Source organism: Limnobaculum parvum, assembly GCF_003096015.2.
Taxonomy (GTDB): domain Bacteria; phylum Pseudomonadota; class Gammaproteobacteria; order Enterobacterales; family Enterobacteriaceae; genus Limnobaculum; species Limnobaculum parvum.
Map to the genome: position 1 here is coordinate 2,071,178 of NZ_CP029185.2, position 57,671 is coordinate 2,128,848.

Sequence of the window (57,671 nt, forward strand, 5' to 3'; positions counted from 1 at the left end):
TGCATTTTACCTGTAGATATATATGACGCGGTTTATTGGAGTAATGGTATATAATATAAGCTAAAACCGAGGTCCATACCGGTTTAATTCGGTCATAGATCGGAATTTAGTAGATCTCGTTTCACTTGGTTTTCTTACCTATCCTATATTCTGCATAATTATTTAAAAAAGTAGTTGCCATTTTGTTAAACTATGGGTAGGTTACTTGTTAGCGACACCAATAAATTATCTGATTCAAGGCGCAAAATATTATGAATAACGTTCTGTTTAGCCATCATCATCACCATCATCCTGATTAGTCTTCAGACGCTTGGTGCTGGAAGACGATCAACGGATCTTCCAGTGGCGAATAGAATGTTAGAGAAAGCCCTCGGAAGAATCCTTCCGAGGGCTTTTTTAATGCTCACGATTTAACAAGAATTTATTAGAGAAAGAAGAGGATCACCATGTTAGATAAAAGCCGTTTACGAATAGCTATGCAGAAATCAGGTCGTTTAAGTGATGAATCTCAGAAACTGTTCGCCAGCTGTGGTATCAAAATAAACCTCCAACAACAGCGCCTGATCGCTTTCGCAGAAAACATGCCCATCGATATTCTTCGCGTACGTGATGACGATATTCCTGGTTTGGTTATGGACGGTGTGGTAGACCTCGGTATTATCGGTGAAAACGTACTGGAAGAAGAACTGTTAAGCCGCCGTGCTCAGGGAGAAGATCCTCGCTATACTACCCTACGCCGCCTTGATTTTGGTGGATGCCGCCTCTCTATCGCCATGCCGCTAGATGCTGAATATACCGGTCCACAATGTTTACAAAATAGCCGTATCGCGACCTCTTATCCTCACCTGTTAAAACGCTATCTGGACGAACAAAAAGTTCGTTTTAAATCCTGTCTGTTAAACGGTTCCGTAGAAGTTGCCCCCCGAGCAGGCTTAGCCGATGCCATCTGCGATTTAGTCTCTACCGGAGCAACACTGGAAGCAAACGGCCTGCGCGAAGTGGAAGTTATCTATCGTTCTAAAGCAATGCTGATCCAGCGTGATGGTGAAATATCCGACGATAAACAAGAACTGATCAATAAGCTGCTAACCCGAATGCAAGGGGTGATTCAAGCCAGAGAATCCAAATACATCATGCTGCACGCCCCTAATGACCGTTTGGAAGAGATTGTAGCCCTGCTACCTGGAGCCGAACGCCCAACCATTCTGCCGCTTGCCGGTGATAAAAACCGCGTGGCAATGCACATGGTAAGTAGCGAGACGCTGTTCTGGGAAACCATGGAAAGTCTGAAAAAACTCGGTGCCAGCTCAATTCTGGTGTTACCAATCGAAAAAATGATGGAGTAACCGCCATGCAACTGACCTACTGGGAACAATGCAATAAGCAACAGCAACAGGAACTCCTTTCCCGCCCGGCGGTAAATGCTTCTGACCGTATTAGCGCCGCCGTCAGCGAAATCATCGAACAGGTGAAAGCTGGCGGTGACCGAGCACTTATCCTGCTCAATGCCAGATTTGATAAAGTGCAAACCGCCAGCCTACGTATCACCGAGCAGGAAATCAACGCCGCTTCTGAACGTCTGGGAGATGAAATCAAACAGGCGATGGCCATTGCCGCGCGCAATATTGAAACCTTCCACAGGGCACAAATATTGCCGACAGTGGATATCGAAACTCAGCCTGGTGTACGTTGCCAACAGGTTACCCGCCCGATTAAATCCGTCGGACTGTATATTCCGGGCGGCACGGCACCACTTCCTTCAACGGTATTGATGTTAGGCATTCCTTCTCGCTTGGCGGGTTGCAAAGAAGTCGTACTTTGTTCCCCTCCCCCCATTGCCGATGAAATTCTTTATGCGGCAAAGCTATGCGGTATTCAAAACGTTTTTCAACTGGGCGGTGCTCAGGCGATTGCCGCCATGGCATTTGGCAGCGAAACCGTACCTAAAGTGGATAAAATATTCGGGCCAGGTAACGCCTATGTAACCGAAGCCAAACGTCAGGTGAGTCAGATCATTGGTGGTGCCGCCATCGATATGCCAGCCGGTCCTTCTGAAGTTCTGGTGATTGCTGACAGTGGTTCTACCCCTGCTTTTATTGCTTCCGATTTGCTGTCACAGGCAGAACACGGGCCAGACTCCCAAGTCATTTTACTCACCCCAGACAGCGACATTGCTCAAGCAGTCTCTGAAGAACTAGAGAAACAATTAATCACATTGTCACGGCAAGATATTGCCCGTCAGGCATTGGCGGAAAGCCGCTTAATTGTGACAAAAGATCTGGATCAGTGTCTTGATATCAGTAACCAGTATGGACCTGAGCACCTGATCATTCAGACTCGCGATCCTGAAGCACTGGTGGAGAGAATTACCAATGCCGGCTCCGTATTCCTAGGCGACTGGTCGCCGGAATCCGCTGGAGATTATGCTTCCGGAACTAACCATGTATTGCCGACCTATGGTTACACAGCAACCAGTTCCAGTTTAGGTTTAGCTGATTTTCAAAAGCGTATGACGGTGCAGCAATTAACACAGCAGGGTTTTATGGCGCTAGCACCTACGATTGAAACGCTGGCACAGGCAGAGCAGTTGACCGCCCACAAACAGGCGGTCTCTTTACGCGTCGCCAAACTAAAACAACTGAATCCAGAGGCGTAAATGAGTATTGAACAATTAGCCCGCGATAATGTAAGAAAATTAACGCCTTACCAATCGGCCCGCCGTATTGGCGGTAACGGTGACGTTTGGCTGAATGCCAATGAGTATCCGGAAGCCACCCATTATCAACTCACACAGCAAAACCTGAACCGCTATCCAGAATGCCAACCGGTTCAGGTGGTTCAACGCTATGCTACTTATGCTGGCGTAAAACCAGAACAAGTCATCGTTAGCCGTGGTGCTGATGAAGGGATTGAATTACTGATGCGAGCATTCTGTGAACCGGGCAAAGATGCCGTGCTCTACTGCCCACCAACTTATGGCATGTATAGCGTGAGCGCAGAAACCCTCGGTGTTGAACGCCGTACCGTTGCCAGCAAAGCTGACTGGCAGTTGGATTTACCCGCCATTGCCGCTACGCTCGAAGGCGTAAAGCTGGTGTACGTTTGCAGCCCAAACAATCCAACCGGTAACCTGATCAATCCGGATGATATTCGTGAACTTCTGGCAATGACTGCCGAGCGAGCATTGGTCGTGGTGGATGAAGCCTATATTGAGTTTTGTCCTGAGGCCAGCGTGGTAAGTTGGCTTCGCCAGTATCCTAATCTGGTGGTGCTACGCACCCTGTCTAAAGCCTTTGCGCTAGCCGGTTTGCGCTGCGGCTTTACCCTCGCCAGCGAAGAGATTATCAATCTGCTGCTAAAAGTGATTGCCCCTTATCCATTATCCACACCGGTAGCAGACATCGCCGCACAGGCACTGAGTGAAACCGGTATTTCCACCATGCGTAAGCGCGTGGCGGAACTCAACGCCCGCCGCAGTCAATTGGCACTAACGCTAGCGAAATGCGCCTGCGTAACTCAAGTTTATCCTAGTGAAACCAACTATCTGCTCTTTAACCTGACGGATTCAGACAAGGCATTTAAAGCACTTTGGGATAAAGGAATTATACTCAGAGACCAAAACAAACAGCCCGGACTGAAAGGATGCCTACGCATCTCTATTGGTACCCAGCGTGAATGCGATGCCGTCACCGACGCGTTGAAAAACTTTTAAGGAAAACAGCCGCCATGAGCCAAAAATATCTGTTTATTGACCGCGACGGTACTATCATCGCTGAACCACCTGAAGATTTTCAAGTAGATAGGTTAGATAAACTGGCACTAGAGCCACAGGTCATCTCCGCCCTACTGAAGTTGCAGAATGCGGGTTATGAACTGGTGATGATCACCAATCAAGATGGACTGGGAACCAGCCGTTTTCCGCAAGAAGATTTCGATCCGCCACATAACCTGATGATGCAGATCCTCACCTCTCAAGGTATCTGCTTTAAAGAAACCCTCATCTGCCCACACATGCCCGCAGACAAGTGCGACTGCCGCAAACCTAAAACTAAAATGGTCGCGGCCTATATGCATAAAGCGGTGATGGATTATGACAACTCTTGGGTCATTGGCGATCGGGAAACCGACATTCAGTTGGCTAAAAATATGGGCATTCAAGGTATTCGTTACCAACGCGATACCTTGGGTTGGAACCAGATCGTTGAACAGCTAACCCAGTCAGACCGCCACGCTCATGTTATTCGTACCACTAAAGAAACCGCCATTGATGTAGAGGTGTGGCTGGACCGCGAAGGCGGCAGCAAAATTCATACCGGCATTGGTTTCTTTGACCATATGCTGGACCAGATTGTTACCCACGGCGGTTTTCGCATGAATATCAATGTGAAAGGCGATCTGTTTATTGACGATCACCACACTATTGAAGATACCGGTCTGGCTCTGGGTGAAGCACTTAAAAAGGCGCTGGGTAATAAACGCGGTATTGACCGCTTCGGTTTTACACTGCCAATGGATGAGTGCCTGGCGCGCTGTGCACTGGATATTTCCGGTCGCCCTTTTCTTGAGTACAAAGCCGAATTTACCCATCAACGCGTGGGCGACATGAGCACGGAGATGGTGGAACACTTTTTCCACTCACTCGCTTATTCCATGGCGGTCACGTTACATCTCAAAACCAAAGGTAAAAACGATCACCACCGAGTAGAAAGCCTGTTTAAAGTCTTTGGTCGTACCCTGCGTCAAGCAATCCGCGTGGAGGGTAATACCCTGCCCAGTTCAAAAGGAGTGCTTTAATGGAAGTGGTGATTTTAGATACCGGTTGTGCCAATTTGGCCTCCGTGGCTTATGCCGTTAAGCGTCTGGGTTATGACCCCGTGGTGAGCCGCGATCCTGATATTGTATTGCGCTCGGATAAACTATTTCTTCCCGGTGTCGGTTCCGCCTCAGCGGCCATGAAGATACTTAATGAGCGTAAGTTAATCCCATTAATCAAAGCCTGTACTCAACCGGTTTTGGGAATTTGCCTCGGTATGCAGCTTCTGGCTAAAAACAGTGAAGAAGGCTCAATAGATACGCTGGGCATTATTGACGCGCCGATCAAGCAGATGAAAGCGCACGACCTGCCGCTCCCTCACATGGGATGGAATAATGTTAGCCCACTGGCAGGCCATCATCTGTTTCGCGGCATCGAGGATGGCGCTTACTTCTATTTCGTACATGGATACGCTATGCCCGTATGTTCAGCGACTATCGCGCACACTACCTACGGCGAACCCTTTACCGCCGCGGTACAGCAAGACAACTTCTTCGGTGTACAGTTTCATCCAGAACGTTCTGGTCAGGCTGGCGCACAACTGCTGAAAAACTTTCTGGAGATGTAACAGCGATGATTATTCCCGCATTAGACCTGATTGACGGCAGCGTCGTACGCCTGCATCAGGGGGACTATGGACAACAGCGCGACTACGGCAACGAACCGCTGCCGCGTTTACAGCAATATCAGCAACAAGGTGCTCAGGTGTTGCATCTGGTTGATCTAACCGGTGCGAAAGATCCAAAAGCGCGTCAGCTACCTTTATTGCGTAAACTGTTAGCAGGCGTCTCCGTTCCGGTTCAGATTGGCGGCGGTATTCGCACAGAACAAGACGTCACCGATTTAATCAATGCCGGTGCCAGCCGAGTCGTCATCGGCTCCACCGCCGTGCGCCAGCCAGAAACGGTAGAACAATGGTTTACGCGGTTTGGTGCCGATGCGTTGGTGCTGGCACTCGATGTACGAATTGATGATAACGGTAATAAAAATGTTGCCATTAGCGGCTGGCAGGAAAACTCCAGCCAAACGCTGGAACAGGTGGTGGAGCGCTATCTGCCTTATGGCTTAAAGCACGTACTCTGTACCGATATTTCTCGTGACGGCACGTTGTCAGGTTCCAATGTCAACTTGTATTGTGAAATTAGCCAGCGTTATCCAGACATTGCATTTCAGGCATCCGGCGGTATTGGCAGCCTAAATGATATTGCGGCCTTACGTACCAGCGGAGTAAAAGGTGTCATTGTAGGCCGCGCCCTGCTGGACGGTAAATTTAACGTAGAGGAGGCCATTTCATGTTGGCAAAACGGATAATACCCTGTCTGGACGTTCGTGATGGTCAGGTGGTTAAAGGGGTACAGTTTCGCAACCATGAGATTATTGGTGACATTGTGCCACTGGCTAAACGCTATGCTGAAGAAGGTGCAGACGAGCTGGTGTTCTATGATATTACCGCCTCTTCCGATGGTCGCGTCGTAGACAAAAGCTGGGTTTCGAAAGTCGCAGAAGTGATCGATATCCCCTTCTGTGTTGCCGGAGGCATTAAAAGTATTGAGGATGCAGGTCAAATCCTGTCGTTTGGCGCGGACAAGATCTCCATTAACTCGCCAGCATTAGCGAATCCATCCTTGATCTCTCAACTCGCGGATCGCTTTGGCGTACAGTGCATCGTGGTAGGTATTGATACTTGGTATAACGCCGAGCAGGAAAGCTATCAGGTTTATCAATTTACCGGCGATGAAACCCGCACCAAAGCTACCGCCTGGAACACGCTGGATTGGGTACAGGAAGTACAAAAGCGCGGAGCCGGTGAAATTGTGCTAAATATGATGAATCAGGACGGTGTTCGTAACGGCTATGATCTAAAACAGCTGAAACTGGTACGTCACGTCTGTAAGGTTCCGCTTATCGCCTCTGGCGGAGCGGGAACAATGGAGCATTTCCTTGATGCCTTTAACGTCGCCAACGTTGATGGCGCTTTAGCCGCATCCGTGTTCCATAAGCAAATTATTAATATCGGCGATTTAAAACGTTATCTTGCCGATAACCAAGTGGAGATCAGAACATGTTAACGCAACAGCAACACAACCAGTTGGATTGGGAAAAAGTCGACGGCATGCTGCCAGCGATTGTCCAGCATGCGGTTTCCGGTGAAGTTCTGATGTTAGGTTATATGAATCTGGAAGCCTTACATGCCACCGAACAGAGCGGTAAAGTCACATTTTTCTCCCGCACTAAACAACGCTTATGGACTAAAGGAGAAAGCTCCGGCAACTTCCTAGATGTTGTTAGCATAACGCCAGACTGTGATAACGATAGCCTGCTGATTCTAGCGAGTCCGGTTGGCCCCACCTGCCATAACGGTACCCGCAGTTGTTTTGCTCCCGCAGAAACCGAGTGGACATTTCTATATCAGTTAGAACAGTTGCTGGCTTCCCGTAAACACGCTGACCCAGCGACCTCATATACCGCCAAACTGTATGCCAGTGGAACTAAACGCATTGCTCAGAAAGTAGGTGAAGAAGGCGTTGAAACGGCCCTCGCAGCAACGGTCAACGACCGTGAAGAATTGACCAATGAAGCGTCCGATTTGATTTATCACTTGCTGGTTCTGCTGCAGGATCAGGATTTGAATTTGAGTTCAGTTATTAACCGGCTGCGGGAAAGACATAAGTAGTCCATCGTCTGGCCAGAAAGGATGCTGGCCGGATATTGCTTTTCTCTTCAATCAGTTATTCAGTATCTAGAAGATTATCTATCCTTTCCTTTTATCCTCATCGCCAGAAAAATTTATATTTTTCATCACCTAATTTTTACACGCGAAAAGACGTTTTAAATGTAGCCGCAACGACAAGATGACTAATACAGGCGACATAAAACAATTCCCTTTATATTTATATGGATAGATGGATTTAAAAATCCAAATAATGTGACAACTATATATCTGAAATAATTCCGTGATTGTAAAAACATACTTTCAGCAATCTTACGTTTCAATATAATCATCTAATCCAAATGTAATATGATGTAAAAATAAATTAATATCATTATAAAACAACAGATAATGAACAACACCCCCCGCCTTTGCTTTTAACAAAAAACTCAAAAAAAATACATTACCAATTGATTTTAAAGAATATTTAAAATATTAAATTTAATTAATTAAAAAACACACCATCAAAAAATAGAATCTACATGATTTATAAGAAAAAATAGATAACCCAAGTAAAACAAAAAAAATCAGTTGCTATAAGTTTTTATTTAAAATAGATTAAGTTCGCCAACTAGTTCTAAAGTTGCAAAGGGAAGATTTTTTAATCTTTATGGATGAAAACAATCTGGATATGAAACTTATTAGATTAATCGAAATACCTGTTATTAGGTAGTTTTGAGATTTGATTAGCTAAAAAGCAATCCGTAGGTATTTAACCAGATTGGTAAAAAAGTTTAGTTCTCAGGGGTTACATGCGTAAATTTCCATTAAAAGCACTCGTTATTCTTACCAGTGCTTGTGCAAGCAATTATCTACACGCTCAAGTTATCACAAATAGTACAGTTATTAGTGATGGTTCCACCATTGATGGAATCATATTTTCAGGAAATACCGTATCTGTTGCAAATAATGGTTCCATCATCGTTAATGACAATGGCATAGGTAATGGCTCCCCGGCGCCAATATATGCATGGAATGATGGTTCTCTTAATTTAGGTTCAAATTCCACAGTGATATCAACCTCCCCTGGCCAAAATAATTACGCTTATGGAATTTATGCCAGAGGTAATAACAACAGCGTTATCGCTGATAATTTAAGTGTTTCATCTACATATAAGAACAGTAGTTTCTTCACATTAGGTATTGTGAATGACATATGGTTGGCTGCAGACAACAGTCTGATTGACCTTAGCGGAAAGACGACCATTAATGTCTCTAATGAATTAGGCAAAGCTTCAGCGCTTTTGGCCCAGTGCTACCCGGGTGCTCTCTCTGGGGGAAGCGATGCCTGTAATGATACCGGATACCAAATCAAAGCTGACCGTCTGGATATAACATCTGTTGGTGGTAGCAGTGCTCGAGGTATTGATGCTGAAGGTGCAGCCATTACTTATAATGATGCCACTGTTAATGTATCAACAAAGAATAATGCATCTACGGCTATCGGTTTATATTCTTTAACTGGATATCTGAAGTCAGATGGTAAAACAGATGTCTCTGTAACAGGAAATAGCAGTGATTCATATATTTATAGTGTGTTAGGCGAAGATAAAAATAAATATAATACGTCTGTTTATACTATCGATCTGGGTGGTGATGTTAATGTTAATATTAACGCGGAACCACTGTCAAAAAATACAAAATACTATGGTGCTACTGCAATAAGAAGCGACCTTAAGTTGAATAATATGTCGGTTAATTTTAACAATAAGTCGACTGAAAAGAATTCATTTTATGGTTTAACAACGATTGCTGCTACTCAATCATCTTCCATTACTGTAGATGGTAATTTTAAAGCTGATTTTTCAGCAGATTCATTAATTCTACCAACCAATACTGTGGCCTATGTTTATTCAACAGGAACCAGCAATATCACATTAAATGGTGATGCTAGCTTGGGTAGTGAATATTCTAAAAATCCAACATATTGGTCAATGTACTCTTCCACTGGTTCATCAATCAATACCAACGGTGGAAAACTTACCGCGTACGGAAGAATGGTCTCTTCTGGTGGTAATATTGATATTTCAACCGCAGACCAATCTTATATATGGGGCACCACATCCACCACGAATAATGGTGTGTTGAATTTAAATCTGAATGGTAACGGTAGCTCCTGGGATATGATCAATAACTCATCCCTGAGCAACTTAACGCTGAATGGATCAACGTTACGATATGAAAAACCATCAGATAATGCGTCTTTCACCCCAAAAACACTGATTGTTAACGGCGACTACAACAGTAATAACGGTACCTTGGTTCTTAATACTGTATTGGCTGATGATGCTTCAGCGACTGATAAACTAATCGTCAAAGGTAATACCTCTGGCAGCACAGATGTTGTTATTAATAATATTGGTGGAAATGGTGCATTAACCAATACAGGAATAGAAATCGTTGAGGTTAACGGTAATTCTGCCGGTTCTTTCCGTAATGGTGGTCGTATTGTTGCTGGTGCTTATGAATATTTCGTGCGTTCAGGTGCAACCTTAAATGGTGCAAATGCAAATAACTGGTATTTAGTTTCTGATTACAAGCAACCAGATCCTGAACCTATTCCTGAGCCAACGCCAGAACCTACTCCTGAGCCCGTTGTACCTGTAGAACCGGCGTCAGACCCAGTGACTCCAGCGATTAATAATAACGTATATCGTCCAGAATCAGGAAGTTATTTGGCTAACCTCGTCGCAGCAAATACATTATTCATGTCCCGATTGCATGACCGCTTAGGTGAAACTCAATATACCGACGTTCTGACCAATGAAAGCAAAGTTACAAGTATGTGGCTGCGCAATATTGGTGGTCATAACCAGTTCAAAAGTGGTGATGACCAACTGAAAACCACTGGAAACCGTTATGTCGTGCAACTAGGTGGTGATGTAGCTCAATGGAGCAATAATGATTTAGACCGCTGGCATCTTGGCGTTATGGCTGGTTATGCGAATAGCCAAAATAGCACCCGCTCTCGTATCGATTCTTATTCATCAAAGGGTAGTATTGATGGTTACAGTGCCGGTATGTACGGAACTTGGTATGCCAATAACGAAGATAAGAGTGGAGCCTATACTGACACGTGGGTTCTTTACAACTGGTTTAATAACGAAGTAAAAGGCGAAGAGCTGGCTACTGAGAAATATAAATCCAGCGGTATTACGGCTTCAATCGAAAGTGGATACAGTTTCAAACTCGGTGAGAATGAGCATGCCAGCTACTGGCTACAGCCTAAAGCACAAGTCGTGTGGATGGGCGTTGATGCAAATGGCCACCATGAGAGTAACGGAACTTACGTTGTTCAAGATGATGCCAATAATATCATGACTCGGTTAGGTGTTAAGCTCTATGAAAACGGTCATCATCCAGTTGATGATGGTAAAGATCGTACTTTCCAACCATTTGTTGAAGCTAACTGGATCCATAATGTTAATGACTTTGCGGTGAAAATGAATGACAACCGTAATGTTCAGGATGGCGCTAAAAACATCGGCGAAATTAAGCTGGGTGTGGAAGGCAAGATCAATAATAATTTGACCTTATGGGGCAATGTCGCTCAACAACTTGGTACACATTCATATAGCGATACTCAAGCGATATTAGCCGTTAAATATAGCTTCTGATAATCAAATAATACCCTGCTATCTCAAAAGCCAGCGCTTCGCTGGCTTTTTCATTTATTCTTTCTGGTTTATCCCGCACTACCGACTTCAAATCCTAACGCTGATCCTCCACCGCAGTCATCGCTCGCACGCGCCTGAATATTTTCGATAGTAGAAATCAGAAAACCAATAAAACATACCGAATAGCCACCTTATTGCTAGCCATTCCATTGGGCTATAGTCAGATATTTTGTTTTACAGCCTGACATTCATGTTTATTCTTTTTTTCTGAAAATAATAACGAAAAAAAACTGTTCCCCTCCTTTCCTAACCTATATCAATTTTCTGGCGAGAAAGTTAATTACTCTAAGTTCATAGACATAGAGTTCGGTTCAACTGGCTGGACAACCGGATTAACGGCCAATTTTGACGACCTCAAGAATTGATTCATTTTTAATCGCTTTTAAATATAACAATCTTATGGAGCTATAACATGGCAAATAGAATGATCCTCAATGAAACCTCCTACTTTGGTGCTGGAGCCATTTCCCATATTGTGGATGAAGTGAAAAAACGCGGATTCAAAAAAGCGCTGCTGGTGACCGATAAAGATCTGATTAAGTTCGGTGTGGCAACGAAAGTTAGCAAACTGCTGGATGAGGCTAAACTGCCTTACGAAATATTTGATGATGTTATCCCTAACCCAACCATTACCGTGGTGCAAAAAGGCGTAACCAAGTTTAAACAGTCAGGAGCTGACTACCTGATCGCCGTTGGTGGTGGCTCCCCACAGGATACCTGTAAAGCCATTGGTATTATCATCAATAACCCTGAGTATGCTGACGTAAGAAGCCTTGAAGGTGTAGCTCCGACCAAGAAAGCCAGCATCCCAATGATAGCTATTCCTACCACCGCAGGTACCGCCGCTGAAGTTACCATTAACTATGTGATTACCGACGAAGAAAAGCGCCGCAAGTTTGTCTGCGTTGACCCTCATGATATTCCAGTTATTGCCATTATCGATTCAGAAATGATGGCCAGCATGCCTGCCTCGCTAAAAGCCGCTACCGGGATTGATGCCCTGACCCATGCCATCGAAGGTTATACCACCAAAGGCGCTTGGGAATTAACGGATATGATGCATCTGAAGGCGATTGAGATTATCGCCCGCTCTCTGCGCGCATCGGTAAAAGGTGATGCCGCTGGCGTAGAAGATATGGCGTTGGGCCAATATATTGCCGGTATGGGCTTCTCTAACGTAGGTTTGGGCTTAGTCCACGGGATGGCGCACCCATTAGGCGCCTTTTATGATACGCCTCACGGCGTGGCTAACGCCATTCTGCTACCGCATATCATGGCTTACAACGCTGATTTCACTGGTGATAAGTTCCGCGCTATCGCAGTGGCAATGGGGGTTAAAAACGCAGCCAATCTACCGCTGGCAGAGGTGCGTGAAGCCGCAATTGATGCGGTTAAGCAACTGAGTAAAGATGTGGGTATCCCAACCAAACTGCGTGATGTTGGCGTGAAAGAGAGTGATATTGATGCGTTGGCTCAGGCTGCCTTTGACGATGTATGTACCGGTGGTAACCCGCGGGATACAAACGTAGAAGAAATTAAAGCGTTGTATCGCGCTATTTATTAATCACTGTACTAACTTAATGCTGAAGCCCTTTAGTCACCCTAAAGGGCTTTTCTTCATTTCAATCATTGAGGCTCAACTTTCCGCCACAACATTTACAATATCGAGCATCCCGTTCGTGTCCCGTGTGTTTACATGACGGACAGCTAAAAGAAAATTTACGATCTCTTTCCGCTATGACATAAGCAGAAAGAATACTGGTAGGTATCGCCAGTGAAAGGTAGCCCAATATAATCAGCATGGAGGTGATAACCCGACCAATCGAGGTATGAGGAGTAATATCTCCATAACCAACGGTAGCCAGCGTCACCACCGCCCAATAGATTGAAGCGCCCAAATTGGTAAATCCATTTTTGGGGCCTTCTATCACAAACATAATGCCACCACTCATCATTGCCACTATCGCAATGCTGAATAAAAACAGAAATAACTTACTTCTGGCCTTCAAAATACAACGACGGAAAAACGCCACATCATCCATCACCCCCAACAGCTTAAACAGGCGCAAAATGCAGAGAATACGCCCCAGTCTCAACAGGTTCTCATAATGCGGCAGTAGATCAGGAAGTAACAAAATAAAATAAAGGCTAAGTGTGGTAACTAAATCAATCGCTCCCATGACTGACGTCGGATAACCCACGAACTTAGGAGTCACCCAAAGCCGCATAAGATATTCAAAGGAAAATAACAAAACAAAGATGATATCCATCTGATGGTAAAACGCCGGGTTGCTATAACTAAATCCCAGCCCCCCATACGCATAAACTCAATCAGCACGCTAAGTAATGCAACCCCACCCCAGAGCAGGGAAATAGTTTTTCCCATCGGGGTTTTGATACTAAAGCACAGCAGATAAATCCGGCGTTTAGTCTGATAATAAGAATGTGCAGTTTCAGACATAAAATGCATTAACCATGATGATGGAATTAAAAGGAACAATACGGTTAGTTATATCATTTAATTACTCATTGTAATGATATAAACACCAATAATTTTTCATTAAGAAAATAGCCTGTTAATTCCAACCGGCTTCGCACTTCTCGATACCTTGAATCACCCGCTATAAAATCTGCCGATTGATTCAATATTTGATGTTATCCTTATTGGCTTAAAATCAGATAACCAGCAGACAACTAAAGATTAATCGTAAGATGAAAAAACCAGCAGACCAGCCAACTTTTTACGTGCATGATTATGAGACTTTCGGTATTAGTCCATCCTACGATCGCCCTGCTCAGTTTGCTGGCATCCGTACCGACAGTGATTTCAATATCATCGCTGAGCCATTAGTCATTTATTGTAAGCCTACCAATGACTACCTGCCAGATCCTGATGCAGTCATGATTACCGGTATCACACCTCAGGAAGCACTGAGTAAAGGTCTCGTCGAAGCCGAGTTTGCCCGTCAGATTCACGATAGTTTCAGCACGCCAAATACCTGTATTTTAGGCTACAACAATATTCGCTTTGATGATGAAGTTAGCCGTAATATTTTTTACCGTAACTTCTACGATCCTTACGCTTATAGCTGGCAAAATGGTAATTCTCGCTGGGATCTGTTGGATGTGATGCGAGCCTGTTATGCCCTGCGACCCGATGGCATTCAGTGGCCGCTTAACGATGAAGGCTTACCCAGCTTTAAGCTGGAGCACCTCACCAAAGCCAACGGTGTAGAACATACCCACGCTCATGACGCGATGTCTGATGTTTACGCCACTATCGCTATGGCGAAGCTGGTTAAGCAGGCTCAACCAAAACTGTTCGATTATTTGTACCAATTAAGAAACAAACGAAAAGTTGCTAACCTCATTGATATCGCTGAAATGACCCCGCTGGTTCACGTCTCCGGTATGTTTGGTGCATTGCGGGGTAACACAAGCTGGATTGCGCCACTGGCCTGGCATCCAGATAACAGTAATGCGGTCATTGTCTGCGACTTAGCCGGGGATATGACCCCGTTGCTGGAGTTGGATGCCGATACCCTGCGGACACGCCTCTACACTCGTCGTGATGAGCTTAACGAAGGAGAATCGCCTGTTCCGTTAAAGCTGGTTCATACTAATAAGTGCCCGATCTTAGCCCCAGCCAAAACACTGTTGCCGGAAAATGCAGATCGCTTAGGTATTGACCGTCAGCGCTGTCTGGCCAATCTTCAATTACTGCGTCAAAGCCCGGACCTCCGCGAAAAAGTGATGGCTATCTTCAGTGAAGCAACGCCGTTTACGCCGCCAACTGATGTAGATGGCCGATTGTATGATGGTTTTTTCAGCGATGCGGATCGCGCAGCAATTGGCATAATTCAGCGCACTAAACCAGAAAATCTGCCGGCATTAAGTTTGGCCTTTAGCGATAACCGACTCGAAACCCTATTGTTCCGCTACCGCGCCCGTAACTATCCCAAAACGCTGGATGATGCAGAACAACGACGCTGGCTAGCGCATCGTCAGGAGATGTTAAGTCCGGAACGTCTGGAGAAATACATCGCCAAAATTGAGCAATTAGCTCAGTTACACAGCGATAATACAGATAAAGTCTCCCAGCTTAAGGCGCTATTCCGCTACGCTGAACAACTGGTTGGCTAGTCTCTCCCATTGTGCTGCGCCATCTGCAAAGAAGGCGCATAGATTCTGTGGTTCAGGGCAGAGTACTTCCCTGCCGCATTATCCATCGCCTTTCTATAAGCATAATGCGACAGGGATAATTGGCTAACTCACCAGCGCTTCCTGAGTGCCGACCACCTTTGTTCCTTTATTTCCCTTTAAAATTTCAGCGGCATCTTTTAAAGCACCAATAAATGCTGTTTTTCCCGTCTGTTCAACAAACTCAATCACAGCCTGTGCTTTAGGCCCCATAGAGCCGTCAGGCGCGGAAAATGGACGTAGCGTTTCTACCGTTACGTTACGTAAAGCCCGAGCCTGTGGTGTTCCCCAGTCTTGATATACTGCATCAGCATCCGTCAATATCATCAGATATTCTGCATTTAACTCTTTTGCCAGTAAGGCCGCCGCCAGATCTTTATCAATCACCGCTTCTACGCCAACAAAACCCTGTTCATTGGGAGCTACCGGTATGCCACCACCACCGCCACAGATAACCACATTTCCCTGAAATAACAAATGGCGAATGACATCAATTTCCAATACGCGTAGTGGCCGGGGAGAAGCAACGACGCGACGTAAATATTGTCCGTCGCGCTTCATCTGATAACCATAGTTAGCGACCATCTCCTGTTCTTGCGAAGGTTGATAAATCGGGCCAATAAATTTGCTGGGCTCGTTAAACGCGATATCCGCAGGATCAACCTCAATGCGCGTCAATAAGCAGCTAATCATTGGCATTCTCGGCCTCTGTCCCAGCGTCTGAGCGATCATATAACCCAGCATTCCCTGAGTTTCCGCCACCAAAATATCTAATGGGTAAGGCGGAGTCAGGTCGCAGGCCTGATTTTGCAGCGCCAATAAACCAACCTGCGGACCATTACCATGTACAATCACTAACCGATATTCTGGGGCCAATGCCGCGACAACACTGGCAACCTGTTCAATATTTTTATATTGATTCTGAGCAGATAATACTTCGCCTCGTTGTAATAATGCATTACCACCTAATGCAATCACTAATGTCTTTTTCATTTTCGCCTCATGACATGAATAGAAATAAATTCAGACAGAGAAAATATATTTAATATGAAAACAAAATGTGATCTAGATGGGAATTAATTAATATATAAAAAATATTATACAATTAAAAATAACATTAACCTCTTTATTTAAATTTATTTAATAAAATACTTTTAAAAATTTTTTAATAATAAAAACAAGAATAAATAAAATTACATCACAATAAAATAAATGTGATACACCTCACCTGAAAACATCACTAATTCATATAATTTCACTGACATAACCTGTTTTTCACATCCCCAATTATTGATTAGTAGACAAGATAGAGATCGTAATTAAACAGATTAAATAATATTAAAACATGGAGTATATATGTCAGACTCAGTTAATGACGTGGCAACACCACAAAGAACAGGAATACCCGCATGGTGGGTAACTATTTTCTTATTCTGGTTAGGTTGGATATTTATGTATGCTGACCGAACAATATTAAATCCTGTTATGGGTGAATTAGAAAAAGAGTTTAGTTTAACCGGAACTCAACTCGGCGTTTTAAATTCAGTATTTTATTTTTCTTATGCTTTATTACAAGTTCCCGCCGGTGTCCTAGGGGATAAAATCGGTAAGAAAAAAGTATTGATTCCGGGGTTCTTACTGTTTGGCGTATTTACCGCCGTCACCGGCTGGGCCAAAAGCTGGACAACGCTATTATTCGCCCGCGTGGTAACCGGTGCCGGGGAAGGCACTTATTATGGCCCTCAATATGGCCTCTCATCTGAACAAATTCCGAAAAAATACCGATCTCTTGGCAGTGCCATTATTAACAGCGGTATGGCGTTTGGTATTGCGCTCGGTCTGATGTCATCCAGTTGGTTAGTTTACGATCAGGGTCACAGCTGGCGTATGCCATTTTACGTTATGGCGATCCCCAGCATTTTGACTGGTTTAGCTATCTGGTTCTTTATTAAAGAGAAAAAGAAAACACAAACCAGTGCCGATGGCGCACCGATTAAAAAAGGTAAGCTCGGCGATCTGTTGAAAAACCGTAATTTGTTGCGCGTCTACTTGATGGTATTTTGCAGCCTGTTTGGATTCTTCGTCATTCTGACCTGGCTTCCCTATTATCTACAAAGTGAGCGGGGCATTCCTGGTAACGAGACAGGCTTTATCTCTTCATTAGTCGCCTGGATTTCTATTCCTGGAGCCTTAATCTTCTCTTCCATTTCCGACCGTTTAGGTAAACGCAAACCGTTAATTCTGATTCTGGTTCCTCTTGCCACTCTGAGCCTGTTATCCATTGTCTGGATGCCAAGCATGACCGGTGTCGTTATCGCTCTGTGTATTTATGGTCTGGTCGGAAAGCTAGCCCTCGATCCGGTGCTAGTCGCACTGGTTGCCGATAGTGTTGATGAAAACAACTACAGTACCGCATTTGGCCTGTTCAACTTTATCGGAATGAGCTCCTCCATTCTGGCGCCTATCATCACCGGTGCGGCCCGCGATATCACCGGTAGTCTGGCCTCCGGCTTCTATCTCTCCGCCATCCTATTGGTCATTGGTTTGGTTGGTATGTTGTTCTTAAAAGAAAAGAAATAATCTGGAGGTCACACAATGATTTACGCTTTTGTAAAAAAAGGGAGTTTTCAGGACTCGGTCAGCCTAATGCTCATCTCCCGAAAATTGAGCGCTTCTCAGGGAGTGGATGAGGTTTCCGTTATGATGGGCACCCCCGCGAATAAAGCGCTCTTAGAGGCGACCGGCTTCTGGCATTCAGATTTCGCTACCGCAACCCCGAACGATATCTGTGCGGCGATTCGTACTCATGAAGAGATGACCGATATTATTGATGTCATCCGTACTTCACTGGAAAACGAGTTGAACACCATTGCTCAAGGCCAGCGCGGAGGTCAGCATCTACAAAAAGCGCGCCGTTGGGAAAGCTCACAGCAAAAGTTGCCTGACGCTAACCTGCTACTTATCTCCATTGCCGGTGAATATGCCGCAGAGCTGGCACAGCAAGGGTTAGATGATGGTAAAAATGTCATGCTGTTTTCCGATAACGTTTCCCTTGAGCAAGAAATTGCACTGAAACAAAATGCCCGAGCGAAAGGACTATTAGTGATGGGGCCCGACTGCGGAACAGCCATGATTGCCGGAGCACCTCTGGCTTTTGCCAATGTGCTGCCCAAAGGCAGTATTGGTGTGATTGGCGCTTCAGGCACCGGCATTCAAGAACTCACCTCCCAAATTGCTCTGCTACGTCAGGGAGTAACTCATGCATTAGGACTCGGCGGACGCGATCTGAGTGCTGAAGTCGGTGGAATCAGCGCACTGAGCGCCCTTGAGATGCTGGCAATGGATAGCCAGAGTAAAGTACTGGCTTTTGTGTCCAAACCACCAGCAGAAAGCGTTCGCCTGAAAGTACTGGCAACCATGAAATCCATCGCTAAACCGGTGGTGGCCCTATTTTTAGGCGCTAAACCGGAAAAACGCCATGACGGTAATGTGTGGCTAGCAAGTTCACTGGCAGAAGCAGCACAGCTCGCTGTAATGTTGGCTAATGTGGAAGAGATAGCCGCTAATCAACCCAATGTGGCAGAAAGAAAAATCCTTGGTCTGTATGCCGGTGGCACATTAGCCGCAGAAGCGGCAATGCTGCTGGCGGAGCAGATTGGGGCAGAAACCGATAAACATCACTATCAGGGCATTATGCTTGATGCACAGGGCCATAAGCTGATCGATCTCGGTGATGATGTTTACACCGTCGGTCGCCCACATCCCATGATTGACCCGACCACTCGTTCATTAGAGATCCAAAAGCTGGCAAATCAACCTGAGGTGGGCGTACTGCTGTTAGATGTAGTATTGGGATATGGTGCCTGTGAAGATCCAGCTTTTGCGGTTGTCGAAGCGGTCAATCAAGTTCGGGCGGCCCGGGGCAGCGAACATCCATTGGTGGTGATCGCAACAGTAACCGGAACTCAGCAAGACCCTCAACCGCGCGCCGAACAAATTGATGCCCTGATCAATGGCGATATTGTGGTGATGAATACCCTGCAAGAAGCAGTATTGCTGGCACACCATGTGATTACCCGTCACCAATTCCATGAGCAAAGCGTAATACCACCGCTACTACAAGGCGTAAAAGTGATTAACGCTGGCCTACGTAGCTTTGCTCAGGACTTACAGACTTCCGGCTGCCCTGTTGTTCATTATCAATGGGCCCCTATCGCCAGCGGCAATCAGTATCTAGCCGCTTTGCTGAAAAAATTAAATTAATAACATCGAATTATTGAGAGGGTTCCAAATCATGTATGCATCTATTTCTGAAGCTAATACAGCCATCATTGAACGTATCAAAGAGGCTCGCCCATACTGGGTTGGTGTACGCACCGCACGCGATGTTATTCCTGAACTGGCGCAGGGAAAAGTGCTGTTGCATGCTGGCCCCCCCATTCAATGGCAAGATATGACTGGGCCAATGCGTGGAGCCTGTATCGGTGCCAGCCTGTTTGAGGGCTGGGCGGAAAATGAACAACAGGCTCTGAATCTGCTGGATAAGGGGGAAATTAAATTTATCCCTTGCCATCACGTCAATGCGGTAGGACCAATGGGGGGATCACCTCAGCCAATATGCCAGTTGTTGAAGTCAAAAATAGAATCCACGGCAATACCGCATACTGCAATCTGAACGAGGGGATTGGCAAAGTGATGCGTTTCGGTGCCTATGGTGATGATGTACAACGGCGCTTACGCTGGATGCGAGATACTCTGGCTCCGGTGCTACAGCAGGCATTGAGCGAAATGGAAGACGGTATCGACCTCAACGCTCTGATGGCACAGGCCATTACTATGGGGGATGAATTTCACCAACGTAATATTGCCGCATCGGCATTATTGATGCGAATTCTAGCCCCTTCTATTGCTCGTCAGGATGGCGATAAAGGGCGTTTGGGCGAAGTGCTACAGTTTCTTAGCGTAACTGACCAGTTCTTCCTCAATCTGGCAATGGCTTACTGTAAAGTGGTCATGGACGCTGCCGCCGACATCAAAGCAGGCTCTATTGTCACCGCCATGACACGTAATGGTCGAGATTTTGGTATCCGCGTTAGCGGATTGGGCGATCGCTGGTTTACCGCACCGGTCAATACCCCTCAGGGACTGTTCTTTACCGGTTTTAGTCAACATGACGCCAACCCAGATATCGGTGACAGCGCCATTACTGAAACCTTTGGTGTAGGTGCTGTCGCAATGATTGCCGCGCCTGGCGTCACCCGTTTTGTCGGTGCTGGCGGCATGGATGCAGCGCAGGAAACATCGGAAGAAATGAGCGAAATCTACTTGCAACATAACCCGTTACTGCAAATTCCATCTTGGAACTTTCTGGGGGCTTGTGTGGGTCTGGACATTCGTCGGGTGGTGGAAACTGGAATTACCCCATTAATCAACACCGGCATTGCCCATAAAGAAGCGGGTGTCGGTCAGGTAGGTGCCGGTACGGTACGCGCACCGCTGCCCTGCTTTGAACGCGCGCTGGAAGCATTAGCTGAATCGATGAACATTCAGGTTGAATAACCGCACCAATATCATCTTTCACGGGTGCCTCACGGCACCCTGTAGGGAGAAATAGATATGCCTCGTGTCACACTGGCGGTCAGTGCCTTTTCCCCATTACAGCCCGATACATTAACCTGCCATAGCCGCTTCAATCAGGCTATCAATTTACAAAACGCCAAAGGTGAACTCTTAACGTTGCACCGCTATGGACATGGCTTTAGCCCTATGGGATGGCTATTACGCACCGCTGATTTTGACCAATTACATCAACAGTTGAAGATCGGTGATCGGCTCACCATGAACCAAGAGGGACTTTATTCGCCAAATAACCTACTGATTTCCCCTCAGCGTTATATGACCTTACGCCTTCCGATTCTATCGCCAGCCGTTTGGCCCACTTTATCTACCTTATTGCTTGGCGCTTCCCATCCTACGGGACTGTTGGGCAATCTAAATCAAGCAATATCCACCCTATCACCTTTGGTTGCCCATTTGCATCGGCAACTTACTGATTGGTTTGAGGGGCGACAGCCCCAGTGGCAATCAATCATTGGGCTGGGGCCAGGGCTTACCCCCAGTGGGGACGATATGCTGATTGGTGCGATGGCTGTCCTGCACTGTATTCCAACGTTACGCGACTATTTACACCAGGTACCGCTAATTAATGGCTCAACAAAAGCGTTATGTTTATTAACCACTGAAGTCAGCGCGTGCTATTTACACCATGCTACACTCGGTCATTACTCATCATCCCTAACTCATTTGCTACACTGTTTAGCCCGTTCGTCGCTCATGACACAACATGTCGTAGATAGGGTGTTACAGCATGGTCATACTTCAGGTGCAGACACACTGCTGGGTATGCACGTTGCACTTTGCTGGCTTACGTTAAACTTCCAAAAGGATCCGCCCTATGCTCGATCAGGAAACATTACGAACCTTTATTAAGGTGGCTGAAAGCAAAAGTTTTTCTAAAGCGGCAGAAAATTTGCATAAAACGCCTGCGGCAATCAGCTATCGGATCAAGATGCTGGAAGAAAATCTAGGCACTCAGCTATTTTTGCGTACCACTCGTACCGTTTCTCTGACCCCGGCGGGTAATCACCTATTGGAGCGCTGCCATCAATGGCTAAGTTGGATAGATGGCATGCCAGATGAGCTTAATCAAATTAACGACGGTGTAGAGCGCCAAGTTAATCTCGTGGTGAATAACCTGCTATATAACGCCAGCACCGCAGCAAAACTACTTAATTGGCTGCACCAGCGTTTTCCTTTTACTCAGTTTCGACTCTCACGTCAGGTTTATATGGGGGTCTGGGATGCCATGCTGCATGATGATTTTCAACTTGCTATCGGGGTTACCGGTTCAGAGTCGCTCTCCAATACGATTCGTTTGCTGCCTTTTGGCGAAGTGAGCTGGGTATTTGTTCTATCCCCTACTCACCCGTTAGCTACCCGAAGTGGAGCCCTCACCGATAACATGCTGCGCGCCTACCCGGCCATCAATATTGAAGACACCTCACTCAAGCTCACCAAACGAATAGCCTGGCTGCTACCCGGTCAGAAAGAGATTAAAGTTCCGGATTTACAAACTAAGCTGGAGTGCCATTTGCAAGGAATGGGTATCGGTTTTCTGCCGAAAAATCTGTGCCAACATTATATTGATAATGGTCAGTTAATAACCAAAGAGGTCGAGAATAAACGCCAACCGTCACCGCTCTCTTTGGCCTGGATCCATCATGAACGCACGGGTAAAGCAGTACGGGAAATCGTCTCGTTATTTAGACATAATGATGAAAAAATCACCGGCTTTCTGACCAATATCGATCGATACCCTAATCTGGAGTAGTGATACTGGCAGATGAGAAATAAAAAAGGCGCCATACATTTCGACGCCCTGTCAGATGTTCACTGTGGATTATTTAGTTTCAGTCATGATATCGCCATTATCTGGCAGTAATGGCGGTGTGGTGGTACCCCGATTAGCCCCCAGCGTCGGCACCGGACGGCGGAATCCACGGGTGATATACACCAGATACAACAGACCCAGTCCGCCCCAAATCAGACCAAGACGCAATGAGTCTTTTTCCAAATTCAACCACAGAATCACAATCATCACGGCACCAATCAGCGGAAGGATCAGGAAACTGAAAATATCCTTGGCGCTTTTATTACGTTTCTGACGCACAAAGAAAAACCAGATAACCGAGATATTCACAAAACTGAAAGCAACCAGCGCACCAAAGTTAATCAACGAAATAGCACTCTCTAGATCGAGAAACAAAGCCGCCAGAGCCACTACGCCAACCAGTAGGATATTCGTTACTGGCGTTTTCCATTTTGGATGTACATAACCAAAAATTCTTTCTGGCAGCACATTGTCGCGCCCCATCACATACAACAGTCGGGCAATACTGGCATGAGAAGCCAGGCCTGAAGCCAATGCCCCCACGACCGTACAGCACAGTAGAATAAACTGGAACATCTTGCCGCCAACGTACAGTGCGATTTCTGGCGTCGCGTTATCCGGATCGTTCAACACGGCTAAATCTGGAAAATAGAGCTGAATAAAAAAAGAGACCGTAACAAAAATGATGCCACCATACAGCGCCGTCAAAAAGATCGCTTTAGGGATTACGCGTTTAGGATCTGGCGTCTCTTCTGACAACGTACTTACCGCATCAAAGCCAAGAAACGAAAAGCAAAGTACCGTCGCACCGGCAATAATTGGCACCATTTTCGCTTCGCTGGAGAAGAACGGTCTGGTGATATCAACCTGAGATCGGCCCGCATCACCGAGATGCAATCCTTCCCAAACCAAATAAACAAACGCAATCAGAATAGCAATCTGGAAAAACACCAGGATCATATTCAGGTTTGCCACCCAGTTAACGCTACGCAGGTTAATTACCGTCATGATAAAAACAAAGCCGACAACCCATATCCATGAAGCAACTTCAGGGAACAGTGCCGACAAATATATTTTTGCCAGCAGCGTGTTAATCATTGGCAGAAACATATAGTCCATCAATGATAACCAACCCACCATAAAGCCAACATACGGATTTATCGCCTTTTGCGAATAAGTATATGCCGAGCCCGCTTCCGGAAACTGTCGCACCAATTTGCCATAGCTGATAGCCGTAAACAGCACAGCAACTAATGCCAGAATATAAGCGCTTGGGACGTGGCCTTCTGTCTTGCCGGAAACGATCACAAACGAGTCGAATACGGTCATTGGCGTCAAGTACGCCAAACCGATGACAACGATTTGCCATAGTTTTAGTGAACGTTTAAGTTGAACGCGGTTAGCGACAGGTATAGTGGTTGCAGAAAGACTAGTAGACATAGCCATATTCCCCCATGCTCTCAACTTTTTTACTCAACAACGCACAAAGCAGAGAGGCCGCAGGGGAATAACATAGCGAGCGGCTAAAATTTAAGGGGGTATAGCATCGGTTGGTCAGGCGTGGGATTTGCCGAGCGCCATAGTCGTTGCGGCGGTATTGATTACCAACGCAGAGAGGTGGTTTAAACAGGGCGTTTTTCATTTTTATTCCTTATTCAATAAGTTACCGGAATTAAGCGGTATAAGTGAATATTTATTAACCTCGGAACAAGCCCTATAAATCTAATATCCTCAAGATTTATAACCATTTTTCCCTGGTCGGATGCAAAAAAATAACCAACGTCATTTTACGTCGGTTATTCACTATCCGATGCATTTTGCACCACAACCCCCCCCTTGCCAAGGGTGCAAAATAAATATTTATCACTGTTAGTGAAAGCACAGAGAAACTATTTAATAAACAATAAATAGCATGAATTAATTTGAAAAATAATGACCGACCTATCTTTTGTTTTATACTAATCGTAGAAATGTTCGATTTGATACTTTATAGAAATGATTTGAAACGATGATTTATTGCATTTATTGTGTGATCAATAGCGCATTAACACAGTTAAATTGTATGATAAATCCAATTTTAATGCAGAGGGACTTTTTATGCTGCCGTTCCTGAGACACTGCTGGCAATACCTCCGAGCCTTTATTCTAATATATCTTTGTCTGTTAGCCGGCAACGCCATTTCTACCCTACTTCCCCTGAAAATTCCGGGTAGCATTATTGGTATGCTGTTACTTTTTACTCTGCTCTCCACTCAAATATTACCGTCCAACTGGGTAAAACCCGGCTGTTACCTGTTTATTCGGCATATGGCTCTGCTGTTTGTACCCATTAGTGTAGGAGTAATGAAGTACTACTCTCAGCTAGTGAGCCAATTTGGCCCTTTAGTCATTTCCTGTTTAGTCAGCAGCTTGATAACCATGTTGGTCGTTGGCTACGCCTCCCACTATATGCACGGCATCAGACAAATGAAATCTGATAAGGAAACATTATGATGTGGTGGGCTATTCCTCTGACTTTGGTTGCATTTTATGGCGCTCGCCAACTGGCGATTAAGTTAAAACAGCCGTTACTTAATCCACTGTTGATTTCGCTGTTTATTATTATTCCTGTTTTATTACTGACCCATACTCGCTACGACAGCTACTTTGAAGGCAGTTCACTACTGAACAATCTGTTACAGCCCGCCGTGGTGGCTTTGGCTTTCCCACTGTATGAACAGTTGCATCAAATACGCCAACGCTGGAAATCAATCATTACAATCTGCCTGGTTGGTAGTCTGGTTGCCATGATTACCGGCACCGCCGCTGCATTATTTCTTGGGGCTTCTCCAGAAATTGCGGCTTCGGTATTACCAAAATCGGTCACCACACCAATCGCTATGGCAACAGCCGAATCTATTCACGGTATTCCAGCCATCAGCGCTATTTGCGTTATGTTTGTGGGTATATTTGGTGCGGTATTGGGTCACCCAATACTCAACCTGCTGAAGATAAAAACGCCGGCCGCCAGAGGATTAGCTATCGGTTCAACCGCTCACGCCCTCGGTACTGCCCGCTGTGCAGAAGAAGATTATCAGGAAGGTGCCTATAGCTCTTTAGCCCTAGTCATCTGCGGTATTATTACTTCACTGTCGGCACCTTTTGTTTTTCCACTGTTAGTAAAACTGTTTGGCTAATTGATAAAATAATTTTCCTTAATGACTAAAAACAATAGAAACAACGGAAATTGCTATTCCCCTATTTTATCTAAATTTTTTCACGGTCATGACGAAAAAACAGAAATTTTTGAGGTAACCTCGCGTCTGAAGACCCTAAATCGCCAATTCGTGATTAATGTCGTTTGGATCTCAATATTCAACAAAATATCCATATATTAGTAACATTGATTGTACATTTGTGTTGAGTTTCCTAAAATCGGCGAACGATTACGGGTCATCGTTGCCCGACTCTCCTTTATACCTGATCTAAAAGAGCTAATTTCATGGAACTGGAACACGAAAGTAAACGTCCGCTATATATTCCCTATGCTGGTCCTGCCCTACTTGAAACCCCACTGCTGAATAAAGGTAGCGCTTTCACCGAGGAAGAACGCAGTAACTTTAACCTCCACGGTCTGTTGCCTGAAGCAATTGAAACCATCGAAGAACAAACTGAACGTGCCTATAAGCAATTTTTGGGGTTCAAAACAGATATCGATAAACATATCTACTTGCGTAACATTCAGGATACTAACGAAACCCTGTTCTATCGCCTGATCGAAGATCACATGAGCGAAATGATGCCGGTGATCTACACGCCAACGGTTGGCGAGGCTTGTGAGCACTTCTCTGACATCTATCGTCGTCATCGTGGCCTGTTCATCTCCTATCCGAATAAAGACAATATTGATGACATGCTACAAAACGCCACTAAACAAAACGTCAAAGTGATTGTGGTCACCGACGGTGAACGTATTCTTGGTCTGGGCGATCAGGGCATTGGCGGTATGGGGATTCCCATTGGGAAACTCTCTCTTTATTGTGCCTGTGGTGGTATCAGCCCGGCGTATACCCTTCCGGTGGTTCTGGATGTCGGAACCAACAACCAACAATGCCTGAACGATCCGTTGTATATGGGCTGGCGTCATCCACGTATTACCGGTGACGAATATTTTGAGTTTGTTGATGCCTTTATCCGTGCGGTAAAACGCCGCTGGCCAAACGTTCTGCTGCAATTTGAAGACTTCGCACAGCAGACCGCTACGCCGCTGCTTAACCGCTATCGTAATGAGCTTTGCTGCTTTAACGATGATATTCAGGGCACCGCTGCCGTTACGCTGGGTAGTTTAATTGCGGCCAGTCATGCTGCCCATAGCCATATGAAAGATCAGACCGTAGTATTCCTCGGTGCGGGTTCTGCGGGTTGTGGTATAGCAGAACAGATCATCGCCCAAATGGTCACTGAAGGGCTAAGCGAAAATGAAGCCAGAGAGCGGGTATTTATGGTCGACCGCTTTGGTTTATTAACTGACAAAATGCCAAACCTGCTTGAGTTTCAGTCTAAGCTGGTACAAAAACATGAATTACTCAACCACTGGCATACCGAAAATGAAGCTATTTCACTGTTGGAAGTCGTACGTAACGCAAAACCAACGGTATTGATTGGCGTATCGGGTCAGGCAGGCCTGTTTACTGAAGAAATCATTCGAGAAATGCACAAACATTGTGCCCAACCGATTGTACTACCGCTGTCTAACCCGACCTCTCGGGTTGAAGGTCGCCCTGAAGATATTCTCAACTGGACCGACGGCGCGGCATTAGTTGCCACCGGCAGTCCTTTCTCTCCGGTGATATACAAAGACAAAGTCTACCCCATCGCCCAGTGTAATAACTCGTATATTTTCCCAGGTATCGGCCTTGGTGTACTGGCTTCTAAAGCCAGTCGAGTTACTGACGGTATGCTAATGGCGGCCAGCCGCGCACTGGCAGACTGTTCACCGCTGGCTAAACACGGCGAAGGTGCGCTGTTACCTGAAGTGGATGATATTCAGCAGGTTTCCCGCTATATCGCGCTGAAGGTGGCTAAAATGGCACAATTGGAATCTGTTGCGGTTTTGACTTCTGATGAGGCCTTGCAGCGAGAAATCGATAATAATTTCTGGGATCCGCAGTATCGCCGGTATAAACGAACATCGTTCTGATGTTGTTATTTTTCAATGGCGGCTCTGGTTTAGGGCCGTTATTGATTGACGACAGCCTCTAAAAGGCTCGTTTTTCTCTCCATTACGAATAATTTACTCATTGCTTAGCAATTTTTTAGTTTAAGCCATCTTGTTTTCGGTCTTGCCGTAAAGTAGCCTTGAGAACTGTCACCATTTTAAAATCATCAACTATGAACCAACTATGATATTGAAACGATTGATATATGGCCTGTTAGTGTTGCTGGCATTAATGCTGTGCACCGCTCTGCTGCTCGATCGCTGGATTAGTTGGCGAACTGCCCCTTATGTGTACGATAACATCGAAGAGCTACCCGCAAGCCATATCGGCGTAGTGCTTGGCACCTCCAAATATGTACGGACGGGCGTGATCAATCAGTACTACAAATTCCGTATTCAAGGTGCAGTTAACCTGTATAACAGTAATAAAATCAGCTACCTTTTGCTCAGTGGTGATAATGCTCAGTTAAACTATAACGAACCCATCACCATGCGTAAGGACTTCATCCAAGCCGGTGTTCCGACCTCAGATATTGTTCTCGACTATGCAGGGTTCCGCACTTTGGACTCCATTATTCGCACGCGCAAAGTGTTTGGTGCCAATGAGTTCACCATCATCACTCAACGTTTTCACTGTGAACGCGCCCTGTTTATCGCCTTGCATAGTGGCATTAAAGCCCAATGCTATGCGGTTCCTTCACCCAAAAATATGTTTATGGTACGCGCCCGTGAAGTGGTAGCTCGGCTGGGTGCCTTGACGGATCTCTATATTCTGAAACGTGAACCTCGGTTTCTTGGTCCGATGGTGCCGATCCCTACACCTTATAATCTGGAAGGCGATGTGCAAGACTACCCGGCCGTATCACCGGAGCAGCTATTTGAACTGGAAGATTGGAATACGGTGCCACCATTGAGGAACGCCAGAGCTTCTGGGCATTAATGGGAAGAGCATGGTTTTTCGACTAGGTACCGTCGTGATTTAAGTATTGTTGTCTTTACGGTCAGAAGACTCTCAGTTGCTGGTAAAAAATATTCTTTTCAATTGATCACTCAACAGCCACTAAACTCGTTAACCGTCGCCATAGCCATTCTATCGGCCCTTGTTTGAAATACTTCAGCCACAGCAGTGAAAATAGAATATTTACACACCAGATAACCGGCACCATAGCCAATAATTCCAAGCGGTCGAAATGGCGATACCAACCATAATGATAAAATAGGGTCGTACAGATTAACGTTTGCAACAGATAATTACTCAACGTCATCCGCCCTATCCGTGACAAAACGGCATTGGCTTTTGACATGTTAATCGACTGACCATAACCATACCATAACGCCAGATAGGCAAGACCCTGTAGCGTAGCGGCAAGCTCTTTGGGAACTTGAAGATAGTATCCGGCAATAATAAAATCCCATTTTGTCCACCACTGCATCAGCATCGCAGGAATATGAATCAACAGCGAAAGTGTGAACAGAATCCAACCCTGACGGCGATAATCGATTAAAGAAGCGTTGCCTAGTAGCCAGCCGTTGTGAAGCAATGCAGCGCCAATCAGCATCAGCCCTGTCAGTTCCCAGCCATACTGGAAAATCACAGAGAACTGGGTCATTAACGTCATTTCTAGACGAACAGCATGAGCCAGTTCGCCCCCATCCAGTTTCCATGTGGTCTCATAATTCAGCGTATTAGGTGATGGTGTCCAATCATCACTAAATCCACTGCCCGGCTGAAAACCCAGCCATAGCATGATCGCCAATCCGATAATATAAAGCAGAATGCCGGTACGCATCAGGCTACGGGATGTAGAGGTGGTACGAATAATCACCATGCTGCCAAGACCGACCAGACCATAAGTCAGCAGAATGTCACCGTCCCACAGATAAACGCTATGACAAAAACCAAGCAAAGCCAGCCAAAACAGGCGCGAGGTATTCCACCCTGCGCTACGTTTACTCAGTAATTGCAAGCCCGCACCAAACAGCATGGCAAACATCGCCAGAAAGGTACCCTGCACAAAAGTGCTGAGCAGTGACCAAACCAGACCATCACTGAAAGAAGGCATACCAAGATAGGCAGGATTCATATAGGCAGACTTAGGTAAGCCAAACCCGCCTATATTCATCACCAGAATGCCTAACAGCGCCAGCCCTCTGGCGCTATCCAACTGTTCAAAACGACGGGAAGGTATTAATACCTTCCCGTTATTCTGTACTGACAGGTTTTCATTGTGTTGCACAGGAAAAAGCACAATCACATATGGTGTGGGGAATGGCGTACTGCCCGGAGAAATTCCTGACGGGTACTTGGATTACTTTTAAAAATGCCGCCGATTGATGTCGTACTGGTGGAGCTGGTGGCATCACACACACCGCGAGATTTCACACAATAATGGATAGCATCAATGGACACCGCTACGTTAGCGGTTCCCAGCAGCGTTTGTAGCGCTAGCAAAATTTGCTGAGTTAATCGCTCCTGCACCTGAGGGCGCTGAGAGAAGAACTGAACAATACGGTTAATTTTTGACAGGCCAATGACGTAATCTTTAGGGATATAAGCTACCGTTGCTTTACCGTCGATAGTCACAAAATGATGTTCGCAGGTGCTGGTCAGGGTGATATCCCGAACGGTTACCATTTCATCCACTTTCATTTTGTTTTCAATCAAGGTGATTTTAGGGAAGTTTGCGTAATCCAGGCCGGAGAAAATCTCATCCACATACATTTTAGCAATACGCTTGGGGGTTTCTGCCAAACTATCATCGGACAGATCCAAATTGAGCAACTGCATAATCGAAGTCATATGCTCCTCAATTTTCTGTTTGCGCGTATTGGCATCCAAAGGTTGACCTCGTAGTGGGGTCTCCAGTCCTCTGGCTTCTAATGCTGCATGAACTAACATCGCTTCTTTACTCAGGGATGACATCGTCGCTCTCCAACCTATGGCAATATCTTTGATAAGGATCACACCTTAAGCCTGACACTGTAATTTAGCCGACGCGGTTTATCCAGCATTCTGTAGAAATATTGTTAAATGAGAAGATATTTTAAGCTGGGTGCACAATTGACATTCGAGAGATTCCCGATCGCCCTCTCGGGTTTTAAACCCGCGTCACGAATGGTTACCGGCAAAGCCCATATCTCAACAAATTGTGGGATGGCTGTTGTTCGGGCATAATAAGCCGATATTTTCCATGTCCTCACCCCAAACCTTATGGGTTTGTAACGGAGCCGTCAGATGGACTGTTGTTCAACTTCTTCTTCACTTCTCACGCTGAGTCAGGCTTTAGATAAATTACTTTCTCAGGTTGAACCGGTTGACCAAACCGAACAAATCGATTTAACTCAGGCCGCTGACCGCATTACCGCACAAGCAATAACCTCGCCGCTAAATGTGCCGCCGTTTGATAACTCAGCGATGGACGGTTATGCCGTACGCCGTAACGAAGTGACCGAGTCCGCCGAGCTACCGATTGCTGGAAAAGCGTTTGCTGGTCAGCCGTTTCACGGTGAATGGCCTGCGGCCAGTTGTATACGTATTATGACCGGAGCCCCGATTCCCACAGGTACTGACGCGGTTATCATGCAAGAACAGGCTGAAGTGCTGGAAAACGGCGTGCGTTTTACTGCCATGCCAAAGGCGGGGCAAAACATCCGTTTAGCCGGTGAAGATATTCGTCAGGGCGCGGAAGTACTTCCTGCCGGTTCAAAATTGGGTGTCGCTCAACTTCCTCTTCTCGCTTCCTTAGGCGTTGCTCAGGTTACCGTGTATCGTCGCCTTAAAGTCGCCTTATTCTCAACCGGTGATGAGTTGCAAACTATCGGCCAACCGCTGCAGGAAGGTCAAATTTATGACACTAATCGCTTTGCCGTACGTTTGATGCTGGAAAAACTGGATTGTGACGTTATCGATCTGGGCATTATCCGCGATGATGAGACAGCGATTCGTGATGCGTTTGCCAAAGCCGATGCGCTGGCAGACGTTGTTATCACCAGCGGCGGCGTTTCCGTGGGTGACGCGGACTACACCAAACAGATCTTGGAGGAAATGGGTGAAATCAGCTTCTGGAAGCTAGCCATTAAGCCGGGTAAGCCTTTTGCGTTTGGTCGGTTAAGCCATGCGTTATTTTGCGGCCTGCCGGGAAATCCCGTTTCCGCTGCCCTGACCTTCTATCAATTAGTCCAGCCATTATTAATAAAACTGAGCGGTTACAGCCAGTGGCAAAAACCGCGTCAGATAAAAGTAAAAACCACAACGGCGCTGAAAAAATCCCCGGGCAGACTGGACTTTCAACGTGGTATTTTATCCAGTAACGCTCAGGGTGAACTAGAGGTAAGAACCACTGGCCATCAGGGTTCTCACGTATTTAGTTCATTCAGTCAGGGAAACTGTTTTATCGTACTGGAGCTAGAACGTGGCTCAGTGGCTGCCGGTGAATGGGTCACCGTTGAGCCATTTAATCCTCTGTTGGAGAGTTAATTCATGCTGCCGGAATTAAGCGATGCCGAAATGCTGCGCTATAACCGTCAAATTATCCTGCGGGGATTCGATTTTGACGGTCAAGAGAAGTTAAAAGCGTCCTCAGCACTGGTCGTCGGTCTGGGGGGGTTGGGTTGCCCGGCTTCCCAGTATCTGTGTGCAGCCGGTATTGGTTCTCTGACCTTGCTGGATTTCGATACGGTTGCGCTATCTAATCTGCAGCGTCAGATTTTGCATCGTGACGATCGTATTGGTATGGCAAAGGTAGAATCGGCCAAAATGACGCTAGCGGGTATCAACCCTCATGTGATGTTAGAGACGGTCAATGAAAATCTTGATGATAGCCAACTGGAAGCGTTGGTAGCTCAAGTGGATATCGTACTGGACTGTACCGATAATGTTGAGATCCGTAATCGTCTTAACCAGCACTGCTTTACTCTGCGGAAACCGATGGTTTCCGGAGCAGCTATTCGTATGGAAGGCCAAGTCAGCGTCTTCACCTATCAACAAGATGCGCCCTGCTATCGCTGTCTCAGTCGACTATTTGGCACCGAAGCGCTAACCTGCGTTGAAGCGGGCGTTATGTCACCGGTCGTGGGCATTATTGGTGCTATGCAGGCAACAGAAGCGATCAAAGTCCTGACCGGATTTGGCACGCCTTTAGCGGGTAAGTTATTAACCCTCGACGCCATGACCATGCAATTTAGAGAAATGAAATTGCCGCGAGATCCCAACTGCCCGGTTTGCCACGTTCCTGATTAATATTCTTGAGGCGGATAACCCCGTCCGCCTCAAGAAAAATAATGATTATTAAACAAACGGCTAAATTTCAGTTATTACAGAATATTATCGTCATTTTTTGGCGTTTGTTCTTCTGACTGCGCTTCACAGCTTTCTGTATTGCATTTAATTAACTCTACCGGTCCCTGATGCAATACAATCAACAACCAACCGGTTTGGCTGGTAAAATCCTCACCGTCAAACGGTTTTACACCGGCCTTACCGCCACACATCAGTAAATGCGAAGAAACCGCACACTCCCAACCGTGAGCCTTCAGACCCGCGGCTACTTCACTATCCTGCTCATCCATCCGGTCAAAAAATACCTTTTCTTTCGTCTCAATATCCTCAGCAACCCAAGCGCGTTTTTTCAACTGACTTTCAGTCAGGTTCTGTTCCTCACCTTTTTGATATGGACTGATGTGTAATACGGGTGGTGAAACCTCTCCACTTTCAGGATCAACGATTCGGTAATCACCGGCGAAGGAGACGCTCCCATCGTCTTCTGCGGCCTGAACCAACCCGATGGGAAGCAGCATCAGGGTGACAACCACAACACCGATTAATCGTTGGTAAATTCGACACAGCGGCTTACATACCTTATTTTGTCTTACCATGTTGCTTTCCTGTTGAATGCCAAAATTGTACGAATAATATAAAGAGTATGTACCAAATTGAACGATTGCGAATGGATTTATCAGGTTTGTTTGGCATAAAGGAGGTAACAATACTTTTCTATCAATCGATAGCCATCGTGATAACGACACTACCAATAAACTTTCAGATATAATCTAAATTAATTATCGGCAATAAACGATAACATCATTGAAGCAACACCTATCTGAACAGAGGGAATTTATCAGTATGCTAAAATATGGTTTTTATACTTCACTGAGATATCTGCTTGTTTGTTTAAGTTTACTCTGTAGTACAGCTTTATTTGCTGAAGATACGTTGTCTGATTCAGATAAAGAGGCAAAAATTCGTAAAACATTTGATGCATATTCTTTTCCTGAGTTAAAAGACAGGCTCCATGAACAAGAGAAAGAATTAGGGGCACTTATGTTATTACGCTCTATGCGTATATCAGCGCCACCTGATGAAAAAAATACGGAAAACACTTCGGGATACAGGGTTGCATCGCCAGAAACTAAATTTAATCAAATAAATAAGAGTGATAACTTCACGCCTTTAGCCCCCGATGTCGTGATCCATCAAGTTATTCAATACTTAAATAGCCTAACTTTTTCGCAGTCTATATATGAAAAAAGTTCTTCTTTTTCTACTGATTATCAAAAGTATCAATTATTAAATTCATTACCCTATTATGATAAATACGGTTATCCAGACCCTGAGATCAATATTACCCGCGTTAATTTTTATGATGGTAGTTCAATACCGTTAACTAAGTCCTCTCCCGAAGATAAAACAACAATTGAAAATACCAAACGCGCTACCAGCCTTTCACTCACCATAAGTTATACCGTTCCTAAAATAGCCAAACAGCTGCACTTTACCGATAAAGATAAATCGGTTCAGGAACAGATTGAACTGGCAAAAATAACCGGACAGGAAGTCGAACTGGAAATGACAAAATTCGCCTATAACAACATTCTGTATGTTGAGGGCCTGAACAGTCACGGCCAAGCTTTGAGGCAACTAGGCTCATCAGCCTATACCGGTGACTTTCGTTTTGTTGAACAGATGTATTCCATTACTGAGCAGGCTATTGAGCAAGTTGATAGTAATAAAATCAAGGATAAAGAAGCATTAATACAGTTTTTTATTAAAAATTACCCTTCACAGCCACAACCAGATAAAACTCAGTCAGAAAAATATATTGCCCATTACCAATTTGAGGGGGATGTTGCAGCCATTAATGTTTTTATGCAGCCAGAATCAAAAGTAGAAACCTATTCATTTGATATCAAAAGTAATGATTCACACTATTTTAATGGACTGTCCATCGCACAGCAGGAAAATGATGGTCATTATGGCTTGATGTCTGAACAGGGAGAATGGATTATTCCGCCCACCTATAAACGACTCGAACATGTTGCAGGCGATTACTACCGTGCCGCTGGGACAAACGCTGATATCAACAATATGTCTGTCTATCAACTCATACTGGATAAAAAGCAATTAAAAATTCAACCTTTCCTGCTTCAATTTGGGGTGGGTAAGATATATAAAGAAAATTATCTCGCCATTATTGATAAGGCACGAAAAAATCAGGATGAATCAAATACAGGTCTGCTGAATCTGGCAACCCACGAAATTATTCTGCCTTCAAAGTTTGGAACTGTTGATGTAGTGGATGGTTTTTATTATGGCTATCAATATAATAAAGAAAAACACAATCGAAGCTATGAAATATATAATCTGAAAAACAATAAACTTATTCTAAAAGGTGAGTTTGATGATGTTTATTTTGACGGCGAAAATTTCACCACCCGATATACCACTCGCACAACTGAACCCTTAAAGGGAAGCCCCGATAATTATAGCTTGGTGAATAATAAGTATTACGAATATCAACACTATGATCTCTATGATATAGATGGAAAAAAGCTCAACAACACCCCCTATTATAAGTTAAACAGCAATGCAAATTTTGGTAAAGCGGGATTACTGTTGGTGACAGACGCCGATAATAAACAATATTTTATTGACCGTGCGGGAAAACATGCCGGGCCAAACGTCAGCCAATATAAACACATTAAGCCTTTTTCTAATGGACTCGCCATCGTCCAGGGAGATAATGATAAATATGGTTATATTGATATCGCCGGAAAACTGGTTATTCCAACGATTTACACCAGCCCTGAATATTTTCAAGGAGGCAGCGCCAAAGTCGAAACCAATGACAATGTCCTGTTAATTACCCCAGAAAATAAGATTATCCATACTTTCAGCGAGCGTTTAAAATCCTATAGCACTAAGCAAGATGCTGACCATGCAACCTATACCCAATATAACGATATCTCCTATGATGAAAAAGGACAGGAAGTTACCAAAGAAAAATAACCCTTTCTGAATCGACAACATTGATATCTCTGAGGCGGGTGTGACAGAATGCACTCGCTTCTTTTTTATATTATTCGGTGATCCCATGCGTGTAATGCTAGCTCCAATGGAAGGTGTATTGGATGCCTTTGTTCGTGAGCTTCTCACAGAGATTAATGACTACGATCTTTGCGTCACCGAATTTGTCCGGGTGGTGAACACCCTGCTTTCACCCAAAGCTTTTTATCGTTTTTGTCCCGAACTGCGTAATGGCGGACGAACCAAGTCAGGTACCCCAGTGCGCGTTCAGCTATTGGGTAACTCACCCCAGTGGATGGCGGAAAATGCTTTTCGGGTAACGGAGTTGGGGTCTCATGGGGTGGATCTTAACTGCGGCTGCCCTGCCAAGCGCGTAGTCGGTGGTGATGGCGGTGCCAGCCTACTGAAATCGCCGGAAACCATCTATCAGGTGACTCGCGCCATGCGTCAGGCCGTTGCCGCTGATAAAACCGTCTCGGTGAAAATCCGGCTGGGCTGGGAGTCTATCGACCATCGATTTGAAATTGCAGATGCAGCACAACAAGGTGGTGCCAGCGAACTGGTGGTTCACGGACGGACCAAAGAAGATGGCTATAAAGCCGACAGAATCAACTGGCAGGCCATTGGTGATATTCGTCAACGGTTATCCATTCCGGTGATTGCAAATGGTGAAATCTGGAACTATGAAGATGGTCAACGTTGTTTAGATATTACGGGTTGTGATGGAATCATGCTTGGTCGAGGGGCGTTGAATGTACCGAATTTGGGAGCGGTAGTTAAACATCAGCAGGATAAAATGCCTTGGGAGCAGGTACTGGAACTGCTTAAGAAATATGTTCAGACTGAAAATCCGTATGATACTGGATTGTATAATATTGCAAGGACTAAACAGTGGTTGGGGTATTTGCGTAAGGAATATGCTGAAGCCTCTGAATTGTTTACCACAGTAAGAACAATTACCGATAAACAGCAATTATCCCACACCATTCTTCCATTCGAATAATTCCTCATTGGGCATAGCGTCTATTATGCCCTCTTCGGATACCCATTAGTTGTAGGTAAAATTCAATGTACCAGTGGCATTGGCCTGACCGGGACCCACGGGACTTGCCGTTTTATAGTAGGTAGCCGTAATCATCATTGGTATTGTGGCTGGCGCACCTCCCGTTACCGTGATGGTACCATTGTTATCGCTAGTACGCGTTGAGGTGGCTAGTGCAATGGGGGTATTTAGTGGTAGACCATTGTCATAGGTATTATACAGACTCGACTGAAGCCCGAGCTGTACACCGACATTGCTGGCAATGCCCGGAGAACCCGCATTGGTTAAAGCGATAACAGTATTGTTGGCCGTATCACCCGCAGTCACCTGAGGCGCAGTAACCGATAACGAAATATTGGTTCCCGGTTCACAATTTAAGGTCAAATCGGCCGAAGCGGTTCCTACTTTGATATTAGAATCAAAATCAGATAACTGAATATTACCCAGTGGTAAATTGACCGGAGAACCTGTCACATTACATCCCATCGCCTTCACGGTAATGTCACTGGTAGATACTGTAAATTGGGATGCGACATCTCCCTTAGAACTCCCGGGACTTTCACGGAAATCAACCTGTGCAATTGGTGAACCAAAAGAAAGCGTACCCGAACTTATTGGCCCGCCGGTGGCAATAAGCTCCAAATTATAGCTGGGGTTATTCAACTTATGGCTCGCTTTCCCATCGCCAGGCTGATAAGTGTTATCGATAGCCCTGACACTATCGTAAGGGCCAGCCTGATTCATGGTGGAAACTTTTACCCCCAGTCCGGTAAGTCCGGTAGGGAAAACCATATCCCCCGTTGGTGTAGCGGCAGACTGAGTCGAATTGGAGTAGAAGAAACCCACGACGTAATTATTACCACAGTCATTGATCTGTACACTCGAAGGATTAGCGCCTGGCCAAGACGACGTATAAATCACTTCACCGCCACTATAATTTCGGCTATCTACCACGATTTTTGAGGGTAACGTCAGATTGATTATCGCCGCATTAGTCAACCATGCCCGAGCACAGTTGGCATAAGCCCCAGATGACATACCGAGCAGAACCAAAGCCAGAAATAAATATTTTTTCATAAGATATCCATTTTATGTCGAGTCAGACATAACCCTATAATCGAGACCGCTTCAGACTAGTTATAAGTAAAGTTGATAGTTACAGTAGCGCTAAAATCGCCCGCTGTCGGCGTACCATGCGGGGTATACAGACGAGCAGCCATAACCAATGAGGCGGATTGCGTTGTGCCGTCAATGTTGACCATATAACTGGTGTTGTTACCCAGAGAGACCGTTAAATCGTTATTGAATAACTGCAATCCCAAGTCGTGAGCACCATCCGCAATGTTATTGGCATACAGGTAAGCCCCAAAGCCAGTATCTTCTGCATAAGGCGTTCCACTAAACGAGGCAGTAGCTTTACTGATAAAAGGTGAACAACCCGTCAGATTTACTGTGACCATCACTTCAGGCGTATGTGCTCCGGCAACGGATATGTTTTGGCGGTAATAGGTACCTAAATCGATATCGCCAGGAAAAGTAACCGTACAGGATGAGGCGTAAATCGCCCCAGTAACGTTTATTGGCACCGTATCAGAAGCATTATATGCTACCGCATTAAAACCAATGCCCAGCAATGCCATGCACAGATACCCCTTCATCAATAACCCCTGACTCCGATGACAACACTTAACTTTTTTACTGTCCATTTCCATCATCATTGAGTTTCCCGTCATTAAAGGCATTTTTCACGCAGAACGAGTACTCCAGACGCGGTTTTCTGCGGAGCAATTCGGTAATTCACTGTACATTGCTCATTGGCTGATTTTCCCCATTTCACCAGAAGCTGCCCTTCGTTTTGTAAACCGGCAACGTACACCTGTCCGTCGTCTCCAACAATGCTGCTTTTACTCAAGGCTTCGGTATCCGTGACATTGCTAACAACCGCGCCAAAAGGGATCATCCCCCCGCATATTCAAGGGTCATCAGTGCCCGATATCCGGTCTGAGTCATATATTCAGCACGTACCACAGCTCCGCGTGTTGGAACCACGCTCTTATTGGTATCATCCAGTTCGAGGTTATTGTTCGGAATTTCTTCAGTGTTCAGAGTGATATCACTCCTACGATAAGGTGAGGCATATGGTACTACCGCATAGCCTCGGAAGTCCGTCTTCACACCAGTTTGGTTATTGACTGGCACCCCTTCTGCACCGGGGGCTTTGACTAGCACAATGGTATCACTCAGCGGTTGGGAAAGCGTCACGCCATCACCATGCACCACAACACCGCCCTGAATACCATAGTTAAACCGGTCAGCATAATCATCATAACCATAACCTGCATTGAGCTTCGAGTAGGTTCCCTGATAGGTAACATTGGCATTACCCGTATTGGCATTGTCATCAGTCACGTACCCCTCTTGCACGCTCCAATTGAGGTTATTGTCTTGCAGCGCGGTTCCGTTGAGACCAACGTTATGAGAAGTGGGCCCATGTTTGGAGCTACTCAGGTTATAGTTTGCGCTACTTCCTGCTAACCACTTATCTAATGGAATACTAACATTGAAGGAGAACAGTTGATCGGTGCTCTTTCCATTATTGGAATCACCGTAATGATTATCGTTGTTACTATTATTAGAGTTGTTACTATTATTGGAGTTCTTACTGTAGGTATAGTTAAAACCATAGCTGATACTTTTCCAGCTGTTGTTATAGCCAACACTAACCGAACTCATGCGGCTTCTATTCCAATAATTCTCATTAACTAAGCTGAGGGACACCGTACCAAACACCACATCTTGCGACAAAGAAACATCGGTACGGTTGCGACGACGTCCGGTATTATCGTTATTGGAGTTGTCGTTATAGGTATCCAGCATATCCTGCAGGGTATAATACCCCCCGGTAGAATAGCGATAGCCCGCCACGCTGAAATTAGTACCCGTTTTAACAATGTTCTTGCTGTAGCGTACCCGCAGAGATTGACCATTTTGTCGATCGACTGATGAGTCATCTGGACTATGTATTTTTGACCACGCTTGGGTGACATCCATCGATAGTGCACCAATGTCCCCCATATTGACGCCTGAACCCAATGCGACCGAGCTGTATTTATTCTCAGCCTGCTGAGTACCACCATAAACGGTCATACCCCAAGGTATACCGTATATCGCCGTCATCTGGCCAAAATTCGTTTTTTGATCGTTACTATCGTTAGTACGTGTTCTTCCCCCGGTCAGGCTGTATTTAAGACGACCTTCGCGTTGTAATACCGGTAAAGAAGCATAAGGAATCACCAGATGCTGTTCACTACCGTCCGATTCTTTGATGGTAAGCTGCATGTCTCCTGAACCGCCAGTAGGGTACATGTCGTTAATTTCAAATGCTCCCGGCGGGACGGTAGTTCTATAGATGGTATAGCCATTTTGTTCGATCGTGACTTCCGCATTGCTACGTGCAATACCCCGAATAACGGGTGCAAAACCTTTCTGGCTATCAGGTAACATATCATCATCAGAAGAGGCCTGAGCGCCGCGAAATGCAACGCTGTCAAACACATCTGAAGGTGAAACGCTATCGCCCAATATCAACTGGCTTTTTAATGATTTAATATCACGAGAAACATAGTTATACACTGAGTCCCAATTGTTTTGTCCGTCGTCGTTATGATTCCAAGTAGAGTAGTTACGATAACGCCAAGGGCCAAGATTCACCCCCGGACGTAAGTTAACGTATTGGCTATTTTGCGTACTGTCAGAACCATGTCGAGGCATCGTAGTCGAGGCCGACACGCTATAGTTAAGCAATAGTGCATTAATCCCGTCATCCCACTGTTCAGGTGGTACATAACCTCTAGCAAAAGAAATCACCGCAATCTGTGGAATACTTAGATTCAAGCGCTGTTCATTAAACTTAAATACGGCAGAAGCCTGTGAAATAGCGGATAAATTTGCACACTGACTATTTGCTTCGCTGAGGTCGGAATAATTTTCGGTTTTAACACCCCAACTTTTCAACTGTTCCACACTTAAACAAGGCTGAAGCGAACTGTTGCCCTGCTTATCGGTCACTTGTTTAAACTCAATCTCTTTAGTATCGACAAGCTGTTTGTTAATAAAAACATCAACGCGATAGCTACCAGGAGCCTGGGAACCCGTTTCAAACGAAGACAAATCAACAGAAGGGGGTACCGAATTAGTCATCTCAAGCAGTGCCGGATTAAAATAGTCCTGCGATATCGCATAAGGCACACATAACGTAGGCAGCAGACTGGCTGCAATAATCAATTCACGCCGAGAATTTTTACAGATTTCCATCTTGCTTACACCCTAAGCTGTCTCTATCTATATCCTTGACTATTATGTGAATTAACCACCTAACTCACATCGCAACAGAACAAAAAGAGTACAAATTAAAAGGTGGCTGAATGTTCTGAGCCAGCCATGCCATAGTCATTCAGAATTCTCCACGACACTTTTCCACTGCCTGAATTTTGATGAAGTGGGAAAACAGCCTGAGAACGGGGAGCCACATAAGTCACATTGGGCACCTCTTTGCCATTCACTTTGATTTGAGCAAAGTTCATGTAGTACGGCGTAGGGTTATTCACGGTGATACTATTACCACTTTTACCCCATGCCAGTTGCTGAGTTAATGATTCTGGCTCTGCATCTTTCAGGTTTACTGGCCTATAAATGAGTTTAACCCTTGAGTTAACAGCAATTTGCAATGTGTTACTTGAAGAGTTCTTGGTCGTAGACGGAATCCCTTTGACGTTTAACCAGTACATCGACTCCCGGTCTTCTGGCATTGGCACACCTGAACGAACAATGCGTAAGACATTTTTGTCACCGGCATCTAACCGGAATAATGGGGGAGTAATAATGATGGCATCTTTGCTTGGTGTATCTGCATCTGCGGGGGTGATCCAAGATTGAACTAAATTAGTGACACTATCTTTATTCTCTAACGACACAGAAGTTTCTTTCTTACTGCCATCAAAGATCACACGAGTTCCGCCAATAACAACGCTGGCATTAGCCTGAAAAGCAGTCGTTATAAACAGAGAAAAAAGTATGGGCTTCCATAATAACTTCATCGTGAAATCCTTTTATTTTTAACAAAACTGAAGGGAAACTAATTGAAAAACAGTTCTGAACCGGATAAACCCAGTTCAGGACTGTATATGTTAACTTATTTAATTAGTTATAACTAACCGTATAAGTAACCACAGATTGAACATCACCCGATGTAACACCTGTCGCGGTAGCAACTAATCGAGCTGTATAGTTAGCCGCAATATCACCACCCGCAATCGGTAACGTAATTGGTTGATTACCATCGTTGTTAATGATGTCTGTATCGCTGCTATCTTTCAGCAATACTGCCACGTTAGCCGCCGCCGTTGCGCCAGTCAGGCTATTTTTGAAGTAAGTTTCATTGCCATCAGTTGTACCACTAAATTTGACCGATGCTGTGGTTGGCACACCGGCTCCCGCTGTCGGACACCCCTTCAAATTGATGGTGAAGGCCTTTGGTGCACCCGTCATGCCAGCACCACTTAAATCACTTTTCGGTGTTGAACCTATATCAATGGTCTTATCAGTAGAACCATCAACATCAACGGTACAACCAGCATCAATAACTTTACCGGTAAAAGTTATTTCTCCAGCCATAACGGTCGATGGAATTGCAGTGAATAATGCAGCTGCAAGTAATACTTTGTTAATTTGAACTTTCATAGTGATGTCCTAATCCATTATTACGTTCAGAATAAAAAATGATAACTCATACCATCTAAATTCCAGAGTGTATTTATTCAATAACGTTTATATAAATTTAAAACAGTCAAACAACAAACCGCTTAGTTTGACTCCATTCATCGAGACTACCTATCTTTAAAGCCATCTAAAGCTTCTCTATACTCATGCGATTGTTACATTTCAGTCAATATAATTAAAAATCCAATATTAGACTTTTTAACACAAATAAAGCGCTCTTTTCGATTAATTTAAATATCCATATAAAACAATGCTATAAAAAAATAATATAATAAAAACATCAAAATAACCACTCTTGTATTGAAAAGTAATGACTAAGAAACATTATTTCACTAAGGAGAAAAAACTCTTTTCACTAAGTAAAGTCACCGTATTACTTATAATAAAGAATAACTATCTTAAATTTGATTATCAATAGAGCATTCCATTCAGATATTATTCGTAGATAACTATTACAATAGCTAAAAAACTTAAAATAATAATTGTAAAGCTCTCAGTGCTACTTTTATCATGCTAAAAAAATTGAGTACGATTGAATTATTATAATTTCACCCACCAGAATACGTTCAAAAAAACAGCCGTTGTGTTTATAAAACAATTGAAAATACATTTTTTTACAAATAAGCACCCACTCGTTATACCAATATGCCACAAATTGCCCGTGCGAATTGCATAACTATAAATTATAATTTCAGCAGCAGAACATCCTGTTCTATGTCGATAACTCAATGGAAGTCAGCAAACTATGAAAAAAAAGATTCGATTTTCTTTATTGAGCCTGCTTATCTTGTCCTCCAGCATTGTGGCAATGCCAGAGTCTATGGCTAAAAACACTAAATCCGCATCAACGACCTCATCACCGAAAATTGGTCTTTCGTCCCAAAGTGCGCTGGTTGTAGATGTAAACACCCACAAGGTTATTTATGCCACAAATCCGGATAAAGTCTCACCTATTGCCTCTATTACAAAGTTAATGACTGCTATGGTGGTTCTCGATGCCAAACAACCTTTAACCCAAGTTATTTCGGTCAAAATCAATCAAACACCTGAATTAAAAGGCGTTTACTCTAGAGTTAAGGTGGGCAGCGAAATTACCCGCAAAGATATGCTGCTATTGGCGTTGATGTCATCGGAAAATCGCGCAGCGGCCAGCCTGGCGCACAATTATCCCGGTGGATATAAAGCGTTTATTCGAGCAATGAATGCTAAAGCTAAATCGCTAGGAATGACACACACCCGCTATGTCGAACCGACGGGATTATCAGAGAAAAACGTGTCAACCGCGCGCGATCTGAGCAAACTGGTTATGGCAACGAAAAGTTATCCAATTCTCAGTCAGCTTAGTACCACTCCAGAGAAAATCGTTTCTTTCGAAAACCCCAGATATACCCTTGAATTCCACAATACTAACCATCTAATCCACGATCATGAGTGGAACATTCAGTTAACCAAAACCGGTTTTACCAATAAAGCGGGGCGCTGCCTGACGATGCGTACCGTGATTGGTAATCGGGAGGTGGCTTTAGTCATGTTAGATGCCTATGGCAAGTACACCCATTTTGCAGATGCTAACCGACTGCGTAGTTGGATGGAGACAACGCCATCGCTGCCGGTTGCTGAGGCCAGCAAAAGCATTAAAAAACAAAAAGTTCGTCAAGGATAATATCATTGCTTAAAATGGTTAAAGACTGGCTTGGTTGTTCAATCCAGTCTCCATTTCATTGGGCGTGAATACAATTAATTACATATCATCCCATAGGCGAATAACAATAACCTCATTTATACTTCCCCAAAATTAGCATCCTTCTAACCTCTTTCTGAAATAAGTTTGGTCACTATGCGCATAAAACTTCGTTATTCTTTATTAGGTCTGCTGTTGTGCTCCACAGGTACACTTTCGTTACCTCAAGCTTTGGCCAATTCGCCATCGCCTACGGCACCCGCCGTTTTGTCTCAACCTGAAATTGCCTCAGGTAGTGCTTTAGTGATTGATATAAAAAACCGCCAGGTGATCTATTCAGTCGCACCGAATAAAGTGGTCCCGATTGCTTCAATTACCAAGTTGATGACAGCGATGGTCGTATTGGATAAACAGTTACCCTTATCTGAAGTTATTCCAGTCACTATCAATCAAACCCATGAGTTGGAAGGTGTTTACTCCAGAGTCAAAGTGGGCAGTGAAATTTCCCGTGAAGAGATGCTCCTGCTGGCATTGATGTCTTCCGAAAACCGTGCTGCCGCAGCACTAGCCCATAACTACCCTGGTGGTTATGATGCTTTTATTCAGGCCATGAATGATAAAGCGAAAGCATTAGGCATGACCCATACTCACTATGTAGAACCGACTGGCCTGTCAGAACAAAATGTGTCTACCGCCAGCGATTTGACTAAGTTACTCTTTGCCACCCAGCGCTACCCCCTACTCAGTCAGTTAAGCACCACGCAAGAAAAAACCGTTACCTTCCAAAACCCGCTTTATACCTTGGGTTTTCGTAACACCAACTATTTAGTCAGAAAAGGCGATTGGGACATTCAACTCACTAAAACCGGTTTTACGAATAAAGCAGGACATTGCCTAGCAATGCGTACCACCATTGCCAATAAAGATGTGACATTAGTCGTATTGGATGCTTTTGGTAAATATACCCATTTTGCTGATGCTAACCGTTTACGCAAATGGATGGAGACGGGAGAGGCGCCACCAGTGCCTGCCGCAGCAAAAATTACAAAAGGCAAAAGTCGCTGGAAACGACACAAAGATAATAGTTTAGAAGTTTTCTATAGGCAGCCAGCAACGCATCAGGTAAGCTTTGCCTCCAAAATTAGTAAGGACGCTTTTATTCCCCTTTTGCAGGAGTTTTTAAATTGGCAGGAAGTAGTTTACTCGCATTATTAGACGATATCGCAGCCGTTCTGGACGACGTTGCGCTGATGACAAAAGTCGCAGCAAAGAAAACTTCTGGTGTATTAGGTGATGATTTAGCGCTCAATGCTCAACAAGTGAGTGGCGTTCGGGCAGATCGAGAACTACCGGTAGTATGGGCCGTAGCCAAAGGTTCATTTCTAAATAAACTGATTCTAGTGCCACTCGCGCTGGCAATCAGTGCCTTTATTCCTTGGGCCGTTACTCCATTGTTAATGGTGGGTGGGGCATTCCTTTGTTATGAAGGCGTCGAAAAGCTGGCACATACGCTTTTACACCCTAAAGCATCCAATGCAGAAGGAGAACATCAGGAGATAACCGCCTTGTCTCCTGAAGACATTGTCGCTTATGAAAAGCAAAAGGTTAAAGGTGCTATCAGAACTGACTTTATTTTGTCTGCAGAAATTATTGCCATTACTCTAGGCACCGTTGCCAATGCCAGCTTTTTACAGCAGGTTCTTGTGATGTCCGGAATTGCCATTGTGATGACCATCGGTGTTTATGGTTTAGTGGCCGGAATTGTCAGACTGGATGATATAGGATTCTATCTGAGCCGGAAAAAAGCCAGTATTGCCCGCATAATTGGCAATGGTTTAGTCAACGTAACGCCTTATCTGATGAAAACCTTATCCATTGTGGGCACCGCCGCGATGTTTATGGTGGGCGGCGGTATTCTTACCCACGGATTACCGGCAATTCACCATCTTATCGAAGGCATATCTGCTTCAGCATTAACCTTGCCAACCGTTGGCAGTATTCTCAATATGCTGACCCCTACCATACTCAGTACGCTATTTGGCGTAGTCGCTGGCGCGGTGGTGTTACTGTTGGTGACACTGCTTGGCAAACTTAAACCGAAAAAAGCAGCAGAAAAAGTAAGCTGATCCTTCTCCATCAACCTGCCGTACTTCCGGCAGGTTGATATGTTTTGAAATACAATTCTTCCACAATACGCCAACCATTCTTCCCCCTGTTTATATACTTAACTAGTGGCCCTAGAAGAAACCTGAACGCTCAGGCAATGCCTCTTATCTGACGGGGTTTTCAGTAAGCTCGGAGGTGTCATATGATGTTCAATCATGTATGGGGACTTCTGGCCCATCCTGGCCGTGAATTCCAACAAATCAGTCAAGAGAAAGAAACCATTTCTCATCTTTATACCCGTAATCTTCTAGTGCTGGCGGCCATTCCTGTCGTCTGTTCATTTATAGGAACTACACAGTTTGGCTGGATGATGGGTAATGAACAAACCGTAAAAGTATCGCTGTTTACCGCAGCGTATATTGCGATTATTTTTTATGGCATGTTGCTGGCTGCGGTTGCTATTGTTGGAAGAATTATTCATCTGATGGCCCGTCGCTATACCCAGTCTCCCAGCCTTGAGCGCTGCATCATTTTCGCTGGCTATACCGCAACCCCCATGTTTCTGAGCGGCTTGGTTGCGCTTTATCCGCTTGTATGGCTCTGCCTGTTGGCCGGCATTATTGGCCTGTGTTATTGTGCCTACCTACTCTACTCAGGTATTCCGACTTTCCTGAATATTGATCACAGCGAAGGATTTATCTTCTCCAGCTCAACGCTGGCCTTAGGTATATTGATATTGGAAGCGCTATTAGCCATGACAGTATTAATGTGGGGGTATGGGACTCATTTCTGGTGATAACCTTCATCTATCGGTAAGGGGCGATTTTCGCCCCTTACCCATCACAGAGTATCTAGCAAAACGCATTGGCTGCTATTCATAGCCAAATCCGCTGCCTTCACCATACTGACCAGACCCGTTAGTTTAACCCTGTACTGATTTCGAAAAGAGATTATTATCTCATTATTAAAAGTAATAGCGTGGCATAAAATAGGCTATATTTTTCAGACAATATAGGATGTCAAACTGGCATAGGCTAAAAACTCAGTTATGCTAATAATGAATATGGATATATTCATTAAACTATCGAGCCTGAGAATTTATCCATAAAAAGATTATTCTTAACCCCAGCGTAATTTATTAACCAGTTAAGACGCCAATAAATTCTTCAGATAACTAAAGTGGTGCATATCATATCAAAATCGTAATTTAGCATTGATTTTATTGAATTTAATAAATTAAATTAAACTCAAGTATTATTATGGATGGGTTTCTTATGACCAAAAAATGATTAAATTTAAGATTGAAATCTTATTTAACACCCATCATAACTCCTTATAGTGATAAAAACAGAGGTGTCAATTTGGCTGAAAGATCTGTATAGCTGCCATTATATGAATTACAAGAACTAACTCACAGTTTTAATCTGATGATTCAGTAAGGTAAAACAAGGCACTTATTTAATATCGCACCGGTGAATTAGCGATATTATATTTTTTATTGGCTAGTTTTTATTTTAAGCCGATAAATAACGTATTGGGAGAATATGGATGTCCGGCACCATTGACAGAGGCACGATCCAACAACTCACTTCCGGTCATTATGCAGACCCGTTCTCGATTTTGGGGATTCATAAAACCACAGACGGCTATGCCATCCGCACCTTCGCACCTAATGCCACTCAGGTCAGCGTTTTGGATAAAGACACACAAAAGACACTGCTCACGCTGACGCAAACTGACCAGACCGGATTTTTTTCCGGAACCCTATCTCCCAGCGAGACACCTTATCGCTACCAGCTCATGATTGATTGGGGCGATGCCCAACAGATAATTGAAGATCCTTACCGCTTTGGCCCCCTATTACAGGCGCTGGATGCTTGGCTGCTGGCTGAAGGTACTCATCTGCGGCCTTATGAACGACTTGGGGCACACCTCACCAGTATGGATAACGTCAACGGCGTCACTTTTGCCGTTTGGGCCCCCAATGCCACCCGGGTTTCGGTGGTTGGCGACTTCAACTTCTGGGATGGCCGCAGGCATCCGATGCGATTTCGCAGAGAGAGCGGTATCTGGGAGCTGTTTATTCCCCATATTCATGAAGGTCAGTTGTATAAATATGAAATTATCGACTGCAATAATATCACCCGTCTGAAAGCCGACCCTTACGCTTTTGCTGCTGAGATGCGCCCCGATACCGCATCCCGAATCAGCCAACTACCTGCACGAGTGACAATGACCCAACAACGCCGTCAGGCAAATGACTTTACTGCGCCGATGTCTGTTTACGAAGTTCATTTGGGTTCTTGGCGGCGTCACCCGCATGATAATAGTTGGCTCAGCTATCGGGAATTGGCCGATCAACTGGTGCCTTATGCCAAATATATGGGGTTTACCCATATTGAACTCCTACCCATCAATGAACATCCGTTTGACGGTTCGTGGGGGTATCAGCCGGTCGGCATGTATGCCCCAACCCGCCGTTTTGGCACCTTAGAAGATTTTCGTTATCTGATCGAAACCGCACATCAGGCCGGCATTAATATCCTGCTGGATTGGGTACCTGCCCACTTCCCCGATGACGATCACGGGTTGGCACAGTTTGATGGTACCGCACAGTTTGAGTACTCCGACCCCCGTGAAGGCTACCACCAAGACTGGAATACCCTGATCTATAACTACAGCCGCCATGAAGTGAGAAATTATTTAGCTGGCAACGCCCTCTATTGGATAGAACGGTTTGGCATTGATGGTTTGCGAGTCGATGCCGTTGCCTCCATGGTTTATCGGGACTACAGCCGAGCAGACGGTGAATGGATACCAAACCAGTATGGCGGTAATGAAAATCTCGAAGCCATCGAATTTATTCGCTATACCAATAAAACCATTGGCATTGAGTGCCCCGGTGCCATCACCGTGGCGGAAGAGTCTACCGATTTTGCCGGTGTAACTTTACCACCAGAGGCGGGAGGGCTAGGATTTCACTACAAGTGGAATCTGGGTTGGATGCACGACACGCTGGACTATATGAAGCTGGATCCGGTCTATCGCCAATATCACCACAACTTAATGACCTTTGGCATGTATTACGCCCACACGGAGAACTTCGTCCTTCCGCTTTCTCATGACGAGGTAGTACATGGCAAACGCTCACTGCTTGGCCGAATGCCCGGTGATACCTGGCAGCAATTCGCTAACCTACGCGCCTATTACGGCTTTATGTGGGCTCATCCTGGCAAAAAACTGCTGTTTATGGGGGGGGAATTTGCTCAGGGGCGCGAATGGAACCACGACAGCAGTCTTGACTGGCACCTGTTAGATCCTATTCACGGCGGCTGGCATAACGGAGTACAGAATCTAGTTCGCGATCTCAACCATTGTTATCAGCAGCAGTCTCCGCTGTATCAGTTGGACTATGCTGAAAATGGGTTTGAATGGTTAGTGGTGGACGACCATCAGAATTCTGTCTTTGCTTTTATACGCCGAGATCAATCAGGCAACGAGGTGATTGTCATCAGTAATTTCACCCCAGTATTGCGAGAAAACTACCGCATTGGCATTAATCTACCGGGGCACTATAAAGAGATATTGAATACCGACTCCGAATATTATCACGGTAGTAATGCCGGTAATCTTGGGGGCGTTGATAGTGAAGCGATACCATCCCATCATCGAGCCTACTCGTTAAGCTTGGTGTTACCACCACTCTCTACCCTCTATCTGCAACGGGAGGCTAAGTAGCATGACGGTCACTTTAACGGCTGGCAGTCCTTATCCTCTTGGCAGTCATTTTGATGGTCAGGGCGTGAATTTTGCACTCTATTCGACACAGGCTGACAACGTTGAGCTCTGTCTGTTTAATCAAGACGGCGAAGAACAGCGTATAATGCTGCCCTCCCGAACCGGCGATATCTGGCACGGCTATTTGCCAACCGGGGTTCCCGGATTACGTTACGGCTACCGAGTACATGGGCCGTGGGATCCACAACGGGGATTTCGTTTCAATCCACTCAAGCTGCTAATAGATCCTTATAGTCAGGCCTTGGATGGTAAAGCCATTAATAGCCCATTGCTGAACGATGCCCATGATTATCCTGATTGTGCCGACAGTGCTACCGTTATGCCAAAAAGCCTAGTAACCTGCGAAAGTTACGACTGGCAAAACGATGAGCTCCCCCAAACGCCCTGGTCTGAAACCATCATTTATGAAGCCCATGTACGTGGTCTGACTAAAACCCATCCAGATATTCCGGCAATTCTGCGAGGTACCTACGCGGGTATTGCCCATCCGGTCATGATTCAATACCTAAAAAGGCTGGGAATTACCGCGCTAGAACTGCTGCCGGTTCAGCTTCACATTGACGAGCCGCGTCTGCAACAGCTTGGTTTAACCAATTACTGGGGCTATAACGTGCTGGCACCTTTTGCCGTAGAGCCGAGCTACTGGTCTCAACGCCCCGGCTCTACCCCACTGTCTGAATTTCGAGACATGGTGAAAATACTACATCAGGCGGGGATTGAGGTGATTTTAGATGTGGTATTTAACCACACCGCAGAACTAGACCGCCTCGGGCAGGTGTTATCCCTACGCGGTATCGATAATGCCAGCTACTACTGGCTTGATGAGCAAGGTGATTATCAGAATTGGACCGGATGCGGTAATACATTAAATCTCACTCAACCCGCAGCAATGCAATGGGTACTGGATTGCCTGCGCTTTTGGGCCACCGAATGCCATGTTGATGGCTTCCGGTTTGATTTAGCCAGCGTATTGGGTAGAACCCCCAACTTCTCCGCCGACTCTCCGTTATTGACGCAATTACAGCATGACCCGGTGCTGTCAAAACTCAAACTGATTGCAGAGCCTTGGGATATAGGCCAGAACGGCTATCAGTTAGGTCATTTCCCTGCACCGTTGGCCGAGTGGAATGACCGCTTCCGCGATGGTATGCGCAATTTCTGGCTACAGCAGACTTCCACTCTGGGGGCTTTTGCCCACCATTATGCTGCCTCCAGCTCGGTTTTCCAGCACCATCAACGTCTACCATACGCCTCTGTAAACAAAATGACTTCCCACGATGGCTTCACCTTACGGGATCTGGTCAGTTTTAATCAAAAACATAATCAGGCAAATGGTGAAGACAACCGTGATGGAAACAGCAATAACTACAGTGACAACCACGGTACTGAAGGACTAGACGCGGATGAGGCAACATTACAACGCCGCAGCGCTAGCGCTCGCGCACTTCTGACTACCCTGCTGCTATCACAAGGCACCCCAATGCTGCTAGCCGGTGATGAATTGGGCAACAGCCAACAGGGTAATAATAATGCCTACTGTCAGGACTCACCCCTGACCTGGCTGAACTGGATTCAGGCCGATCAAGCACTACTGGCGTTTACTTCTGGCCTGATAGCGCTACGTAAGCAAATCCCAGCTTTATCTTCCGGAACATGGTGGACAGGCTTGGCCGACGCCTCAAACGGCAAGAAAGATGTGGAATGGCTTAACGCTCAGGGACACCCCATGTCAGCGGATGAATGGGAATGCGTTGAAGTACCTCCGCTACAGATTCTACTGTCGGGCGCATGGCTTGTTGTCATCAATCGTACCGACCAACTACAAACCTTAAATTTACCTTCTGGACAATGGCGCATCGCCCCGCCGTTCTCCGCTGCTGATATTGGTGTGGGCGATACCAAATGTATTGCGTCCCCGCGCAGTATTAGTGTGCTACGCAATAAAAATTAATCAATTTAACCATACCGATACCGGTATTTATTGACTCAATTTATGACATAGGATTTTAAGATGGCTGCTGGAAGAACGGTTAAACCCGATACTAATCATCAACTAATGTTAGCAAGACAATTACCTAAGCAGTCTGTGGCATTGATACTTGCCGGAGGACGAGGCTCTCGCCTGAAGGATTTAACCTCCAAACGAGCAAAACCCGCAGTACACTTTGGCGGAAAATTCCGCATTATCGACTTTGCTTTGTCGAACTGTATGAACTCAGGGATCCGTCGTATTGGCGTTTTGACACAATATCACTCCCACTCGCTGGTACAACACATCCAACGCGGCTGGTCATTTCTGAATGAAGAAATGAATGAGTTTGTTGATCTGCTACCGGCTCAGCAACGCGAAGACCACGAAGAATGGTACCGTGGAACCGCAGACGCTATTTACCAGAATCTGGATATTATCCGGCGCTATAAGGCTGAATATGTGGTTATTCTGGCCGGTGACCATATCTACAAGATGGACTATTCTCGCATGCTGCTAGATCACGTAGAAAAAGGCAGCCAGTGTACCGTGGCCTGTATTGCCGTGCCGCGAGAAATCGCCTCTGAATTTGGCGTCATGGACATTGCAGAAGATGAACGCATCCTTCAGTTTCTAGAAAAACCGGCTAATCCACCGGCCATGCCTGACCAGCCAGATATGTCTTTAGCCAGTATGGGGGTCTACGTATTCAACGCACAGTATCTCTACCAGCTGCTGGAAGAAGAGAGTCTGAATATGGAAACACACCATGACTTTGGTAAAGATTTAATCCCAAAAGCCGTTTCTCAGGGCGTGGCCTGGGCACATCCCTTTAATCTTTCCTGCGTGACGTCTGACGTGAATGCCGAACCTTATTGGCGCGACGTTGGAACCATTGACGCTTACTGGAGCGCTAACCTCGATCTAGCATCGGTCACCCCAGAGTTGGATATGTACAACAAAACTTGGCCAATACGCACGTATATGGAACCTCTACCGCCGGCCAAATTCGTACAGGATCGTTCAGGCAGCCACGGCATGACCATGAACTCGTTGATCAGCGCCGGCTGTATTATTTCTGGCTCGGTTCTGGTGAATTCGGTGCTATTCCCAAGAGTTCGAGTTAACTCCTTCTGTACCATCGACTCCACCGTCTTGCTGCCGGATGTCTACGTTGGCCGCTCTTGCCGTTTACGCCGCTGTATTATTGACCGGGGCTGCCATCTACCTGAAGGCTTAGTAGTAGGGGAAAATGTGGCAGAAGATGAACGCCGTTTCTCCCGTTCGGAGGGAGGTATTGTTTTGATAAACAGAGAAATGCTGGCGAAATTATAACGGGTGACTGTCCGCTATATTTAATATTTCACTCGGTTACGCACCTTATCGCAAACCGAGGTGTTTCTATTTTCAGACAGGAGTTAGGATGCGAGTTTTACACGCATGTTCTGAGCTATATCCGCTATTAAAAACGGGAGGTCTGGCTGATGTGCTCGGTGCCCTTCCCGCGGCTCAGATTGCCACAGGGGCTGATGTTCGCCTGCTGATGCCCGGCTTTCCCGCCCTGCTAAAAGGGGTTGGTAAAACGTCATTGGTCACCGAACAGGAGACCTTTGCCGGTAAAATAACCCTACGTTATGGCACCTATAATAACGTGGGAATCTATCTGATTGATGCTCCACATCTTTACGATCGTCCCGGTAGTCCTTATCACGACGGAGCCCAACATGAGTACGCTGATAACTATAAACGCTTCGCGTTGTTAGGTTGGGTCGCCTGTGAACTGGCGTGCGGTATTGACTTTTACTGGCAACCAGAAATTGTTCACGCCCACGACTGGCATGCCGGATTGGCGGGTGCCTATCTGGCCGCGCGAGGCTACCCGGCTCGCTCAGTATTTACCGTGCATAATCTGGCCTATCAGGGGCAATTTTCTGCCCGACATTTGTATGAACTTCAGCTTCCCTCTCACTTTATGCAGCCTGACGGACTGGAGTTTTATGGGCAAATATCCTATCTCAAAGCAGGTCTTTACTATGCTGATATGATCACCGCTGTCAGCCCAACTTACGCCAAAGAAATAACCCGGTCAGAATACGGTTTCGGCATGGAAAACCTGCTTGAGCAGCGTCAGCATCACGGCAAATTAACCGGCATTCTTAATGGCGTTGATTATCAGATATGGAACCCATTAACCGACTCACTGCTGCCGGAGAGCTATCACGCCAGAAAAATGACGGGGAAAGCGACATGTAAAGCGGTGCTGCAACATCAACATGGACTGACAGTCACCCCGGACGCGCCGTTATTTAGTGTCGTCAGTCGCCTAAGCAGTCAAAAGGGTCTGGATCTGCTGTTAGCGTCGCTGCCAAAACTGGTCGCGCTAGGTGGTCAGCTCATCTTGTTAGGTAGCGGTGACGCTTACCTACAGGATGCCTATCTAGATATGGCTAAGCAGTACCCTAAACAGGTAGCCGTGCATATCGGTTATGACGAGTCACTGGCCCATAACATCATTGGCGCAGCAGATGTCATTCTGGTTCCCAGCCGTTTTGAGCCCTGTGGGCTGACTCAGCTTTATGGACTGAAATACGGCACCCTCCCACTGGTCAGATGTACCGGAGGCTTGGCGGATACCGTTATTGATTGCTCACTGGAAAATCTGGCGGATAAATTAGCCACCGGCTTTGTATTCCGCGACAGTCAGGTAAATGAATTAAACGATGCCATTCGACGAGTCTTTGCCCTTTGGGCTGAGCCAGTGAAGTGGCGTCGAGTCCAGCGTCAGGCTATGACGATGGACTTTAGCTGGGATATTGCCGCTGCGAAATACTTAACCATGTATCAACATTTAAGTTAGCTTTTCCTTGCATTGCTGAAATATTAAGCGATAACTTAAATATAGACCGCATGGATATACCATTTAAAACCTAGCTGGGTTTCAAACCATGAAACCCAATGATTGATGACTAAAATTTACAGGGCCTCTGGCAAAAAATGGATTTGCCCTCAACGCTGACACATCCACAATATGGACAAAACCTATGTCTTCACAATTTAATTTTGAAACACCAGAAGAACGTATTCGGAACCTAAAGAATTCCATTCAGGAAAAATTGAAGTTTGTCATTGGTAAAGAACCTGCTTTGGCAACAGTACATGATTGGTTGAATGCTATCTCGTTTTCCGTGCGAGACCTGATGGTTGAACGCTGGCTGAGATCAACTCGCGCACACTTCTCCCAGTCGGGTCGTCGCGTCTCTTACCTATCAATGGAGTTTCTGATTGGTAGAACCCTGTCTAACTCACTTTTAAACCTCGGTATTTATGACGATCTGGCACAGGCTCTCGACAGCATGGGCTTTAATCTGGAGCAGTTAATTAACGAAGAGGACGATCCGGGGCTGGGCAACGGTGGTCTAGGTCGTCTGGCTGCCTGCTTCCTCGATTCTCTGGCAACGCTGGGATTACCGGCCCGTGGTTACGGCATTCGTTATGAATATGGCATGTTTAAACAGAATATCGTTAACGGACAGCAGGCGGAATCCCCGGATAACTGGCTAGAATACGGTAACGCTTGGGAATTTCCTCGCCATAATATCCGTTATAAAGTGTTCTTTGGTGGACGAGTACAAACCGAAGGTAAAACCTCCCACTGGGTAGAAACAGAAGAGATTCTGGCCTGCGCCTACGACCAGATTATTCCTGGTTATGATACGGATGCGACCAATACTCTGCGGTTATGGTCAGCGCGTGCCAGTAACGAAATTAACTTGGGTAAGTTTAATCAAGGTGACTATTTTGCTGCGGTAGAGGATAAGAACAATTCCGAGAACGTATCCCGGGTGCTCTACCCTAACGACTCCACGTCATCAGGGCGTGAGTTGCGCTTGAGCCAAGAGTACTTTTTAGTTTCCGCCACGCTACAGGATATCTTGCACGGCCACTGGCTAGCCTATGAAACGTACGACAACCTAGCAGAAAAGGTGGCCATTCACCTGAATGATACTCACCCAGTGTTAGCCATTCCTGAATTAATGCGCTTGCTTATCGATAATCATCATTTCAAATGGGAAGATGCTTGGGAGATGACGATTCGTATCTTCTCCTATACCAACCATACATTGATGAGCGAAGCACTGGAGACCTGGCCGGTGGATATGATGGGAAAAATTTTACCTCGCCACCTGCAAATCATTTTTGAAATTAACGAATACTTCCTGAATGTGGTTAAAGAGCAGTATCCGGACGATCCTGGTTTATTAAGCCGCGTGTCGCTGATTGATGAATCTAACGGCCGTCGAATAAGGATGGCATGGCTGGCGGTTATTGGCGGCCATAAGGTCAATGGCGTTTCAGCGCTACACTCCGAGCTGATGGTAAAATCTTTATTTGCCGATTTTGCTAAAATATTCCCTAACCATTTCTGTAATAAAACCAATGGCGTAACGCCAAGACGTTGGATCGGGCTGGCCAACCGCCCTCTTTCTGAGCTGTTGGATAAAACCATCGACAAAACTTGGCGCACCGACCTGAGTAAGCTTTCTTATCTGAATGAAGCCATCGACTTCCCCGCGTTTATTGACCAAATCAAACAGGCTAAATTGCAGAACAAGAAAAAACTGGCGGAGTATGTGGCAGAAAACCTCAATGTGATCCTCAATCCTAATGCGCTGTTTGATGTGCAGATTAAGCGGATCCATGAGTACAAGCGCCAACTCCTTAATTTGCTACAGGTTATCACCCGCTACAACCGCATTTTGCAGTCTCCTGATGCTGACTGGGTACCTAGAGCCGTCATTTTTGCCGGTAAAGCTGCTTCATCTTACGTTAACGCAAAGCTGATTATTCATCTGATCAACGATGTGGCGAAAGTGATAAACAACGATGCGCGCATCAACAACAAGCTCAAGGTGGTATTTATTCCTAACTACAGCGTGAGCTTGGCGCA

43 protein-coding genes, 2 pseudogenes and 1 other annotated feature (1 of these 46 cut by a window edge) are annotated in these 57,671 nt (G+C 45.4%); of the genes and pseudogenes, 33 read left to right on the forward strand and 12 right to left on the reverse strand.

Annotation, left to right across the window (positions count from 1 at the left end):
- Positions 1–274 precede the first annotated feature (274 nt).
- Positions 275–400: a sequence feature (His leader region), on the forward strand.
- Positions 401–446: 46 nt separating this feature from the next.
- From hisG to fucO, 10 genes are all read left to right on the forward strand, one after another.
- Entirely contained in the window at positions 447–1,346 is a 900-nt protein-coding gene (gene hisG, locus HYN51_RS08595) for an ATP phosphoribosyltransferase (protein ID WP_108899656.1), read from the forward strand.
- Between the two features lie 5 nt (positions 1,347–1,351).
- The gene (gene hisD, locus HYN51_RS08600) at positions 1,352–2,656 is read left to right on the forward strand and encodes a histidinol dehydrogenase (protein ID WP_108899657.1); all 1,305 of its coding nucleotides are present in this window, start codon (positions 1,352–1,354) and stop codon (positions 2,654–2,656) included.
- Positions 2,657–3,712: a histidinol-phosphate transaminase gene (gene hisC, locus HYN51_RS08605; RefSeq protein WP_108899658.1), complete on the forward strand. Its 1,056-nt coding sequence runs from the start codon at positions 2,657–2,659 to the stop codon at positions 3,710–3,712.
- A gap of 14 nt (positions 3,713–3,726) precedes the next feature.
- Positions 3,727–4,794 (forward strand): bifunctional histidinol-phosphatase/imidazoleglycerol-phosphate dehydratase HisB, encoded by a 1,068-nt coding sequence (gene hisB / locus HYN51_RS08610; protein ID WP_108899659.1) that lies wholly within the window; start codon positions 3,727–3,729, stop codon positions 4,792–4,794.
- On the forward strand, positions 4,794–5,381 hold the full coding sequence (gene hisH / locus HYN51_RS08615) for an imidazole glycerol phosphate synthase subunit HisH (RefSeq protein ID WP_108899660.1): 588 nt from the start codon (positions 4,794–4,796) through the stop codon (positions 5,379–5,381). Before hisB ends, hisH begins: the two co-directional genes overlap by 1 nt.
- 5 nt (positions 5,382–5,386) lie before the next feature.
- A complete protein-coding gene (gene hisA / locus HYN51_RS08620; protein ID WP_108899661.1) occupies positions 5,387–6,124 on the forward strand; it encodes a 1-(5-phosphoribosyl)-5-[(5-phosphoribosylamino)methylideneamino]imidazole-4-carboxamide isomerase in 738 nt (245 codons plus the stop codon).
- Positions 6,106–6,882 carry an imidazole glycerol phosphate synthase subunit HisF gene (gene hisF / locus HYN51_RS08625; RefSeq protein WP_108899662.1) on the forward strand — a complete coding sequence of 259 codons (777 nt, stop codon included), beginning with the start codon at positions 6,106–6,108 and terminating at the stop codon, positions 6,880–6,882. The genes hisA and hisF overlap by 19 nt, the downstream gene beginning before the upstream one ends.
- The gene (gene hisIE, locus HYN51_RS08630; RefSeq protein ID WP_108899663.1) at positions 6,876–7,487 is read left to right on the forward strand and encodes a bifunctional phosphoribosyl-AMP cyclohydrolase/phosphoribosyl-ATP diphosphatase HisIE; all 612 of its coding nucleotides are present in this window, start codon (positions 6,876–6,878) and stop codon (positions 7,485–7,487) included. The genes hisF and hisIE overlap by 7 nt, the downstream gene beginning before the upstream one ends.
- Before the next feature lie 788 nt (positions 7,488–8,275).
- On the forward strand, positions 8,276–11,140 hold the full coding sequence (locus tag HYN51_RS08635) for an autotransporter outer membrane beta-barrel domain-containing protein (RefSeq protein ID WP_230513957.1): 2,865 nt from the start codon (positions 8,276–8,278) through the stop codon (positions 11,138–11,140).
- Positions 11,141–11,612: 472 nt separating this feature from the next.
- A complete protein-coding gene (fucO, locus tag HYN51_RS08640) occupies positions 11,613–12,764 on the forward strand; it encodes a lactaldehyde reductase (protein ID WP_108899664.1) in 1,152 nt (383 codons plus the stop codon).
- Between the two features lie 58 nt (positions 12,765–12,822).
- Here fucO and HYN51_RS08645 read toward each other — a convergent pair whose 3' ends face one another.
- Entirely contained in the window at positions 12,823–13,470 is a 648-nt protein-coding gene (locus tag HYN51_RS08645; RefSeq protein ID WP_108899665.1) for an ion transporter, read from the reverse strand.
- Between the two features lie 442 nt (positions 13,471–13,912).
- On the opposite strand from HYN51_RS08645, the gene sbcB reads away from it, so the two are divergent.
- Positions 13,913–15,343: an exodeoxyribonuclease I gene (gene sbcB / locus HYN51_RS08650; protein ID WP_108899666.1), complete on the forward strand. Its 1,431-nt coding sequence runs from the start codon at positions 13,913–13,915 to the stop codon at positions 15,341–15,343.
- Between the two features lie 123 nt (positions 15,344–15,466).
- Here sbcB and HYN51_RS08655 read toward each other — a convergent pair whose 3' ends face one another.
- On the reverse strand, positions 15,467–16,393 hold the full coding sequence (locus HYN51_RS08655) for a carbamate kinase (RefSeq protein ID WP_108899667.1): 927 nt from the start codon (positions 16,391–16,393) through the stop codon (positions 15,467–15,469).
- Positions 16,394–16,756: 363 nt separating this feature from the next.
- Between HYN51_RS08655 and HYN51_RS08660 the strand changes: the two genes are divergently transcribed.
- From HYN51_RS08660 to allS, 5 genes and pseudogenes are all read left to right on the forward strand, one after another.
- Complete coding sequence (locus HYN51_RS08660) at positions 16,757–17,980, forward strand: MFS transporter (RefSeq protein ID WP_108899668.1); 1,224 nt, start codon at positions 16,757–16,759, stop codon at positions 17,978–17,980.
- 15 nt (positions 17,981–17,995) lie between these two features.
- Positions 17,996–19,663, forward strand: a complete 1,668-nt coding sequence (fdrA, locus tag HYN51_RS08665; RefSeq protein ID WP_108899669.1) for an acyl-CoA synthetase FdrA — start codon at positions 17,996–17,998, stop codon at positions 19,661–19,663.
- Between the two features lie 31 nt (positions 19,664–19,694).
- Positions 19,695–20,959, forward strand: a pseudogene (locus HYN51_RS08670) (DUF1116 domain-containing protein).
- Between the two features lie 57 nt (positions 20,960–21,016).
- A complete protein-coding gene (locus tag HYN51_RS08675) occupies positions 21,017–21,889 on the forward strand; it encodes a DUF2877 domain-containing protein (RefSeq protein ID WP_108899670.1) in 873 nt (290 codons plus the stop codon).
- A complete protein-coding gene (allS, locus tag HYN51_RS08680) occupies positions 21,855–22,790 on the forward strand; it encodes an HTH-type transcriptional activator AllS (RefSeq protein ID WP_108899671.1) in 936 nt (311 codons plus the stop codon). The genes HYN51_RS08675 and allS overlap by 35 nt, the downstream gene beginning before the upstream one ends.
- 69 nt (positions 22,791–22,859) lie before the next feature.
- Here the strand turns inward: allS and HYN51_RS08685 are convergent, their stop codons facing one another.
- The gene (locus HYN51_RS08685) at positions 22,860–24,290 is read right to left on the reverse strand and encodes an APC family permease (protein WP_329958614.1); all 1,431 of its coding nucleotides are present in this window, start codon (positions 24,288–24,290) and stop codon (positions 22,860–22,862) included.
- On the reverse strand, positions 24,280–24,492 hold the full coding sequence (locus tag HYN51_RS08690; RefSeq protein ID WP_108899673.1) for a hypothetical protein: 213 nt from the start codon (positions 24,490–24,492) through the stop codon (positions 24,280–24,282). Before HYN51_RS08690 ends, HYN51_RS08685 begins: the two co-directional genes overlap by 11 nt.
- Before the next feature lie 455 nt (positions 24,493–24,947).
- Here HYN51_RS08690 and HYN51_RS08695 point away from each other — a divergent pair, with 455 nt between their 5' ends.
- The 4 genes from HYN51_RS08695 (at position 24,948) to sanA (ending at position 28,987) form a co-directional block, all read left to right on the forward strand.
- Positions 24,948–25,343, forward strand: coding sequence for a CidA/LrgA family protein (locus tag HYN51_RS08695; protein WP_108899674.1), 396 nt, complete (start codon positions 24,948–24,950; stop codon positions 25,341–25,343).
- Positions 25,343–26,026 (forward strand): CidB/LrgB family autolysis modulator, encoded by a 684-nt coding sequence (locus HYN51_RS08700; protein WP_192878479.1) that lies wholly within the window; start codon positions 25,343–25,345, stop codon positions 26,024–26,026. The genes HYN51_RS08695 and HYN51_RS08700 overlap by 1 nt, the downstream gene beginning before the upstream one ends.
- A 305-nt stretch (positions 26,027–26,331) precedes the next feature.
- Positions 26,332–28,029 carry an NAD-dependent malic enzyme gene (locus HYN51_RS08705; RefSeq protein WP_108899676.1) on the forward strand — a complete coding sequence of 566 codons (1,698 nt, stop codon included), beginning with the start codon at positions 26,332–26,334 and terminating at the stop codon, positions 28,027–28,029.
- Positions 28,030–28,234: 205 nt separating this feature from the next.
- Positions 28,235–28,987, forward strand: a complete 753-nt coding sequence (sanA, locus tag HYN51_RS08710; protein WP_108902006.1) for an outer membrane permeability protein SanA — start codon at positions 28,235–28,237, stop codon at positions 28,985–28,987.
- 106 nt (positions 28,988–29,093) lie between these two features.
- Here the strand turns inward: sanA and yeiB are convergent, their stop codons facing one another.
- Positions 29,094–30,284 carry a DUF418 domain-containing protein YeiB gene (gene yeiB / locus HYN51_RS08715; RefSeq protein WP_329958615.1) on the reverse strand — a complete coding sequence of 397 codons (1,191 nt, stop codon included), beginning with the start codon at positions 30,282–30,284 and terminating at the stop codon, positions 29,094–29,096.
- A gap of 14 nt (positions 30,285–30,298) precedes the next feature.
- Entirely contained in the window at positions 30,299–30,970 is a 672-nt protein-coding gene (folE, locus tag HYN51_RS08720) for a GTP cyclohydrolase I FolE (protein WP_108899677.1), read from the reverse strand.
- Between the two features lie 312 nt (positions 30,971–31,282).
- Here folE and moeA point away from each other — a divergent pair, with 312 nt between their 5' ends.
- On the forward strand, positions 31,283–32,524 hold the full coding sequence (gene moeA, locus HYN51_RS08725; RefSeq protein ID WP_108899678.1) for a molybdopterin molybdotransferase MoeA: 1,242 nt from the start codon (positions 31,283–31,285) through the stop codon (positions 32,522–32,524).
- A gap of 3 nt (positions 32,525–32,527) precedes the next feature.
- On the forward strand, positions 32,528–33,286 hold the full coding sequence (moeB, locus tag HYN51_RS08730) for a molybdopterin-synthase adenylyltransferase MoeB (RefSeq protein WP_108899679.1): 759 nt from the start codon (positions 32,528–32,530) through the stop codon (positions 33,284–33,286).
- A gap of 74 nt (positions 33,287–33,360) precedes the next feature.
- Here the strand turns inward: moeB and HYN51_RS08735 are convergent, their stop codons facing one another.
- Positions 33,361–33,921: a hypothetical protein gene (locus HYN51_RS08735; protein ID WP_108899680.1), complete on the reverse strand. Its 561-nt coding sequence runs from the start codon at positions 33,919–33,921 to the stop codon at positions 33,361–33,363.
- 247 nt (positions 33,922–34,168) lie between these two features.
- On the opposite strand from HYN51_RS08735, the gene HYN51_RS08740 reads away from it, so the two are divergent.
- Positions 34,169–36,331: a WG repeat-containing protein gene (locus HYN51_RS08740; RefSeq protein WP_108899681.1), complete on the forward strand. Its 2,163-nt coding sequence runs from the start codon at positions 34,169–34,171 to the stop codon at positions 36,329–36,331.
- 85 nt (positions 36,332–36,416) lie between these two features.
- Positions 36,417–37,352, forward strand: coding sequence for a tRNA dihydrouridine(16) synthase DusC (gene dusC / locus HYN51_RS08745; protein ID WP_108899682.1), 936 nt, complete (start codon positions 36,417–36,419; stop codon positions 37,350–37,352).
- Positions 37,353–37,397: 45 nt separating this feature from the next.
- On the opposite strand, the gene HYN51_RS08750 is transcribed toward dusC, so the two are convergent.
- From HYN51_RS08750 to HYN51_RS08770, 5 genes and pseudogenes are all read right to left on the reverse strand, one after another.
- Positions 37,398–38,468 carry a type 1 fimbrial protein gene (locus tag HYN51_RS08750; protein ID WP_108899683.1) on the reverse strand — a complete coding sequence of 357 codons (1,071 nt, stop codon included), beginning with the start codon at positions 38,466–38,468 and terminating at the stop codon, positions 37,398–37,400.
- A 56-nt stretch (positions 38,469–38,524) separates the two neighbouring features.
- A complete protein-coding gene (locus HYN51_RS08755) occupies positions 38,525–39,109 on the reverse strand; it encodes a fimbrial protein (RefSeq protein ID WP_157953009.1) in 585 nt (194 codons plus the stop codon).
- Positions 39,110–39,123: 14 nt separating this feature from the next.
- Positions 39,124–41,705: pseudogene (locus HYN51_RS08760) on the reverse strand (fimbria/pilus outer membrane usher protein).
- A 95-nt stretch (positions 41,706–41,800) separates the two neighbouring features.
- Positions 41,801–42,487, reverse strand: coding sequence for a fimbrial assembly chaperone (locus tag HYN51_RS08765; protein WP_108899685.1), 687 nt, complete (start codon positions 42,485–42,487; stop codon positions 41,801–41,803).
- A gap of 103 nt (positions 42,488–42,590) precedes the next feature.
- The gene (locus HYN51_RS08770) at positions 42,591–43,130 is read right to left on the reverse strand and encodes a fimbrial protein (protein ID WP_108899686.1); all 540 of its coding nucleotides are present in this window, start codon (positions 43,128–43,130) and stop codon (positions 42,591–42,593) included.
- A 784-nt stretch (positions 43,131–43,914) separates the two neighbouring features.
- Between HYN51_RS08770 and pbpG (HYN51_RS08775) the strand changes: the two genes are divergently transcribed.
- The 9 genes from pbpG (HYN51_RS08775) to glgP form a co-directional block, all read left to right on the forward strand.
- Positions 43,915–44,832, forward strand: coding sequence for a D-alanyl-D-alanine endopeptidase (pbpG, locus tag HYN51_RS08775; RefSeq protein WP_108899687.1), 918 nt, complete (start codon positions 43,915–43,917; stop codon positions 44,830–44,832).
- A gap of 174 nt (positions 44,833–45,006) precedes the next feature.
- Positions 45,007–46,065, forward strand: a complete 1,059-nt coding sequence (gene pbpG, locus HYN51_RS08780; protein ID WP_108899688.1) for a D-alanyl-D-alanine endopeptidase — start codon at positions 45,007–45,009, stop codon at positions 46,063–46,065.
- The gene (locus tag HYN51_RS08785; protein WP_108899689.1) at positions 46,035–46,976 is read left to right on the forward strand and encodes a DUF808 domain-containing protein; all 942 of its coding nucleotides are present in this window, start codon (positions 46,035–46,037) and stop codon (positions 46,974–46,976) included. Before pbpG (HYN51_RS08780) ends, HYN51_RS08785 begins: the two co-directional genes overlap by 31 nt.
- A gap of 185 nt (positions 46,977–47,161) precedes the next feature.
- Positions 47,162–47,752: a Yip1 family protein gene (locus tag HYN51_RS08790; RefSeq protein ID WP_108899690.1), complete on the forward strand. Its 591-nt coding sequence runs from the start codon at positions 47,162–47,164 to the stop codon at positions 47,750–47,752.
- A gap of 752 nt (positions 47,753–48,504) precedes the next feature.
- Positions 48,505–50,694, forward strand: coding sequence for a 1,4-alpha-glucan branching protein GlgB (gene glgB / locus HYN51_RS08795; protein ID WP_108899691.1), 2,190 nt, complete (start codon positions 48,505–48,507; stop codon positions 50,692–50,694).
- 1 nt (position 50,695) lies between these two features.
- Positions 50,696–52,705: a glycogen debranching protein GlgX gene (gene glgX / locus HYN51_RS08800; RefSeq protein WP_108899692.1), complete on the forward strand. Its 2,010-nt coding sequence runs from the start codon at positions 50,696–50,698 to the stop codon at positions 52,703–52,705.
- Positions 52,706–52,765: 60 nt separating this feature from the next.
- Positions 52,766–54,058 carry a glucose-1-phosphate adenylyltransferase gene (gene glgC, locus HYN51_RS08805; protein ID WP_108899693.1) on the forward strand — a complete coding sequence of 431 codons (1,293 nt, stop codon included), beginning with the start codon at positions 52,766–52,768 and terminating at the stop codon, positions 54,056–54,058.
- An 88-nt stretch (positions 54,059–54,146) separates the two neighbouring features.
- Positions 54,147–55,580, forward strand: coding sequence for a glycogen synthase GlgA (gene glgA, locus HYN51_RS08810; protein WP_108899694.1), 1,434 nt, complete (start codon positions 54,147–54,149; stop codon positions 55,578–55,580).
- A 184-nt stretch (positions 55,581–55,764) separates the two neighbouring features.
- On the forward strand, positions 55,765–57,671 hold the 5' portion of the coding sequence (glgP, locus tag HYN51_RS08815) for a glycogen phosphorylase (protein WP_108899695.1). 541 nt of this gene lie beyond the right edge of the window; 1,907 of the gene's 2,448 nt are visible here — the first part of the coding sequence; its start codon is at positions 55,765–55,767; its stop codon lies off the right edge, out of view.

What these genes read in the sequence shown, in the direction of transcription:
- hisG (WP_108899656.1), top strand. Translation starts at nt 447, where the DNA reads ATGTTAGATAAAAGCCGTTTACGAATAGCTATGCAGAAATCAGGTCGT.
- hisD (WP_108899657.1), top strand. Translation starts at nt 1,352, where the DNA reads ATGCAACTGACCTACTGGGAACAATGCAATAAGCAACAGCAACAGGAA.
- hisC (WP_108899658.1), top strand. Translation starts at nt 2,657, where the DNA reads ATGAGTATTGAACAATTAGCCCGCGATAATGTAAGAAAATTAACGCCT.
- hisB (WP_108899659.1), top strand. Translation starts at nt 3,727, where the DNA reads ATGAGCCAAAAATATCTGTTTATTGACCGCGACGGTACTATCATCGCT.
- hisH (WP_108899660.1), top strand. Translation starts at nt 4,794, where the DNA reads ATGGAAGTGGTGATTTTAGATACCGGTTGTGCCAATTTGGCCTCCGTG.
- hisA (WP_108899661.1), top strand. Translation starts at nt 5,387, where the DNA reads ATGATTATTCCCGCATTAGACCTGATTGACGGCAGCGTCGTACGCCTG.
- hisF (WP_108899662.1), top strand. Translation starts at nt 6,106, where the DNA reads ATGTTGGCAAAACGGATAATACCCTGTCTGGACGTTCGTGATGGTCAG.
- hisIE (WP_108899663.1), top strand. Translation starts at nt 6,876, where the DNA reads ATGTTAACGCAACAGCAACACAACCAGTTGGATTGGGAAAAAGTCGAC.
- HYN51_RS08635 (WP_230513957.1), top strand. Translation starts at nt 8,276, where the DNA reads ATGCGTAAATTTCCATTAAAAGCACTCGTTATTCTTACCAGTGCTTGT.
- fucO (WP_108899664.1), top strand. Translation starts at nt 11,613, where the DNA reads ATGGCAAATAGAATGATCCTCAATGAAACCTCCTACTTTGGTGCTGGA.
- HYN51_RS08645 (WP_108899665.1), bottom strand. Translation starts at nt 13,470, where the DNA reads ATGGATATCATCTTTGTTTTGTTATTTTCCTTTGAATATCTTATGCGG.
- sbcB (WP_108899666.1), top strand. Translation starts at nt 13,913, where the DNA reads ATGAAAAAACCAGCAGACCAGCCAACTTTTTACGTGCATGATTATGAG.
- HYN51_RS08655 (WP_108899667.1), bottom strand. Translation starts at nt 16,393, where the DNA reads ATGAAAAAGACATTAGTGATTGCATTAGGTGGTAATGCATTATTACAA.
- HYN51_RS08660 (WP_108899668.1), top strand. Translation starts at nt 16,757, where the DNA reads ATGTCAGACTCAGTTAATGACGTGGCAACACCACAAAGAACAGGAATA.
- fdrA (WP_108899669.1), top strand. Translation starts at nt 17,996, where the DNA reads ATGATTTACGCTTTTGTAAAAAAAGGGAGTTTTCAGGACTCGGTCAGC.
- HYN51_RS08675 (WP_108899670.1), top strand. Translation starts at nt 21,017, where the DNA reads ATGCCTCGTGTCACACTGGCGGTCAGTGCCTTTTCCCCATTACAGCCC.
- allS (WP_108899671.1), top strand. Translation starts at nt 21,855, where the DNA reads ATGCTCGATCAGGAAACATTACGAACCTTTATTAAGGTGGCTGAAAGC.
- HYN51_RS08685 (WP_329958614.1), bottom strand. Translation starts at nt 24,290, where the DNA reads ATGTCTACTAGTCTTTCTGCAACCACTATACCTGTCGCTAACCGCGTT.
- HYN51_RS08690 (WP_108899673.1), bottom strand. Translation starts at nt 24,492, where the DNA reads ATGAAAAACGCCCTGTTTAAACCACCTCTCTGCGTTGGTAATCAATAC.
- HYN51_RS08695 (WP_108899674.1), top strand. Translation starts at nt 24,948, where the DNA reads ATGCTGCCGTTCCTGAGACACTGCTGGCAATACCTCCGAGCCTTTATT.
- HYN51_RS08700 (WP_192878479.1), top strand. Translation starts at nt 25,343, where the DNA reads ATGTGGTGGGCTATTCCTCTGACTTTGGTTGCATTTTATGGCGCTCGC.
- HYN51_RS08705 (WP_108899676.1), top strand. Translation starts at nt 26,332, where the DNA reads ATGGAACTGGAACACGAAAGTAAACGTCCGCTATATATTCCCTATGCT.
- folE (WP_108899677.1), bottom strand. Translation starts at nt 30,970, where the DNA reads ATGTCATCCCTGAGTAAAGAAGCGATGTTAGTTCATGCAGCATTAGAA.
- moeA (WP_108899678.1), top strand. Translation starts at nt 31,283, where the DNA reads ATGGACTGTTGTTCAACTTCTTCTTCACTTCTCACGCTGAGTCAGGCT.
- moeB (WP_108899679.1), top strand. Translation starts at nt 32,528, where the DNA reads ATGCTGCCGGAATTAAGCGATGCCGAAATGCTGCGCTATAACCGTCAA.
- HYN51_RS08735 (WP_108899680.1), bottom strand. Translation starts at nt 33,921, where the DNA reads ATGGTAAGACAAAATAAGGTATGTAAGCCGCTGTGTCGAATTTACCAA.
- HYN51_RS08740 (WP_108899681.1), top strand. Translation starts at nt 34,169, where the DNA reads ATGCTAAAATATGGTTTTTATACTTCACTGAGATATCTGCTTGTTTGT.
- dusC (WP_108899682.1), top strand. Translation starts at nt 36,417, where the DNA reads ATGCGTGTAATGCTAGCTCCAATGGAAGGTGTATTGGATGCCTTTGTT.
- HYN51_RS08750 (WP_108899683.1), bottom strand. Translation starts at nt 38,468, where the DNA reads ATGAAAAAATATTTATTTCTGGCTTTGGTTCTGCTCGGTATGTCATCT.
- HYN51_RS08755 (WP_157953009.1), bottom strand. Translation starts at nt 39,109, where the DNA reads ATGATGATGGAAATGGACAGTAAAAAAGTTAAGTGTTGTCATCGGAGT.
- HYN51_RS08765 (WP_108899685.1), bottom strand. Translation starts at nt 42,487, where the DNA reads ATGAAGTTATTATGGAAGCCCATACTTTTTTCTCTGTTTATAACGACT.
- HYN51_RS08770 (WP_108899686.1), bottom strand. Translation starts at nt 43,130, where the DNA reads ATGAAAGTTCAAATTAACAAAGTATTACTTGCAGCTGCATTATTCACT.
- pbpG (WP_108899687.1), top strand. Translation starts at nt 43,915, where the DNA reads ATGAAAAAAAAGATTCGATTTTCTTTATTGAGCCTGCTTATCTTGTCC.
- pbpG (WP_108899688.1), top strand. Translation starts at nt 45,007, where the DNA reads ATGCGCATAAAACTTCGTTATTCTTTATTAGGTCTGCTGTTGTGCTCC.
- HYN51_RS08790 (WP_108899690.1), top strand. Translation starts at nt 47,162, where the DNA reads ATGTTCAATCATGTATGGGGACTTCTGGCCCATCCTGGCCGTGAATTC.
- glgB (WP_108899691.1), top strand. Translation starts at nt 48,505, where the DNA reads ATGTCCGGCACCATTGACAGAGGCACGATCCAACAACTCACTTCCGGT.
- glgX (WP_108899692.1), top strand. Translation starts at nt 50,696, where the DNA reads ATGACGGTCACTTTAACGGCTGGCAGTCCTTATCCTCTTGGCAGTCAT.
- glgC (WP_108899693.1), top strand. Translation starts at nt 52,766, where the DNA reads ATGGCTGCTGGAAGAACGGTTAAACCCGATACTAATCATCAACTAATG.
- glgA (WP_108899694.1), top strand. Translation starts at nt 54,147, where the DNA reads ATGCGAGTTTTACACGCATGTTCTGAGCTATATCCGCTATTAAAAACG.